Annotated in this window: 50 protein-coding genes and 12 pseudogenes (1 of these 62 cut by a window edge); 30 read left to right on the forward strand and 32 right to left on the reverse strand. The window is 67.9% G+C overall.

Going from position 1 to position 55,278, the window contains the following annotated elements:
• The 4 genes and pseudogenes from BN1555_RS37400 to BN1555_RS37410 form a co-directional block, all read left to right on the forward strand.
• Positions 1–532, forward strand: the 3' portion of a protein-coding gene (locus BN1555_RS37400; RefSeq protein ID WP_107081162.1) for a bis(hydroxyethyl) terephthalate hydrolase. 317 nt of this gene lie to the left of the window's left edge; the window shows 532 of its 849 coding nt (coding positions 318–849); its start codon lies off the left edge, out of view; its stop codon occupies positions 530–532.
• Positions 533–1,003: 471 nt separating this feature from the next.
• Entirely contained in the window at positions 1,004–1,330 is a 327-nt protein-coding gene (locus tag BN1555_RS39785; protein ID WP_218058281.1) for an IS110 family transposase, read from the forward strand.
• Between the two features lie 15 nt (positions 1,331–1,345).
• Positions 1,346–2,074, forward strand: a complete 729-nt coding sequence (locus tag BN1555_RS37405) for a transposase (RefSeq protein ID WP_218058282.1) — start codon at positions 1,346–1,348, stop codon at positions 2,072–2,074.
• A gap of 16 nt (positions 2,075–2,090) precedes the next feature.
• Positions 2,091–2,300 (forward strand): annotated as a pseudogene (locus tag BN1555_RS37410) (IS3 family transposase); the annotation flags it as partial.
• A 176-nt stretch (positions 2,301–2,476) separates the two neighbouring features.
• Here the strand turns inward: BN1555_RS37410 and BN1555_RS37420 are convergent.
• Positions 2,477–3,085: a TetR/AcrR family transcriptional regulator gene (locus BN1555_RS37420; protein WP_093804368.1), complete on the reverse strand. Its 609-nt coding sequence runs from the start codon at positions 3,083–3,085 to the stop codon at positions 2,477–2,479.
• A 36-nt stretch (positions 3,086–3,121) separates the two neighbouring features.
• On the opposite strand from BN1555_RS37420, the gene BN1555_RS37425 reads away from it, so the two are divergent.
• Complete coding sequence (locus BN1555_RS37425; RefSeq protein ID WP_093804369.1) at positions 3,122–3,913, forward strand: alpha/beta fold hydrolase; 792 nt, start codon at positions 3,122–3,124, stop codon at positions 3,911–3,913.
• A gap of 748 nt (positions 3,914–4,661) precedes the next feature.
• Here the strand turns inward: BN1555_RS37425 and BN1555_RS37435 are convergent.
• The gene (locus BN1555_RS37435) at positions 4,662–5,270 is read right to left on the reverse strand and encodes a TetR/AcrR family transcriptional regulator (RefSeq protein ID WP_093804370.1); all 609 of its coding nucleotides are present in this window, start codon (positions 5,268–5,270) and stop codon (positions 4,662–4,664) included.
• Positions 5,271–5,363: 93 nt separating this feature from the next.
• Between BN1555_RS37435 and BN1555_RS37440 the strand changes: the two genes are divergently transcribed.
• A complete protein-coding gene (locus BN1555_RS37440) occupies positions 5,364–6,110 on the forward strand; it encodes an SDR family NAD(P)-dependent oxidoreductase (RefSeq protein ID WP_093804371.1) in 747 nt (248 codons plus the stop codon).
• Between the two features lie 202 nt (positions 6,111–6,312).
• On the opposite strand, the gene BN1555_RS37445 is transcribed toward BN1555_RS37440, so the two are convergent.
• Together BN1555_RS37445 and BN1555_RS37450 are read right to left on the reverse strand one after the other, a co-directional pair.
• The gene (locus tag BN1555_RS37445; protein ID WP_369689055.1) at positions 6,313–6,603 is read right to left on the reverse strand and encodes a transposase; all 291 of its coding nucleotides are present in this window, start codon (positions 6,601–6,603) and stop codon (positions 6,313–6,315) included.
• 518 nt (positions 6,604–7,121) lie between these two features.
• Positions 7,122–8,289: pseudogene (locus BN1555_RS37450) on the reverse strand (IS701 family transposase).
• Between the two features lie 227 nt (positions 8,290–8,516).
• Here BN1555_RS37450 and BN1555_RS37455 point away from each other — a divergent pair.
• Positions 8,517–9,374: a class-II aminoacyl-tRNA synthetase family protein gene (locus tag BN1555_RS37455; RefSeq protein WP_093804372.1), complete on the forward strand. Its 858-nt coding sequence runs from the start codon at positions 8,517–8,519 to the stop codon at positions 9,372–9,374.
• A 52-nt stretch (positions 9,375–9,426) separates the two neighbouring features.
• Here the strand turns inward: BN1555_RS37455 and BN1555_RS37460 are convergent.
• Positions 9,427–9,864 (reverse strand): annotated as a pseudogene (locus BN1555_RS37460) (ATP-binding cassette domain-containing protein); the annotation flags it as partial.
• Positions 9,865–10,029: 165 nt separating this feature from the next.
• Between BN1555_RS37460 and BN1555_RS37465 the strand changes: the two are divergent.
• Positions 10,030–11,250: an IS256 family transposase gene (locus BN1555_RS37465; RefSeq protein ID WP_093804374.1), complete on the forward strand. Its 1,221-nt coding sequence runs from the start codon at positions 10,030–10,032 to the stop codon at positions 11,248–11,250.
• 41 nt (positions 11,251–11,291) lie between these two features.
• Here BN1555_RS37465 and BN1555_RS37470 read toward each other — a convergent pair.
• Positions 11,292–11,654, reverse strand: a pseudogene (locus tag BN1555_RS37470) (ATP-binding cassette domain-containing protein); the annotation flags it as partial.
• Between the two features lie 2 nt (positions 11,655–11,656).
• Positions 11,657–13,465, reverse strand: coding sequence for a 2-isopropylmalate synthase (gene leuA, locus BN1555_RS37475; RefSeq protein ID WP_093804376.1), 1,809 nt, complete (start codon positions 13,463–13,465; stop codon positions 11,657–11,659).
• A gap of 180 nt (positions 13,466–13,645) precedes the next feature.
• Between leuA and BN1555_RS37480 the strand changes: the two genes are divergently transcribed.
• The 6 genes from BN1555_RS37480 to BN1555_RS37505 all read left to right on the forward strand — a co-directional run bounded on the left by BN1555_RS37480 (position 13,646) and on the right by BN1555_RS37505 (position 17,617).
• The gene (locus BN1555_RS37480; RefSeq protein WP_093804377.1) at positions 13,646–14,335 is read left to right on the forward strand and encodes a FadR/GntR family transcriptional regulator; all 690 of its coding nucleotides are present in this window, start codon (positions 13,646–13,648) and stop codon (positions 14,333–14,335) included.
• Between the two features lie 26 nt (positions 14,336–14,361).
• Entirely contained in the window at positions 14,362–15,105 is a 744-nt protein-coding gene (locus BN1555_RS37485; protein ID WP_093804378.1) for a thioesterase II family protein, read from the forward strand.
• 194 nt (positions 15,106–15,299) lie between these two features.
• Positions 15,300–15,608 carry a transposase gene (locus BN1555_RS37490; protein ID WP_176710387.1) on the forward strand — a complete coding sequence of 103 codons (309 nt, stop codon included), beginning with the start codon at positions 15,300–15,302 and terminating at the stop codon, positions 15,606–15,608.
• Complete coding sequence (locus BN1555_RS37495) at positions 15,605–16,210, forward strand: IS3 family transposase (RefSeq protein WP_093804380.1); 606 nt, start codon at positions 15,605–15,607, stop codon at positions 16,208–16,210. Before BN1555_RS37490 ends, BN1555_RS37495 begins: the two co-directional genes overlap by 4 nt.
• A gap of 15 nt (positions 16,211–16,225) precedes the next feature.
• Positions 16,226–16,522: an IS3 family transposase gene (locus BN1555_RS37500; protein WP_141662992.1), complete on the forward strand. Its 297-nt coding sequence runs from the start codon at positions 16,226–16,228 to the stop codon at positions 16,520–16,522.
• A gap of 300 nt (positions 16,523–16,822) precedes the next feature.
• Positions 16,823–17,617, forward strand: a complete 795-nt coding sequence (locus BN1555_RS37505) for an IS5 family transposase (RefSeq protein ID WP_093804415.1) — start codon at positions 16,823–16,825, stop codon at positions 17,615–17,617.
• Here the strand turns inward: BN1555_RS37505 and BN1555_RS37510 are convergent.
• Positions 17,565–18,098 carry a hypothetical protein gene (locus BN1555_RS37510; protein WP_093804382.1) on the reverse strand — a complete coding sequence of 178 codons (534 nt, stop codon included), beginning with the start codon at positions 18,096–18,098 and terminating at the stop codon, positions 17,565–17,567. The two genes, BN1555_RS37505 and BN1555_RS37510, sit on opposite strands and share 53 nt — an antisense overlap.
• A gap of 298 nt (positions 18,099–18,396) precedes the next feature.
• Between BN1555_RS37510 and BN1555_RS37515 the strand changes: the two genes are divergently transcribed.
• Positions 18,397–18,786, forward strand: a complete 390-nt coding sequence (locus BN1555_RS37515; RefSeq protein WP_093804383.1) for a hypothetical protein — start codon at positions 18,397–18,399, stop codon at positions 18,784–18,786.
• Positions 18,787–19,070: 284 nt separating this feature from the next.
• Here the strand turns inward: BN1555_RS37515 and BN1555_RS37520 are convergent, their stop codons facing one another.
• Positions 19,071–19,253 carry a hypothetical protein gene (locus BN1555_RS37520; RefSeq protein WP_093804384.1) on the reverse strand — a complete coding sequence of 61 codons (183 nt, stop codon included), beginning with the start codon at positions 19,251–19,253 and terminating at the stop codon, positions 19,071–19,073.
• Positions 19,254–20,030: 777 nt separating this feature from the next.
• A pseudogene (locus tag BN1555_RS37525) lies at positions 20,031–20,747 on the reverse strand (helicase associated domain-containing protein); the annotation flags it as partial.
• On the opposite strand from BN1555_RS37525, the pseudogene BN1555_RS41255 reads away from it, so the two are divergent.
• Positions 20,740–20,887, forward strand: a pseudogene (locus BN1555_RS41255) (fic family toxin-antitoxin system, toxin component); the annotation flags it as partial. The pseudogenes BN1555_RS37525 and BN1555_RS41255 overlap by 8 nt on opposite strands.
• Positions 20,888–21,171: 284 nt before the next feature.
• On the opposite strand, the gene BN1555_RS37535 reads toward BN1555_RS41255, so the two are convergent.
• Positions 21,172–21,876 (reverse strand): DUF4386 domain-containing protein, encoded by a 705-nt coding sequence (locus BN1555_RS37535; RefSeq protein ID WP_093804416.1) that lies wholly within the window; start codon positions 21,874–21,876, stop codon positions 21,172–21,174.
• A gap of 116 nt (positions 21,877–21,992) precedes the next feature.
• On the opposite strand from BN1555_RS37535, the gene BN1555_RS37540 reads away from it, so the two are divergent.
• Positions 21,993–22,676 carry a TetR/AcrR family transcriptional regulator C-terminal domain-containing protein gene (locus BN1555_RS37540; RefSeq protein WP_093804385.1) on the forward strand — a complete coding sequence of 228 codons (684 nt, stop codon included), beginning with the start codon at positions 21,993–21,995 and terminating at the stop codon, positions 22,674–22,676.
• Between the two features lie 274 nt (positions 22,677–22,950).
• Positions 22,951–23,178 (forward strand): annotated as a pseudogene (locus tag BN1555_RS37545) (nuclear transport factor 2 family protein); the annotation flags it as partial.
• A 150-nt stretch (positions 23,179–23,328) separates the two neighbouring features.
• On the opposite strand, the gene BN1555_RS37550 reads toward BN1555_RS37545, so the two are convergent.
• From BN1555_RS37550 to BN1555_RS37560, 3 genes and pseudogenes are all read right to left on the reverse strand, one after another.
• The gene (locus BN1555_RS37550; RefSeq protein ID WP_093804386.1) at positions 23,329–24,519 is read right to left on the reverse strand and encodes a hypothetical protein; all 1,191 of its coding nucleotides are present in this window, start codon (positions 24,517–24,519) and stop codon (positions 23,329–23,331) included.
• A gap of 290 nt (positions 24,520–24,809) precedes the next feature.
• Positions 24,810–26,363 (reverse strand): ISL3 family transposase, encoded by a 1,554-nt coding sequence (locus BN1555_RS37555; RefSeq protein WP_255306570.1) that lies wholly within the window; start codon positions 26,361–26,363, stop codon positions 24,810–24,812.
• A gap of 180 nt (positions 26,364–26,543) precedes the next feature.
• Positions 26,544–26,939 (reverse strand): annotated as a pseudogene (locus BN1555_RS37560) (transposase family protein); the annotation flags it as partial.
• Between the two features lie 573 nt (positions 26,940–27,512).
• Here BN1555_RS37560 and BN1555_RS37565 point away from each other — a divergent pair.
• Positions 27,513–28,613: an ISAs1 family transposase gene (locus tag BN1555_RS37565; protein ID WP_255306571.1), complete on the forward strand. Its 1,101-nt coding sequence runs from the start codon at positions 27,513–27,515 to the stop codon at positions 28,611–28,613.
• A gap of 316 nt (positions 28,614–28,929) precedes the next feature.
• On the opposite strand, the gene BN1555_RS37570 is transcribed toward BN1555_RS37565, so the two are convergent.
• The 8 genes from BN1555_RS37570 to BN1555_RS39790 form a co-directional block, all read right to left on the reverse strand.
• Positions 28,930–29,262 (reverse strand): hypothetical protein, encoded by a 333-nt coding sequence (locus BN1555_RS37570; RefSeq protein ID WP_093804387.1) that lies wholly within the window; start codon positions 29,260–29,262, stop codon positions 28,930–28,932.
• Positions 29,262–32,450, reverse strand: coding sequence for a DNRLRE domain-containing protein (locus BN1555_RS37575; protein WP_093804388.1), 3,189 nt, complete (start codon positions 32,448–32,450; stop codon positions 29,262–29,264). The genes BN1555_RS37570 and BN1555_RS37575 overlap by 1 nt, the downstream gene beginning before the upstream one ends.
• Before the next feature lie 89 nt (positions 32,451–32,539).
• Positions 32,540–33,259, reverse strand: a complete 720-nt coding sequence (locus BN1555_RS37580; protein ID WP_093804418.1) for an IS6 family transposase — start codon at positions 33,257–33,259, stop codon at positions 32,540–32,542.
• 356 nt (positions 33,260–33,615) lie between these two features.
• On the reverse strand, positions 33,616–33,861 hold the full coding sequence (locus BN1555_RS37585) for a hypothetical protein (protein ID WP_093804389.1): 246 nt from the start codon (positions 33,859–33,861) through the stop codon (positions 33,616–33,618).
• Positions 33,858–34,160: a hypothetical protein gene (locus BN1555_RS39525; protein WP_218058284.1), complete on the reverse strand. Its 303-nt coding sequence runs from the start codon at positions 34,158–34,160 to the stop codon at positions 33,858–33,860. The genes BN1555_RS37585 and BN1555_RS39525 overlap by 4 nt, the downstream gene beginning before the upstream one ends.
• Before the next feature lie 42 nt (positions 34,161–34,202).
• Positions 34,203–34,676: a hypothetical protein gene (locus tag BN1555_RS37595; RefSeq protein WP_093804391.1), complete on the reverse strand. Its 474-nt coding sequence runs from the start codon at positions 34,674–34,676 to the stop codon at positions 34,203–34,205.
• 523 nt (positions 34,677–35,199) lie between these two features.
• The gene (locus BN1555_RS37600) at positions 35,200–35,409 is read right to left on the reverse strand and encodes a hypothetical protein (protein WP_093804392.1); all 210 of its coding nucleotides are present in this window, start codon (positions 35,407–35,409) and stop codon (positions 35,200–35,202) included.
• Positions 35,406–35,564, reverse strand: coding sequence for a hypothetical protein (locus BN1555_RS39790; RefSeq protein ID WP_218058285.1), 159 nt, complete (start codon positions 35,562–35,564; stop codon positions 35,406–35,408). The genes BN1555_RS37600 and BN1555_RS39790 overlap by 4 nt, the downstream gene beginning before the upstream one ends.
• 66 nt (positions 35,565–35,630) lie before the next feature.
• Here BN1555_RS39790 and BN1555_RS37610 point away from each other — a divergent pair, with 66 nt between their 5' ends.
• Genes BN1555_RS37610 through BN1555_RS37620 form a run of 3 tightly spaced genes read left to right on the forward strand, consistent with a single transcriptional unit; the run spans position 35,631 to position 38,185 of the window.
• Positions 35,631–36,587 (forward strand): ABC transporter ATP-binding protein, encoded by a 957-nt coding sequence (locus BN1555_RS37610; RefSeq protein ID WP_093804419.1) that lies wholly within the window; start codon positions 35,631–35,633, stop codon positions 36,585–36,587.
• The gene (locus BN1555_RS37615) at positions 36,584–37,378 is read left to right on the forward strand and encodes an ABC transporter permease (protein ID WP_093804393.1); all 795 of its coding nucleotides are present in this window, start codon (positions 36,584–36,586) and stop codon (positions 37,376–37,378) included. Before BN1555_RS37610 ends, BN1555_RS37615 begins: the two co-directional genes overlap by 4 nt.
• Before the next feature lie 12 nt (positions 37,379–37,390).
• The gene (locus tag BN1555_RS37620; protein WP_093804394.1) at positions 37,391–38,185 is read left to right on the forward strand and encodes a MerR family transcriptional regulator; all 795 of its coding nucleotides are present in this window, start codon (positions 37,391–37,393) and stop codon (positions 38,183–38,185) included.
• Positions 38,186–38,323: 138 nt separating this feature from the next.
• Here the strand turns inward: BN1555_RS37620 and BN1555_RS39530 are convergent, their stop codons facing one another.
• The 5 genes from BN1555_RS39530 to BN1555_RS37645 form a co-directional block, all read right to left on the reverse strand.
• A complete protein-coding gene (locus BN1555_RS39530; protein ID WP_255306572.1) occupies positions 38,324–38,638 on the reverse strand; it encodes a hypothetical protein in 315 nt (104 codons plus the stop codon).
• An 85-nt stretch (positions 38,639–38,723) separates the two neighbouring features.
• A complete protein-coding gene (locus BN1555_RS37630) occupies positions 38,724–39,167 on the reverse strand; it encodes an ASCH domain-containing protein (RefSeq protein WP_093804420.1) in 444 nt (147 codons plus the stop codon).
• The gene (locus tag BN1555_RS37635; protein ID WP_369689057.1) at positions 39,164–39,652 is read right to left on the reverse strand and encodes a GGDEF domain-containing protein; all 489 of its coding nucleotides are present in this window, start codon (positions 39,650–39,652) and stop codon (positions 39,164–39,166) included. The genes BN1555_RS37630 and BN1555_RS37635 overlap by 4 nt, the downstream gene beginning before the upstream one ends.
• A 111-nt stretch (positions 39,653–39,763) precedes the next feature.
• A complete protein-coding gene (locus BN1555_RS37640) occupies positions 39,764–40,483 on the reverse strand; it encodes an IS6 family transposase (protein WP_093804395.1) in 720 nt (239 codons plus the stop codon).
• Between the two features lie 33 nt (positions 40,484–40,516).
• Entirely contained in the window at positions 40,517–41,518 is a 1,002-nt protein-coding gene (locus BN1555_RS37645; protein WP_093804421.1) for a helix-turn-helix transcriptional regulator, read from the reverse strand.
• Positions 41,519–41,580: 62 nt separating this feature from the next.
• On the opposite strand from BN1555_RS37645, the gene BN1555_RS41880 reads away from it, so the two are divergent.
• Together BN1555_RS41880 and BN1555_RS37660 are read left to right on the forward strand one after the other, a co-directional pair.
• Positions 41,581–42,561 (forward strand): DinB family protein, encoded by a 981-nt coding sequence (locus tag BN1555_RS41880; RefSeq protein WP_369689056.1) that lies wholly within the window; start codon positions 41,581–41,583, stop codon positions 42,559–42,561.
• 319 nt (positions 42,562–42,880) lie between these two features.
• On the forward strand, positions 42,881–43,771 hold the full coding sequence (locus BN1555_RS37660) for a hypothetical protein (protein WP_141662993.1): 891 nt from the start codon (positions 42,881–42,883) through the stop codon (positions 43,769–43,771).
• A 117-nt stretch (positions 43,772–43,888) separates the two neighbouring features.
• Here BN1555_RS37660 and BN1555_RS37665 read toward each other — a convergent pair whose 3' ends face one another.
• A complete protein-coding gene (locus BN1555_RS37665; protein ID WP_093804396.1) occupies positions 43,889–44,773 on the reverse strand; it encodes a LysR family transcriptional regulator in 885 nt (294 codons plus the stop codon).
• Positions 44,774–44,789: 16 nt separating this feature from the next.
• Between BN1555_RS37665 and BN1555_RS37670 the strand changes: the two genes are divergently transcribed.
• Together BN1555_RS37670 and BN1555_RS37675 are read left to right on the forward strand one after the other, a co-directional pair.
• The gene (locus tag BN1555_RS37670) at positions 44,790–45,839 is read left to right on the forward strand and encodes a threonine ammonia-lyase (protein WP_218058286.1); all 1,050 of its coding nucleotides are present in this window, start codon (positions 44,790–44,792) and stop codon (positions 45,837–45,839) included.
• Positions 45,840–45,937: 98 nt separating this feature from the next.
• Positions 45,938–46,951, forward strand: a complete 1,014-nt coding sequence (locus BN1555_RS37675) for an ornithine cyclodeaminase family protein (protein WP_176710389.1) — start codon at positions 45,938–45,940, stop codon at positions 46,949–46,951.
• Positions 46,952–47,042: 91 nt separating this feature from the next.
• Here BN1555_RS37675 and BN1555_RS37680 read toward each other — a convergent pair.
• Positions 47,043–47,809 (reverse strand): annotated as a pseudogene (locus tag BN1555_RS37680) (transposase).
• A 198-nt stretch (positions 47,810–48,007) separates the two neighbouring features.
• Positions 48,008–49,253: pseudogene (locus BN1555_RS37685) on the reverse strand (IS110 family transposase).
• 1,107 nt (positions 49,254–50,360) lie between these two features.
• Here BN1555_RS37685 and BN1555_RS41260 point away from each other — a divergent pair.
• The 3 genes and pseudogenes from BN1555_RS41260 to BN1555_RS41265 all read left to right on the forward strand — a co-directional run bounded on the left by BN1555_RS41260 (position 50,361) and on the right by BN1555_RS41265 (position 51,786).
• Complete coding sequence (locus BN1555_RS41260; protein WP_255306573.1) at positions 50,361–50,492, forward strand: hypothetical protein; 132 nt, start codon at positions 50,361–50,363, stop codon at positions 50,490–50,492.
• Positions 50,493–50,619: 127 nt separating this feature from the next.
• A pseudogene (locus BN1555_RS37690) lies at positions 50,620–51,409 on the forward strand (transposase); the annotation flags it as partial.
• Positions 51,410–51,513: 104 nt separating this feature from the next.
• Entirely contained in the window at positions 51,514–51,786 is a 273-nt protein-coding gene (locus BN1555_RS41265) for a hypothetical protein (protein ID WP_255306580.1), read from the forward strand.
• 207 nt (positions 51,787–51,993) lie between these two features.
• Here the strand turns inward: BN1555_RS41265 and BN1555_RS37700 are convergent, their stop codons facing one another.
• Entirely contained in the window at positions 51,994–52,917 is a 924-nt protein-coding gene (locus BN1555_RS37700) for a hypothetical protein (protein WP_093804206.1), read from the reverse strand.
• A gap of 313 nt (positions 52,918–53,230) precedes the next feature.
• The gene (locus tag BN1555_RS37705; RefSeq protein ID WP_093804205.1) at positions 53,231–54,394 is read right to left on the reverse strand and encodes an ISAs1 family transposase; all 1,164 of its coding nucleotides are present in this window, start codon (positions 54,392–54,394) and stop codon (positions 53,231–53,233) included.
• 184 nt (positions 54,395–54,578) lie between these two features.
• Between BN1555_RS37705 and BN1555_RS37710 the strand changes: the two are divergent.
• Positions 54,579–54,833, forward strand: a pseudogene (locus BN1555_RS37710) (transposase); the annotation flags it as partial.
• Positions 54,834–55,278 lie beyond the last annotated feature (445 nt).

Genomic DNA, 55,278 nt, shown 5'->3' on the forward strand with positions numbered 1-55,278 from the left:
GGTGTTCACCATCGACACCATCACCACGTCCGACCAGCCGGCCACGCGGGGTGACGAGCTGCTGGCCGCGCTGGACTACCTCACCAGGAGCAGCGGTGTCCGCACCCGGATCGACAGCTCCCGGCTGGGGGTGATGGGGCACTCGATGGGTGGCGGTGGCTCGCTCGAAGCGGCCAAGGACCGGCCGTCGCTGCAGGCCGCCATCCCGCTCACCCCGTGGAACCTCGACAAGACCTGGCCGGAGGTCCGGACCCCCACCCTGGTGATCGGCGCGGACGGCGACAGCATCGCGCCCGTCTCCTCGCACTCCGAGCCGTTCTGCCAGAGCCTGCCGTCCACCCTGGACAAGGCCTACCTGGAACTCAACGGCGCGACGCACTTCACCCCGAACACGTCGATCGCGAAGTACAGCATTTCCTGGCTGAAGCGGTTCATCGACAACGACACCCGCTACGAGCAGTTCCTGTGCCCGCTGCCCCGCGCGAGCACGACCATCCAGGAGTACCGCGGCAACTGCCCGCACACCTCCTGACCCACATGTGATCCACATATGACCCACGGACTGTGTGCCGCGCTCTTGCACTCGGTTCGCTTCCACCCTCTAGGTGCTCTGCCACGCCGACCAAGTAGTCCAGACCATTCCGGACGGGTGGAAAGTGCACCTCACCTGCGAGCTCCGCTTGGCGCACCTGGACGCCGCCGGTATCGCGGCCACGATCGGCTCGGTCGGCGACGCCTACGACTGTCAGTCTGTTCTCACCGGATCCCGCAAGGATCGGGTAGTCCCGGCTGTGGCGGTCTGACTCTTGCTTACGACCGACCCAACAGGTGTCCTGGCGTTGATCTGTCGACCGCCTGGCCGGGCACGCAGCAAGCGCTGCCACCGGACGGACGTGACCTGATAGGAGCCTGGAGCCGACTCGTCAAAGCGTCCCCGTGACAGTCCTGTCCGGCCGGCCGGCGGCAGCGTGAACACCCACGTTACCGACCGGAGGGAAGCACGGTGCACACCAGCGAGCAAGTCAGGTCCGGGCACATCGTGATCGGCGTCGACACTCATAAGCACGTGCACGTCGCAGCCGTCATGGACACGATCGGCGGGATCCTGGCGACCTTGACGATTCCCACCGACACCGGGGGCTTCCAGCAACTGCTGGACTGGGCAGCCCCGTTCGGCAGAATCCTGGCCTTCGGGGTCGAGGGCACCGGCTCCTACGGTGCCACGCTGGCCTCTTTCCTGCGCAGGAACGGCCACAAGGTCGTCGAGGCGGGCCGCCCGGACCGGCGGCTGCGGCGCATGAACGGCAAGTCCGACACCCTGGACGCCTAGAACGCCGCCCGCGCCGTGCTGGCCGGCTTCGCGACGGCCACCCCGAAGACCGCCGACGGCGAAGCCGAGATGATCCGCCAGCTCAAAATCGCCCACGAGCAGGCCGTCGAACAACGCGCCGCAGCGATAGTCACAATCAAGGCAATGCCCGTCCACGCCCCGGACACACTTCGCGCGGAGATTGCGGGCAAGACGCAGATCGCCCTGGCCCGGCACCTGGCCGGCCTGCGCCCCCGCCACCTGGACACACCCGAGGACGCGCTCTGCCACACCCTGCGCACTCTCGCCAAGCGGTGGCAGTACCTGGACGCCGAGGCCAAAAAACTTACGAAGATGATCGCCGACCTCGTCCGGCGAACCGCTCCGCAACTGCTCGAGCCCTTCGGTATCGGCGTGGACACCGCCGCGGAGATCCTCATCGTGACCGGCGACAACCCCGAACGCATCAAGTCCGACGCCGCCCTCGCCAAACTCGCCGGCATCGCCCCGGTGCCCACCGGCTCGGGCATGACCAGCGGCAGACACCGCATCAACCACGGCGGCCACCGCCAGCTCAACGCCGCGATCTACCGCACCGTCATCGTCCGCATGCGGTTCCACCAGCCCACCATCGACTACGTCGCCCGCCGCACCACCGAGGGCAAGACCGAACGAGAGATCATCCGCTGCCTCAAGCGCTACGTCATCCGCGCGGTCTACCACCTGCTTCGACCCGCCCCACGAACAGCCTCTGCCGCGAGTTGACAACTATAGGAGCGTCAACGCCCTCGCCGAGTCGTTCTTCCAGGGCCTCAAGCGCGAGTTGCTCCACGGACGCCGCTGGACCTCGAAGGCACAGGCCCGGCTCGAGCTGTTCCGCCGGCTTTCGTACTACAACCGGCGCCGTCGCCGCTCCACGCTCGGCTATCTCACACCAGCCGAGTTCGAACAACAACTCATCACGACACGTACGCTGTCACTCGTCGCATGAAACCCGGTGTCCACTCCCCGGGATCAACCTCACCCTCCCCTTGCCCAGGTGCACCCGACGCCCATAGTCACCCCGTCCGCTCACCGCCTTCGACGCACCCGAATACTTGGCAGCGTGATCAACGAGTACAGACACGCGGCCTGACCAGCAGCGACGAATTTTCGAACGGCACACCCTCACGGCGTGAGCTTGCGGATCAGGTCTTGGGTGAGCCGTACCGCCGCGAGCAGCTCCTCGCGGGGCGCGCCGAGCCGGGCGCGTACCGACAGTCCGTGCCAGATGGACTGGACGAGTCCGGTGAGGGCCGCCGCGTCGGTGTCCGCGGCCAGGTCGCCGTCCCGGATCGCGCGGTCGATGCGCTCGCGCAGGGTCCGTTCGTTCGAGTTCTGGAGTTCGGCGAAGTAGGCGCTCGCGTCGAGCGTGCTCGTGCTGTCCGTCATCACGGCGCTGCTGAGGAGGCAGCCTGGGTGGGTGTTGCTCGGCTGGCTGAACTCGTCAACCGACTCGACGAGGACGCGCTCGACGACGGCATGGACGTCCCCTTCCTCAACGGCCCGCGCGTAGATCTCCCGGTAGCGCTCGGCGTAGGTCCGCACGGCCTCCTCGAACAGCCCGGCCTTGCTGCCGAAAGCGGCGTAGAGGCTCGATGTCGACAGCCCGAGAGCGGCGGTCAGGGCGCGCGTCGAGGTGCCTGAATAGCCGCTCCGCCAGAACAGGCGGGCGGACTCGAGGATCACGTGATCCCGGTTGAAGGCCTGGGGGCGCCCCCGCTGTCGTTGTTCCACCCTTGCATTGTAGAGCGTTTGCTCCATAATCGATTTATGGAGCAAACGATTCAGAAAAGAGTGTCGGTCGCTGGCGGCAGTTGGGTCACGGTCGACGTGCACGGCGACCCCGGCGCCCCGGGCCTCGTCGTCCTCCCAGGCGTGATGAGCGACGCACACGCGTGGCGCCACGTCGCCTCGGCCATCAGCGCCTGGCCCTCCGTCATGGTCGTCAACCGCCGGGGCCGCACTCCCTCAGGGCCGCTGACCGACACCTACTCGCTGCGCACCGAGGTCGAGGACCTGGGCGCCGTCCTCGACGTCCTCCCCGGCACGTCGGTGGTCTTCGGCTGGAGCTACGGAGGCCTGATCGCGCTGCTCGCCGCCGACGAGCGGCCCCTGCGCAGGCTGATCGCCTATGAGCCCGTGATGCGGCCCTTCGGCCGTCACGCCCTGCCCGACCTCAAGGCCGCGCGGGAGAACGAAGACTGGGAGGCGACCGTCGACATCGTCAACCGGAAGATCACCGGCCTGGACCCGGCACGGGTGAAGGCCTTGCGGGCGGACCGCGAGGTGTGGGAAGCCCTCCGTCGCCTGAGTGAACCGCTGTATGACGAGACGCTGGCCGTGAACGAGCCGCTGCCGGACGTCCTGGCTCGGCGGGCGGACCACGTCGATCTGATCGTCGGCGGCGCGAACCGGGGCACCGCTCCTTACGGGACGGCCTTCGACGACATCCGCCGGCGTGTCCCCGCCGCCGTGGTTCACGAGCTGCCCGGTCAGGGCCACCTCGTCCACCTGGAGGCGCCCGCGCAGCTCGCCCGCCTGATCGACGGGCTGGCAGGGTGAGCGCGTAGGTTCAGTGCGGTGCCGCCGTAAGACAGTGTGTCTGCCAGTGCGGCTGCGGCTGCGGATCGCAACCCACGCGGCCGCACGGCGGTCCTCCCCGCAATGGAATGACCTTCTGCCGGAACACCGCCCCGGACACCGCACGCGCCGATCATGGAGCGGGGTGACCGTCGTCCGGCTGCCCCGCTGCGCCACAAGACGACGGCAGTCGAGTTGAGGGGGAGAACCGGGTGTCGGTAGATGGGGTGCGGGAGTCGGCGGCCGCGGGCCGGGGGCGCTGTGGGAGGAATCGGCCTGGGACGGAGCGCAGGCAAAGACACTGGCCCTGGTTCGGCGACGTGCCGGGCGACCGAGCCGACGCCGAGGCGGGCGTACCGCTCCAGGGAGCGGACGGAGGTGTGGCGGGAGCGGGCCAGCAGCATCGGGGTAGAGGTGCCGCCCTCAGCGTCGTGTGTCAAGGCGCTGTGCCGGAGCCGGTGAAGTGTCCAGCCATCCAGGTCCTCGATGCCCTCGGGCGAGGCGAGCGGGGTGGTCAGCAGTCGGTGTTCTCCTCGAAGTTTTCCTCAGCCCGAGCACCTGTCCATCCGGCATGGACGCACGGCCAGATCACCGTGCGCGCCCCCACCGCCAGCCTGATCGCGGCCACCAGCCTTGACCGTGACGACGGCCTTGTCGACGGGCGTTGTCACTGGTTTGAGTGCGGTTCCTCGCTTTGGGTGGCGCGCTACGCGCCTGGGGGCACCGGCTGTCAGGCGGGCGGCCAATTTCGCAGTGCCGCGTCGGCCACCTGCTGGAGTTCGGAGCGGGTGGCGCCGCTGGCGGCCTGGACGGCGATGCCGTTCGCCACGGTCATGACGTATCGGGCGAGCAGTTCCGGGTCCGCGCCGGGGGGTAGATCACCCTCGTCGACAGCCCGCTGGAACCGGTGGCGCAGGCGAGTGCGGCCGTCGTCGCGCCAGGTGATCAGTGCGTCCCGGGCGGCCCGTCCGGAGTCGCCGGAGGCCAGCGAGCCCTGCACACCCAGGCACCCGGCGGGGCAGTCGGGGCGGGTGGTCGTGCTGACCGAGCCGGCGAGGAGGGCCTTGGCCACCTCCCGGGCGCTCGGCTTCTCCAGCGCGCGGGCCGCATAGGAGGCAGGGCCTTCGGTGTAGCGCTCCAGAACCTTGCGGAACAGTGCCTCCTTGTTGCCGAAGGCCGCGTACATGCTCTTGCGGGTGATGCCCATGGCGCTGGTCAGTTCGGTGAGGCTGGCTCCTTCGTAGCCCTGCTTCCAGAAGACCAGCATCGCCCGCTCCAGGGCCTCGTCGGCGTCGAAGCCTCTCGGCCGGCCGATCGGCGCTTTCCGGGTGATCTCCATGCCTCCCATCCTACCGTCTCGATACTGATCGGTGCAGAAGTGCTACGGTCTACTTCTGCACCGATCAGTATCTAAATTTAAGGAGTTCAGACAATGGGGCAGTTGGAAGGCAAGACCGCCGTCGTCACCGGCGGCAGCACAGGAATCGGCCTGGCCACCGCCGCGCGGCTGGCATCCGAGGGCGCCCATGTGTTCATCACCGGCCGACGCGAGGACATGCTCGACAGGGCCGTCGAGTCGATCGGTTCTGCGCTCACCGCGGTGCCGGGCGACATATCGGAGCCGACCGACCTGGACCGGCTGTACGACGCGGTCCGCGGGCGCGGCCGGGGCCTGGACGTGCTTTTCGCCAACGCGGGCATCGCCACGCTCGCGCCGCTGGCGCAGGCCACCGGTGAACAGTTCGATCAGATCTTCGGCGTCAACGTCCGTGGCACGCTGCTCACCGTGCAAAAAGCACTGCCGTTGCTCAACGACGGCGCCTCGGTAATCCTGAACGACTCCATCCGCGCCGACGACGGCCGGGAGAACTTCGGCCTGTACGCGGCGTCGAAGGCCGCGATCCGGTCCCTCGCGCGGACCTGGGCTAACGAGCTGAAAGGCAGAGGCATCCGGGTCAACACGGTCGCGCCGGGCGCGATCGACACCCCCGGAGCCGACATCGCCATCGGCGAGGAGAACGCGGCCGCCGTCAAGGCGGAACTCGCGGCGGGAGTGCCGATCGGCCGCAGGGGGCGCCCGGAGGAAGTCGCCGCCGCCGTGGCATTCCTTGCCTCCGAGGACAGCAGTTTCGTACTCGGAACCACCCTGCACATCAACGGCGGCGAAAACCAGTTCTGACCCCGCCACGCGGAGTCCCGCCCTGCCGCGGGCGCGTCGCAGTCTGCGGCATTCCGCCTGGCCGATACGAGCATCCGCGCCTGAGGGGCCTCGCGTTTTCCGGACAGGCTTCCGACCGTTTACTTCACCCGGCGATTCGCAACTTCTCGTACTCGGCGTGGACTTCGCGCGGAGGGCGGTATTGATCAGAAACTCATGGGGTTCACTCGGCGATGACGTAGCGGACGTGCCGACCGCCGAAGTATCCGCGCACGATGTGAGGTTGGCGTTGTCGGCGGTGGAAGAACCTGTGGGTTTCGGCGGCGAGTTCGGTCTGGTTCCTGGCCCGGTGGGTGTGGGGCAGGCTGCGTTTGAGGTCGGCGTTGACCAGTTCGTCGGGGTTCAGCCCGGGTGAGTACGAGGGCAGGAAGTGCAGCTCGATCTGGTCCTCGTGGTCGGCGAGCCAGGCCCGGACCGCCTTGGAACGGTAAACCGAGTGCCGGTCGACGATCATCGCCAACGAGCCTGAACTCAAAGTGTTTCGGATCAATATGCAGGGCTTGAATCCCGGAAGTGGAGTGGATGATACCGCTTGCGAACGAGGATTCGGCCAAAATGAGCGCCCAAGGGGCGGATGTTCGATCCCTCGCTTGACAATTGGAAGGCCGTGCGAAGTCCGTCGGCGATAATGCGACACCGCGCACCGAATTGGCCTGAAGTCGCTGGTGTTGCATAAGCGTGAACCGGGCCATGTCACACGTCGGCGCTTACTGGCAGGTCGTCCGGTGTTCTGCTCCGGGGGCCAGGCGAAGAGCGGCTACGGGGTGAAGCCTTGCAGGGGCGGTGAGTACTGCAACCGTGTTTGGCGTGACGGTGTGTCGGTGTATGGGCTGTGGCCTCGTCGTCTGTAGTGGCTGATGCGTGCTCGGTGCTGTGCCTGTCGTCGCCATCTGGATCCGTGCAGGACCTGGGTGATCGGTGGGAGGAGCCGTGCTGTGAGGTGGGCGGTCAGGCGGCGGATCTCGGGCGGGCTCAGCGGGACAAGGTGCTGCTCACCGGGTTTGGATCCCCTTTTTTGAACTCCTGTGCACGCACGGTTGTGAGGTAGGCGTGGGCTGCCATGGCGAGGGTGATGTGCCGGTACCAGGCGTGGTACTTGCGGACCTGGTAGTGGTCGAGGCCGCATTCGTTCTTCGCGCTCTGGAAGCACTCCTCGATCGTCCAGCGGCGGCCGGCCACGGCCAGGAGGGTGTTCAGGGTGGTGTCCTGAGGTGCGAAGCAGACGTAGGAGGCGATCTCGGTGGGATCGGTGATGCTGCGGCGGGCCAGTACCCAGTGCTCGACGCCCTCCTCGCGCCGGGGGCAGATGGGGGCCCGGGCCCAGTCGTAGACGCGCTCGCCGTGGGCGCCCCGTCCGCGGGAGCGGCGTTTCCGCGCCTGCCGGGGCAGAATGGCGACCAGCTCTTCCACGGGGTGGTCCATGCGTGAGGCGGTGACGACGGTGTCGGTGCGGCGGGTCGCCAGCACGTGGAACACCCCGCGCTGTTCGAGCCAGTACCGCAGGCCTTTGACCTGCCCGTATGCCTCGTCGGCGGTCAGCCATGCGAACGGCACCCGCGCGGCGAGGGCCCGCTCGATCATGCTCTTGGCGTGTTCGTTCTTCGTGGCGAAGGCGATCTCGTCGGGGACCGCGGCCGCGCGGCAGCGTTCCCGGTCCCCGGTCCAGGACGCGGGCAGGTACAGCTCCCGGTCGATCAGCGTGTGACCGGCATCGGTGGCATAGGCCAGGAACGTGCCGACCTGGCTGTTCTCGACCCGGCCCGCCGTGCCGGTGTACTGGCGCTGGACCCCGGCCGAGCGAACCCCCTTCTTCAGGAACCCGGTGTCGTCCACGACCAGCACCGCCTGCCGGTCACCGAGGTGTTCGACCACGAACTCCCGGATGTCGTCACGGACTTCGTCCGCCTCCCAGCCGCACGTGTTGAGCAGCCGCCGCAAACGGTCCGGCCGGCCATGACCCGCATGCTCGGCGACCGTCCACGCGTTCCTTCCGCTCCAGCGACGACACCAGCCCCCGCAGATAGGCCAGCGCCGACTCCCGGGGCTCCGAGCGCTGAAACCGGTGCAGGAACCGCTCATGCACCTCCTCCAGCCCCGCCACCCACCGCCACACGTCACCGACTTCGAGATCCCCGCCCATGACAGGAACAACGACCACCACAACACACCGACACGCCAAACACGGTTGCAGTACTAGGGCAAAGCACTTGTGTGCCCGGTCTGTTGGCTCGGCCCGAGGCGCGTTCCCGCCCAGCCCTGCCGCCGCTCGGACCTGTCGCCGTGCCGCCCTATCCGCCCCGAGGGGCCGACGGACTTCCCCAGGCCGGACGTGCGTTCCCAGGCTGCAACGAATTGGAGGAGCTTGTGATGAGCATCAAGACCGGCGTCCGCGCGTCAGCAGGACTGGCCGCGTTGGAGGCGGAGCCGACCCGGCTCGCCGAGACGCTCGATCGCATCTGTACCCGCTGGGCCGAGGCCTCCGGCGCGGCCGCACTGACAGTTCCGCCCCTGTTGCCCGTCGGCGACTTGGCCTCGCTCGACGTCTACCAGAACTTCCCCCAACTGGCCCTCGTATCCGCGGCCCTGGACGTCGAGACGGCCGGGGCGTCGCAGATCGAGCAGGAGGCGGCCCGCGGAGCCCTCACCGCCGGTTCCCTCCTCCCGGCCGATCTCGCCCTGCCCTCCAGCGCCTGCTACGGGGTCTACCTCTACTACCGGAACCGGCAGGTGCCCCACGAGGGTGAACTGGTCACCGTGTTGGGGCTGTGCTTCCGCAACGAGGACCACTTCGACGGACTGCGGCGGCTCAAGGCGTTCCGGATGCGCGAGGTCGTAGCGCTGGGCACTCCCGAGCAGGTCGCGGCCCACCTCGACCGCTCGGCGCAGTTCCTGGATGCGCTGGCCGGCGAGATCGGGCTGCCGCTGGTGCGGCGCGCTGCCTCCGACCCCTTCTACGACAGTTCCGGAGAACGGGCCGCCTTCCAGCAGGTCGTCCCGGTCAAGCACGAGTACGTCTACCGAGGCATGGCCATCGCTTCGGTGAACACCCACTTCACCTTCTTCGGTGAGCGGTGCTCCGTATCGCTGCCCGGTGGCAGTTCGGTCTCCACCAGCTGTGTCGGCTTCGGTATCGAGCGCTGGCTGCATGCGCTGGCGGACCACTTCGACGGAGACTGGAGCCGGGCCCAGGACGCCGTCGAGAAGGCCGAGAAGGCAGTGTTCTGATGACGTCGGGGCGGGTCGCACCGGGTCGACGTGACCCGCCCCGACACCCTCGTCAGCGGGAGTGCGGTCTGGCCGGGCGGCTCGTTCGCACACTCCAGCGCCCGTCGGCGCGGGTGAGGTGGATCGGATGGTCGAAACACTTGCTGACCTGGTCGCCGGTCAGGACCTCCTCGACCGGGCCGGCGCCCAGGCAGCGTCCGTCGCGCAGCAGCATCACATGCGTCGTGCCTGGGGGAAGCTCCTCCAGGTGATGCGTGACCAGTACCGATGACAGCTCTGGACAGGTGTGCTGGAGTGTATCGATCCGTTCGATGAGCTGCTCCCTGCCTGCGACGTCCAGTCCCGTCGCGGGCTCGTCGAGCAGCAGCAGCCGCGGACTCGGCATGAGCGCCCGCGCGATGAGCGCCCGGCCCCGTTCGCCCTGGGACAGGGTAGGCCAGCGGGCACTGCGGCGGCCTTCGAGGCCGAGCAGTGCGATGAGGCGGTCGGCCGACGGATGGCGTCCCGCAGTGTGGTGTAGGGGATCTCCGCGGTTGAGTGCGCGGGTTCTGCTCCCTGTGGTGCACCGCCTGCCGGTGACTGTGCCCTACTCAACTGGCAGGCCACCGTGCAACTGTCCGGAGTGAACGGGCAGTTCGACCCCAGGGGGTGCACGGTGGCCTTGTCCCAGCATGACCTACTTCGCCTGCTTGAATCACTACGTTCGGCCGATGGTCTTGAACTCGTCCGCGAGGTCGCCGAGCGGCTGCTGCAGGAACTGATCGAGGCCGAGGCCACTACAAAGATCGGAGCCGAGTGGGGCGAACACACCGGCACCCGCACCACCTGGCGCAACGGCCACCGCGAAAAAACCATGACCACGCAGGCCGGCGACCTGGAACTCGCCATCCCGAAACTGCGGGCCGGGAGCTTCTTCCCCAGCCTCCTCGAGCGCCGGCGGCGCATCGACCAGGCCCTCTACGCGGTCATCATGGAGGCATACGTCCACGGCGTGTCCACCCGCTCCGTCGACGACCTCGTCAAAGCCCTCGGCTCCGACACCGGGATATCCAAGAGCGAGGTCTCCCGGATCTGCGCCGACCTGGACGAACAGCTCGACGCCTTCCGGACCCGTCCGCTGGACCACATCCGCTTCCCCTACCTCTTCCTCGACGCCACCTACGTCAAGGCCCGCGTCGATCACCGCATCGTCTCCCAGGCCATCGTCATCGCCACCGGCGTCACCCAGGACGGCGGCCGGGAAGTCGTCGGTGTCATGGTCGGCGACAGCGAAACCGAAGCGTTCTGGGCCCAGTTCCTGCGTCACCTGCGAGAACGTGGAATGAGTGGCGTCCGCCTGGTCATCTCCGACAGCCACAGCGGCCTGGTCAAAGCGATCCGCAAGGTCATGCTCGGCTCCGCCTGGCAGCGCTGCCGGGTCCACTTCGTCCGCAACGTCTTCGCCGTGATCCCGAAAGGATCTGCGGAGATGGTCGCAGCCACGATCCGCACCGTCTTCGCCCAGCCCACCGCAGACGCCGTCCGCACCCAACTCGACACGGTCGCCGACATGCTCGGCCGACAGTTCCCCAAGGTCAGAGAGATGCTGCTGGAGGCCAAAGAAGACCTGACCGCGTTCGCGGACTTCCCCCACCAGCACTGGAAGAAGATCCAGTCCACGAACCCGCTGGAACGGCTGAACCGGGAGATCAAACGCCGCACCGACGTCGTCCAGGTCTTCCCGAACCCGACCGCCGTCCTCCGCCTCGCCACCGCGGTCCTCGCCGAACTTCACGACGAATGGATCGCCTTCCCCCGCCGCTACCTCTCCAACGAGAGCATGGACGCTCTCTACATCGACATCCCGACCGTCCTGCCAGCGGCGTCAGACGGCTGATCGCCTACACCACGGGAAGGGACGTGACCGGCCGACGCCACCTGCTCGGCCGTCGGGTTCCAGCGGGGAACCCGCTCGATGGTGTTGGTCAGGCCGGTCAGTACCACGTCCTGGACTCTCAGGGGAGAGCGCAGCGCATGGCGGGGGTCGACGTGGCCGACGTAGGAGCGCAGTTGTCGCATGTCGACCCGGCCCAGCTTATGGCCCAGGAGTTCCACGGTGCCCCGGGTGGGATGCGCGAGTGCGCCCAGGAGGCTGAGCAAGGTGCTCTTGCCCGCGCCGTTGGCGCCGAGCAGCGCCCAGTGTTCCCCGGGCTGTACGGTCAGGGAGACCTCGTGCAGGATCGGATTGCCGTCGCGGACCAGGTCCACATTGCTGACGCGGAGTACGGGGGTCGGGTTCATGGTCAGGCCTGCGCTGCGCGGTTGACGGCGGCCATGACGGCGTGTACCGAGGCGGCGAGGACGGAGGTGTCCCAGCCCGCGCCCCAGCGGGTGGTGCCGGCCACGCGGCATTCGGCGTAGGCGACGGCGGGGCTGCCCGGGCCGGTCCCGGTGGCGTGCTCGGCGTAGCCGAGGATGTCGACCGGGATCCCGGCGACGGCGAGGGCGTCGGTCAGTGCCGACAGCGGTCCGTTGCCGGTCCCCCGGTGGCTCCGTTCCTCCCCGCCGCTGCGCAGCGTGCAGGTGAACTCGTGCTCGCTTGGAGCGGTCTGCCCGGTGGTCCAGTCGCCGAGTACGACCGGTCCGTCCTCGGCCGGTGTGAGGTAGGTGGCACGGAAGAGTTCCCACAGGTCCTGATGCGTGAGTTCCCGGCCGCTGGTGTCGGTGGCCTGCTGGACCGTGCGGGAGAAGTCCGGGCGCATCTTATTGGGCAGGTCCAGGCCGTGGTGAACCTGCAGCAGGTGGGCGATGCCACCCTTGCCGGACTGGGAGTTGATGCGGATGACCTCCTCGTACGTACGGCCGATGTCGGACGGATCGATGGGCAGGTACGGAACTTCCCATGGGGCCTCCTCGGCCGGGATGCCCTTCTCGGCCGCCTGCTTGGCGTGGTGGGCCATGCCCTTGGAGATGGCGTCCTGGTGTGTGCCGGAGAAGGCCGTGTGGACGAGGTCGCCGGCGTAGGGATGGCGAGGGTGGACCGGCAGCCGGTTGCAGTGCTCCACGACTTCGCGCACGGCGTCGATGTCGGAGAAGTCGATCATCGGATTGACGCCCTGCGCGTACAGGTTCAGGGCGAGAGTGACCAGGTCGACGTTGCCGGTCCGCTCGCCGTTGCCGAACAGGCACCCCTCTACGCGCTGCGCCCCGGCCAGGACGGCGAGTTCGGCGCAGGCGACGCCGGTCCCGCGGTCGTTGTGCGGGTGTACGGAGAGGATCACCGAGTCACGCCGTGCCAGGTGGCGGTGCATGTACTCGATCTGGTCCGCGTACACGTTGGGGGTGGCGATCTCCACCGTCGCCGGCAGGTTGTGCACCACGGGACGGTCCGGGGAGGCCTCCCACAGCTCGGTGATGCTGTCGCAGACCTCCAGGACGTAGTCCGGTTCCGTGAGGTTGAAGACCTCGGGCGAGAATTCGAACCGGATGTCCGCGCCCGGCTGCTCCTGCGCGCGCCGCATCAGATGGGTGGCGGCGTCGAGGATCAGCCGGTGGACGTCGCCGCGGGAGCGGTCCAGGACTACGTTCCGCCAGGTGGGGGCGGTGGCGGTGTAGAGGTGTACGAGGGTACGGGGCAGCCCCTCGATGGAGGAGATCGTACGGTCGATCAGATCGCGGCGGGCCGCGGTGAAGACGGAGATGGTCACGTCGTCGGGGACCGCGCCGCTCTCGGCGAGGTGGCGTACGAAGTCGAAGTCGGTCTGGCTCGCGGAGGGGTAGCCGACCTCGATCTCCTTGAACCCCATGGTGACGAGGAGGTCGAACATCCGGCGCTTGCGCTCGGTGTCCATCGGCTCGGCCAGCGCCTGATTGCCGTCGCGCAGGTCGACCGACACCCACAGCGGAGCCCGCTCGAGCCGCTTGGCGGGCCAGGTCCGCTCCGTCAGGGGCAGTTCGACCCGGGCATGCGCCGGGCGGTAGCGGTGGTGCGGCATCTTGCTCGGGCGCTGCGGATTCCACCTGGGGGCAGTCGACGGAACGGCGCCGACGGGCGTCCGCAGTGTGGGAAACGCGGAGGTGGCGGAGCTGTCGGTGTCGGAGGAAGCAGTCATGCGAACGGAACCTCTTTCGGTCAGCCATCTGGTGACCGGCGCAGCCCGACACCCGCTGCGGGGTGCCGGTCGGATCAGGCCCCGCAGCGGCAGCCGAGAAGGAGCTGACGCAGCGACATGCCGGTACAGTAACCACAGCACCACCCCTCAGACAACCCGAGAAGTAGAAGGTGTTAATCGATGTCACTGGGCGCCTTGCGGCCAACACCTCTGGTCGAGCAGGCCACCGATCGTCTGCGCGAGCAGATCACCGACGGCGACTGGACGGTCGGGACAAAACTCCCCGGAGAGAACTCCCTCGCCCAGATCCTCGGCGTAGGGCGCTCAACCGTACGCGAGGCACTCCGCGCACTCGCCGGAGCCGGTCTGGTTCAGGCACGCCAGGGTGCCGGCGTCTTCGTCATCGCCACGAAGCCCAAGGAGAACTGGTCCACCCGGCTCCGCCAGGCAGCCGTGACCGACGTCTACGAAGTCCGCATGCTCATCGAAGTCGAAGCTGCGCAGATGGCCGCGCAGCGTCGTACCGGCGAAGACCTCTCGTGCCTCGAGGCGGCCCTCAAGCGGCGCCGCGAGGCGGCAGGCGGGACCACCGCCGTGTTCGTCGATGCCGACATCGCCCTGCACGCGACCGTCGTCGCAGCAGCCCACAATCCCGTACTCACCGCCCTGTTCACCGAGTTCGTACCGGTGCTGCGCCAGGGGCTGATCGACCTGGTGGAGCTTCTCGACCTGCGAGCCGGCGACCCGAACCACGGCGACGACGGTCATGCCGTCCTCGTGAACGCCATCGCCGAGGGCGATGCCGAGACGGCCGGGCGCACCCTGCGCGAAGAGCTGAAGCAGACGCTCGACCAACTCCACACCATCTGACACGAATCGACGAGGAGAGCGGCGCCATGCCCGCCCCAGCCCCTTGCATCCGCAGCTCCCGCACCCCGACGTCCACGGCAACCCCCTGGAAGGTCCTGTTCTTCCCCCACTCGGGCGGCTCGGCGGGCTCCTACCAAGACCTCGCCTCCCGCCTGACCGGCATTGCCGAAACGGCATGCGTCGAGTACCCGGGCCGAGGAGAACGTAGGCGGGAGCCGCTCTTCACCGATGTCCACGCCCTCGCCGACGAGGTGGCCGAGGCGTTTGCCGCATGGCGCAAGGACAGGCCGGTGATCCTCTTCGGACACAGCTTGGGAGCCACGGTGGCCTACGAAGTGATCAGAAGGTCCCCGGACCATCAGCACTTGACCCTCGTGGCCTCCGGGCACGTGGCGCCGTCCCGCCTCAACCTGCCCCCCATGAACGACGAGGGTCCCGACGAGCCGCTGATAGAGCTGGTCTCCTCCCTGGGAGGCGAAGCTCCCGCCATCCTGGACCATCCGGTCCTGCGCCAGCTCTTCCTGCCCGTCATCCACAGCGACCTGTCCGCCCACGGCCGCTACCTCCCGGAGCCCGGCTCCGCCATCAGCTGCCCCGTCATTGCCCTCAGAGGAGACGCCGACCCCCTCACCAATGCAATCGACGTCCATGCCTGGCAGCACCACACCTCGTCCGAGTTCCGGGCCCACACCTTCGCCGGCGACCACTTCTTCACAACCCAGCACTCGGAAGCCGTGGCAGACATCCTCCGCGCAGCCATGACCGCCTGACCCACCCTGACAATCGCGTTCAGGGCGGCAATTCCTGTGCCGCCAGGCTTCCCGTCTCCTCCGGCCGCTGCTGACGCAGCGCCACAGCTACTGGTGGTGAGGGAAAGCTGACCTGCGCAGATACTTGAGGTTCCCCCGAGATGCGGAGCATGTTGACAGCAGGTCAGGTGGTTCTCATGAGAGGAACACCGACCATGGCTGCTCCCAGAAAGTACTCGCTCGAATTGCGTGAGCATGCGGTACGCGTGTACCTCACCTCGGAACCGAAGCCGCAGACCAAGAAGCTCGCCGTCGATCTTGGTGTGCGCCCCGAGGCTCTGCGCGGCTGGATCCGGCAGGCCGAGGCGGATGCCGGCGGGCGGGATGACCGGCTGACGACCGACGAACGCGCCGAGCTGGCAGCGTCGCGCAAGGAGAACGCCCAGCTCAAGCGGGCGAACGACGTCCTGCGGACGGCCTCGGCGTTTTTCGCGGCGCAACTCGACCCGGCCCGGCCCGGGTGACCGCGCTCCTCGATGAGCATCCACGCCCGGGAGTCGAGTGCGTACTTCGGGAACTGCACATCGCTTCCTCCACCTACTACCGCTGGCGCCGCGCGGAACGTGAGCCGTGCGAACGCGTGCGCAGGGACGCCGAGCTGACCGGACAGATCAAGCAGATCCACGCTGACTCGGGCGGGACCTACGGCTCGCCACGCGTCCACGCCGCACTCAGACGCGAGGACGTACACGTGGGCCGCAAAAGGATCGAGCGCCTGATGCGTGAGGCCGACATCGCGGGCATCAGCCCACGCGGCAAGGGCTTCACCCGCCGCGACCCGAAGGCCACCCTGGCCCCGGACCTGGTCGAGCGGGACTTCACCGCGCCCGTGCCGAACCGATTGTGGGTCACCGATCTGACCATGATCTCGACTGGTGAGGGGCCGCTGTGGCTCTCGGCGATCCGGGACGCGTTCTCACGCCGGGTGGTGGCCTGGGAGACCTCGGCCCGCGCGGACACCGACCTGGTGCTGACCACACTCGAGTACGCCCTCGCCTCCCGCGAGGTCCAGCCCGGCGAGCTGATCCATCACGCTGATCACGGCTGTCCATACACGTCTGTGTAGCCGACAACGCGCTTGGTGCGGGCCGGTGTCCAGGCGTCGATGGGCTCGGTCGGGGACTCGTTCGACAACGCCCTCGCGGAGAACCTATGGATGATCATCAAGACGGAGTGCATCCGCGGGCGCGTCTTTGCCACCCGGGCCGAGGCGAACCTCGCACTCTTCGAGTACATCGACGGCTTCCATAACTCCCGGCGCGTCCAGAAACGGCTCGGCTATCTCAGCCCGATCGAGTTCGAGGAGAAGCACTACACCGACCAGGCAGCGGCCGAACGAGGGAACCTGAAACCCCGCAAACCCCACCTGACCAGCTGATCAACACCTCCCGCGCAGCGGGGGAACCTCAGAAGCCGTATCTCAACCGGTCATGGAACGTGTGAGTCGAACGGGTTTCCCGCCGGGGTGATCTTCCGGTGGTGGGCGCATGAAGGCAGGGCCCCTTGGTAGCTCGGAGGTGCGAACCGAACCGAGCAGTTCCAGGAGGCCCTGTTGTCGCAGTTCTACGCGCTCGCGCCCGCCTTGTTCAACTCGGCTGCCCGATCGTGTGATCGTCTCGCGCACGTGTACGGGAACGCGGCGGATCATCCGGAGCGGGTACGCCGGTATCCCTCGGACATGACGGACGCGGAGTGGGCGGCGGTGCGGCCGTTGTTGCCGGTTCCGGCCTGGCTGGAGGGCAGGGGCGGGCAGCCCGAGGGCTACTGCCACCGCCAGATGTCGGACGCGATCCGGTACCTGGTCGCGGGCGGGATCTCCTGGCGGGCGATGCCCGCGGACTTCCCCGCCCGGGGGCGGGTCTATGCCTTCTTCCGCCGGTGGCGGGAGTGCGGGCTGGTCGCGGAGTTCCATGACCGGCTGCGCGGGAAGGTCCGTGAGCGCGAGGGCCGACAGGCGGAGCCTTCGGCGGGGATCATCGACGCGCAGTCGGTCCGGGTGTCCGCCTCGGTGCCGGCTTCTTCCAGCGGGTACGGCGGCGGGAAGAAGGTGCCGGGCCGAAAGAGGCATATCGTGACCGACACGCTCGGCCTGCTGCTGGCCGTCGTGGTGACCGCTGCGAACATCGGGGACCGGGAGGCGGCTGTGCCCCTGCTACGACGACTGCGGTCGCTGCACCGGGAGATCACCCTGGTCTGGGCCGACGGCGGTTACACCGGCGGCCTGGTCCACTGGTGCGTGAAGAGACTCGCTCTCGCCCTTCAGGTCGTCAAGCGCACCGACACCATGGAAGGGTTCGTGGTGCTGCCGCGCAGGTGGGTGGTGGAGCGCACGTTCGCGTGGCTGATGCATTCGCGCCGTCTGGCCCGCGACTACGAAACCCTGACGGCCACCGGCGAGGCGATGATCCAGTGGTCGATGATCACGCGGATGAGCCGCCGCCTGGCCCGGCCACCGGCCCGTGGCCGGCGGTGAACATCCCCGACGTCTCCTGGACCAGCCACCCGCGCTCCGCCAGACGCCTCGCCTTCGACCGCACGCCCTCCACCTTCGCCGGCGTCGGCTCCAGCCCGAGCACCACCGCGATCTCCTTGGCCCGCACCGGCCCCTGGGCCGACCGGTCCGCCACCATGCCCAGGACCCGTGGGTAGTCCGGCGAGAGAACAGTCGCGGGCAGCCCTTCGTGCCAGGACGGCACCGTCGTTCCCGGCATCGGCAACGGCAACGGCAACGGTACGGGCACGGATTCTGCGGCTGCCTCCGGCACGGCGGTGGCCTCGTCAGCGGACACGGCCAGGGCCTCGACAAGTTCTTCCCGCGCGATCACTCGCCGGTCCAGTTCGATCTCCGCGGCCTCCAGCACGGCAGCCGCCCGGGCTGCCGCCTCCCGCAGATCTTCGACCCGCGCACGAGCAGCCGCTTCCCTTGCCTCCAACAACCCCAGCACCGACGCCACCGCATACCCCTCACCGAACAGCGGAACAGAACATCGGAACTCTCCCTCACCCCACCCGAAACCATGCCTGACCAGGGAAAATCAACAGATCGCATTCGGTTGAGATACGGCTTCTGAGCGCTACCACCACGGGTTGCGCCACGTCCAGGACCAGCTCACCACCCAGCCCCACCGCCGGGTGTGCCAGCGCCTCCACCTGGACAGTGGTCGTAGCCGGCCCGGCTCCCGCCTCGGATACCGTGTTCCTCTACGGGGTGCCATAACGGATGTGACGCCCCCCACCGGAGGTAGTCAGCGTATGAGTTCAAAGCGCAGCAAGAATCCAGCCCTGCCCGTACTTGACGACGCATTCCGACTCACGTCGGTCAAGGAGGCCGAAGAGTCCACCCGTGACTTGGCCGCGCGGCTGGCCACCACCGAGCTGCGCCGCGTTTCCCACCCGGGCCGGGTCACCTGGGAGCCCACCGATCAGGCCGAGCCCGTACCGGTCCCGCCGACTGTGGTCGACGGTGAGGGGGACCTGTGGCTGCGGGACCGGGGCACGGGCACCTGGACCATGCCCGAGTTCAACCCGAAGGAGTTCCCGGCCCGCTGTGGCGAGGTTCTGACGTGGAACCAGCTTGCCCGCGAGTTCGGCCCGCTGACCGGACTGGCCGACGACCGCCGCATCGGCGGTGGCCGGCGCTGACCGCGCAGCCTTCTGGGATGACCGCGCCCCTGAAGCGCCCGTTACGGGTAGCTGGGAGCTCCTCCAGCTCACCGCCGAGCGCGACGATGGCGGCGAGCAGGTGAGCGTGGTGGTGGCGTGCGACGGCATCGAGCAGCGTGGTGCGGGCCTGGCGCCACCCGATGTCCCCATGAGGCACGCAACCGCATACGGGCAGCTGGCCGGGTACGTGCCACGCGGCGTACCGGCCCCCTCCTGCAGGGGCCGGTACGCCGCAACCCGGCTTCTGTACTCCCGCCTCCGCTCTACTCGTGCGGGAGCTGTCGGCTGATCTCGAGAGCCTGGCGCAGGGCGAGGAGGGAGGGAAGGTCGGCGTCCTCGGTGAACTCCTCCAGCAGTACCCCGATCCGGTGGTCGTGTCCCTCCCGGACGGCTCTCACGGTCTCCTCGATGGCCCGGCACTGGCCCGGTGAGGGCAGAACATGCATTCCAAAGCCCCCTTTCCGGGTGGGCGTCCGCGGGGGGCGCCACCGCCTTCACCCTCCTCCCCTTTGCAGCGCTCTGACCGTGCCCGGCGGGGGCCATCCGGTAATTTCCCTCACAGCGTCATGGGGCTCTTTCCTCCAAGTCCCGGGATGCCCTCCGTACTTCGTACCCGCGCGTGGACATTACGGCCGCCGCCTGCCACCAGGCGGCGCTTGCGGTCCTCACGGTGCTGCAGCGGAACACCCTCGCCTTGGGCCCCTCCAGACGGTGACCCTCTGTGTGCCGTCCCGCGCGCGCGGCCTCGCCGATGCGAGGCTCAGCGGCCGGTGCGCACGAGCTGTGCTCCTGCAAGATCTCTACTGAGCCCGGGGCTGTTCGGAGAGAGGCGCGGTTTCCCCGATGGCGGGAATCGAAATAAATGCCACCGATTCTGGCCAAAGTTGCTGAATTTAAGAACGGCGAAAACCAATGTTCTGGAATTTAAGGCCAAAATTCAATGGGTCAGGCTATTTAAAGACATTCGCTCATTCGTAGGGCGCAGGAGGCGTTGGGTGTGCTTACGTTGTTACCTGCGATGTGCCGGTTTGATGTCAGTGGGTGGGTGTCAGTGACGGCATGTCAAGTCTGAAGGTTTTCGCTGGTGGGGTGTTGAGGATGGGAGGGGTGGCTGCCATGGGGCGGTGCATACGAGGAGCTCTGCTGTCATGGGGCGGTACACCACTCTCCGCTCCACTGTCTTGAGAACGGCACTTCTGGCCACCCACTGCTGCGCCTCCTCGCTACAACCAGCGCATTCCGATGGCGGACAGCAGTTCCACTCGCTCTGGGCTCAGGGTTGCGGCCCGGCTGCGCTGGTTGCCGATCCAGGCGCCCAGCTTGTGCTCCCGTTCCTCCTGGCCTTCGCCGACGGCGATCCGTTCGACCCACTTCCTGGGGACTTGAAGGTGCCCTTCACGTTCGTAGTACTGCTTGGCGGCCTGGTAGTTCATGGTCCATTTGTCGGCCTGCGTACGGTGTGGTGGCGGCTTCTCGTCCTCGCTGGCGGGTGTGATCCCCAGGACGTGTTCGCACATCCACTGCTGCACGGTGGTGAGCTGGTCCCAGCCGAGCCGCACTGACTGCACCCACCGTCCGAGGTCTTCGCCCTGGCGCACGGCGGCGCCGGGCTCGGTCGGCAGCAAGTGGCCGGCCGCCAGGTGGAGCCGGACGAGGTGGAAGCGGCGCTGCCACTCCGTCGGCCAGGCAGGGCACCACGACGGGTCGATGTCCTCCAACTGCTCACGCCGCGCCTCCGACAACGCCCCGGCCGTTGACTCCACCGCCAGGCCCTCGGCACGCCGCTGCTCGATCTCGGCCGCCTTGCGGGCGGCGGCCCGCTGGTTCTTCATCCAGATGCCCACCCGGTACCCCTGGTACGTGGCATCGAGCGGGGCCAGGAGGTGCCCGCTCGTCTCGGCCCACCCGCGCGCCGCCGCGAGATCTTCCTCCCACGCGACCGAGGCCTACCTGGCCCTCAATGCGCATGTTCTGGACTACCCGCCCAAGGCCGCCGTCGCGTTGGTACGCGACGGCGGCCTGCGGAGCCCTCGGCGTCGCCCGGATCGCCCGGCAACTGTGCGACTGGACTGCCACCTGACCCTTGCGGGACGCGCGCTCCAGGCAAGGACGGGGCGCGGGAGGGCAGGTGCCTGCGGCAAGCGCCTGCCGGAGGTGGCGATGAGCGGATGCGGTGCTTTCGCGTCCGAGTCGGTGCTCCTCATCCAGCTTGTCCGTCATGCCTCCGGTGCTGACCACCGTCGGCGGCCGCTGATGCCGTTCGAGCGCGTGTCGGTCGTTGCTTCTCGCAGATCATGACGTTCCCCTGCCCGGGCAGGGCTGACGCGTCCCCCGGAGGGCTCTGTCGTCAAGCTCGGGCCGACCTCACCGACGGACACCTGCCGGATCAGCCACCTCTCCGTCTGCCCGGGACGCGGCGCCTGAGCCGGGCCCGAACCCCTTGGCGATCAGCCACCCGGCCAGCCCCAGCTCCCACGCGAACACCGGGAGTGCGGCGGCCGCCCCCGCCACGGAGAGCTGCGGGTAGGTCCCGAACATCACGGCGACGGCCGAGGCGCAGATCAGCGGCCCGCCAACCAGGCCGAGCACGGCGATGAAGCGCGGCACGAGCCGTGTGCGGTACGCGAGGTAGGCAAGCAGGACGCTGTTCAGGCCGAGGGCGATGTTGGGTCCGAGCAGGAACGTCCAGTCGTGCACGGCCACCAGCGCGACGTCGGCGCCTGCCGTCGCCTCCGTGTCCCGCCGCAGGGTGACGAGCGCCAGGACGGCGACGATCCCGAGGGTGATGACGGCCGCCTCCAGCAGCCGCCCGAAGGCGTACCCGAGCGCGAGCCCCTCGCCGTGGCGCCGCAGGACGGGGAACAGTGCCGCCCCGGTACCGGCCACCGCCACCACCAGTACCACCTCGCAGAGAACCCCGAGCAGCGCCCGCATGTCGGCGCCCTGCGCGAGCCGGCCGTCCGCCGCTCCGAGCAGGGGGCGGTACAGAACGGCCCCGGCTATCGCGGCGGCCTCGGTCAGCAGGAACAGCGACCCGGTGGCCACCGCGGTTCTTCGATCCGGACTCATCTTCTCGGTACCTCTCGCTCGGTGGTGGTGTACGCCGTACACCTGGCGGAGCATAGGTGTACGGCGTACACTCGTCAAGGAGAGGGCGTTGTCGAGGAGGGAAGGGGCCGGCCGGAATGACCCGACAGAAAGCCACACACACGCATCGGACCCCCCTAAACAAGGACCGCGTCCTGCGCGCCGCCGTCGCGCTCGCCGACGCCACCGGCATCGACGCGCTCAGCATGCGCAGGCTCGCGCAGGAGCTGGACGTCGTACCGATGGCCCTCTACAAGCACGTGGCCAACAAGGAGGAGCTGCTCGACGGCATGGTCGACACAGTGGTCGGCGAGATCGACCCGCCGGCTGCGGGCCCCGACTGGCAGAGCGCGGTCCGCGGGCGGATCCTCTCGGCCCGGCGGGTCCTGCTGCGCCACCCCTGGGCGGCCCGGGTCATCGAGTCGCGGACCGGCCCCACCCCGGCCGTGCTGGCGTATCTGGACTCCATGGCCGGGAGCTTCCGGGACGGCGGCCTCTCCGCCGACCTTACGCACCACGTCATGCACGCGATGGGCAGCCGCCTGCTCGGCTTCAGCCAGGAACTGTTCGACACCCCGGGCCCCTCCGGCCCGCCGGGCCCCGAGCTGGCGGCGCGCTACCCGCACATCGCGGAGCTGGCCGCGACGGCCGCACACGACGGGGGCTCCCCGGTCGGTGGCGGCTGCGATGACCAGTTCGAGTTCGAATTCGCCCTCGACCTCCTCCTGGACGGCTTCGAAAGCCTCCGCTGCCAAGGCTGGACGTCCGCACGGAAGGCGTAGCGGGTGCGGAGGGCTGATCTAGCGTCGAAGGGGTAAGGGAAGCCCAGCCGAGCCCAGAACTCGACAGCGATCCCTCGGATGAAGCGGAGCAGGCCCACGCTGACAGCCGCACAACGAGAGGGCTCGCACCTGTGCGGCGCGGCTGCGATCTCTCGGTTTGGTGTCGGCGGCGGTGAGAGTCGGCCGTGCTGGTTCAGGGGCTGGTGCTTTGGCGCTGGTCAATGGGTGTTTGTGGACGGGGGGATCGCTGTCATGAGGCGAGAGGTTGATGGGCGGGATCGCTGTCGTGGGGCTTTATCTCATGGAGGGTGATGCTGTCTCAGGTTCGAGAGTTCTCAGTTCGGCGGTGGACATGCCGGACGAGTGGGTCCGGTATCAGTGGGTCTTCACGACGCCGGATGGAGGCCCCCGCCTGGCGGGAACGGACGTCGTCCATCTGCGGCGGAGCCTCATCGACCAGGTCATCGTCTTCGCGGGGGAGATCGATCCGTCCGCATCCTGAGTCATCCTTCTCTTGCGCCGTCCTTCTCCTGAACCGGTCACTTCGGTGCTCCGGGGCTGCGGCTCGCCGTTGGTCAGACTGCGGTGTTCTGGGACGTCAGCCCCAGCAGATGCCTTTCTTGCTACGGATGCGGGGAACTACCGGACCTGCTCAGTGCCAGGTGTTGTCGTTTCCGGAGGTCTGGGTCGGGAGCCGGTAGCCGAATTCCTCCCGCAGCTTCGGGGCGGCCGCGTCCGAGCGCATCGACAGCGCGACGAGCGCGGTCAAGCCGAACGTCCAGATGCCCGCGACGATCACTACAGGCGCGATATCAGTGGTCCGGGGGATCAGAGTGCCGAGTGCTCCTGCGCCCAGCAGCGCCCAGACCGTCGTGGCCGCGTGCACCTCGGACGCCTGAGTCGCCGTCGCGGTGATCGCGTGCGCGCGGTCGATGGCGGTCACATCCGTTCCGCCGCGGCGTATCCGCACGAGGGTGCGTCGCAGTCGCCGGACCCGGAGCACCGCGATGCAGGGGACGAGGAGCAGGCACAGGAGGCCGAGTCCGGCGCCGCCCAGCTGGACCTGCTTCCAGATGGGAGTCGTGGGCGAGAGCGAGGGGCTCATCACGGCGAGCACGGCGATGACGAGGGTCGCGAGCACAGGGATGCTCGCGCGGTCGAGGTCGGTGGCCTCGGCGCGGTCTCGGGCCTTGACCTGCTGCCGCAGCTTCGTGTCCGCATCGCCGAGGAGGAGCCGCGCATGGCCCTGTTCGCCCAGGGCCTGTGCGGGAAGGCGCTCGCCCGCCGTGCGGCGCCACCTTCGGTCGGCGGCGATCAGAGCGAGGACGAGTGGGACACAGAGCACGCCCAGGACGAGCAGAGTCATCGCGATCGCCGGCCAGGCGGACGCAGCGAGCAAGACGCCGGCCGTTGCAAGGAGAAGGGAACCGATGACGACGCTGGTTACGACCGCCGGGAAGAACGGCGTGCGGCTGACGGGGCCACGCACCTCGACCGCGTTCCCCAGCGAGGGGGAGCTCTCGGCCGCTGCATACATGTCTGCGAGCGCCAGTTGCTGGAATGTCAGGCCGTAGCCGAGCACGATCAGGAAGACGGCGATACCAAGACTCGCAGCGATGAGGGGGCCGCCGAACACCGGCACGAAGGCCGGTGGGTCGTCGGGAAAGCCGAATCTGCCGATGAGTGCGAGGACGGGAAGCAGACCGAACAGCGCTCCGCAACCCGCGGCGGCCGCGCCCGACACGCGCACCAGGCTGCCGGTGATCAGGACGCCACGGGTAGGCGGCAGCTCGAAGCCGCGGTCGCGTCGCTCATCGCCCAGAGGGCCCCGGTTCGCTCTCATGACTCCAGATTCTCACGGCCTGCGGTCGGCCGGGGCCCTGCAAGTTCCTGTCCCAGGCAGCGCCCCCGCGGTGGAAGGTTGCTGCTTGGAGTGCATTTGACCGCACAGGAGGAGACTCCGGACCAGGTTGGCAAATTGAGGCAAGTTCCTTGGACTGAAGGCATCTTTTCGGAACCTGCAGCCCGTCTACGCCCGGGACGCACCGTGGTAGTCGGCGCGCGGCATGGCCGTGTCGAGCGGTGTCAGCGTACGCATGAACGTGGCTCTGGCAAGATTTTCGTAGCTGGAGATCATCTCGGTGCCACGGTCGGCCGGTCCGTATAGCGTCGGCGAAGGTGGGCGATCAGGACGACGCGGTGGCGGAGAAGAGAGACGCCGGCACGCCCGGCCATGATCCGTTTCTGCAGCTTGACGTCGGTGATGCGGCCTTCGTTGACTCCGGAGCTGTAAGGGGTCGTGATTCCCTGGGCGACGGCATGTCGGTCTTCGTATAGGGCTCCGGCGAGGCCGGTGAGAGGAGCGAGTCCGCTCTGTGCGAGGTCACTCAGCCAGCCCGGCAGGGGTGCCGCGTCCTGGTTGTCGACCATGGTGGCGAAGCGGCGGACCAGGTCGTGGGTGAGCTTGAGTTCGGGGCAGTGTTCGAGGAGCCGGGGCAGGCGCTCGTTGATGTGCGGGCTGCGGCGGCGCGGGTGGGCGGTGATCCAGCGGGCCGCTTCGCGAGGTGAGGGTGGGCGCTCGCGTGGCTCGTCGATGGGCAGGCCGCGGCGGAGCGGTGCGACGGCCATCTTCACGCGCTGGTAGTGACCGAGGTAGCCCTTGGCCTGCAGTTCTTCGTGCAGGATCTTCGCGCTGTGCTGTCCTTCGTCCCAGCGTTGCCACAGGTAGCCGAGGTAGGGGTCCAGCGTGGAGGGCTTGCGGGGCGGCCGGCGCATGACTTCCTGCCAGGTGCGGGCACGGGCGTACTTACGAACGGTGCGGCGGTCCAGGCCGAGCTCGCGGGCCACGGAGCTGTGGCTCCGGCCGGTGCGGGTCAGGGCTTGGACCGCCTCGAACAGGCTCTGGGCATGACGCCCGGCCCAGCTGCCCGCCGCGGCGTTGTCAGTGGTCTTCTCGACCGGTGGGCGATCATCATCCTCGCTGACCGGTGGCAGGGCTGCGGGCAGGCATCCGCGGTGGGCGGAGGCGATGTCCTGAACTCGGCGGGACAGGCCCTGCCAGAGGTGGAAGCGGTCGCTGACCTGCACGGCTTCGGGGGCGCCGGCGGTGATGCCCTGCCGGTAGGTGAGGGAGCCGTCGCGGCAGGCGACCTCGACGCCCGGGTGTTCACGGAGCCAGCGGCCGAGCTGTTGCGCGTCACGTCCTTCCCAGAGGGTGAGCGGGAGCCGGGTGGTGGCGTCGACGAGGAGGGTGCCGTAGGTGCCGCCGTGAAGAGCGAAGTCGTCGACCCCCAGGACCCGGGGCGTGACCAGTGGCGGCAGCGACACCCGCATCAGCTGGGACAAGACGGCGACCCGCGAGAGCCTGATATTCAAGATTCGAAGCATCCGGGACCCGCCGCGGTCGGCCAGCACCACGCCGATGTCCTCCACCAGGCGCTGCAGTCGTGGTGTCCGCCGCTGGTAGCGCACGGTCAGGCCCGGTACTTGCTCGGTGAAGGTCGTCTTCGGGCAGGTCGTGTTCTCGCAGTACAGGCGGCGTACGGACAGGTCGATGCGCAGAGGGCGGCCTGCGAGCGTGACGTCGGCGAGGCGCCGTGCGTAGCGGCTGTGGCACCACTCGCTGAGCCGGCCGCATTCCGTGCAGCCCGCCGGTTCACCGGATCTCGTGCGGGCACGGACCACCACCGCGGCATCGGATACCTCAACCGAAACCACCTGCACATCGGACAACTGCGGTAACAGGCTGATCAGTTCAACAGAGCACAATCACAGGCTGCCCATCCTGCGGACCGGCCGACCGTGGCACCGAGATGATCTCCGCCTACGAAAATCTTGCCAGAGCCAGCGGAGGTCGTACGCCGACAGTGGATCGGCAACGACCTGCACGTTCACGCCGTGGCGGCGGTGCTTGTGGGAGTAATCGGCCCGGCCGTCACCGACCCGGTCGCACTCGGCGAGCGTTCCGTCGAGCAGGACGTGATCGGGATCCGTCTCCCGCAGGACCCGCAGCAGCCCGGGCGCCCGGCGGGACAGATGGCCGACGACGGAGGTGACGTAGGCGTGGGCAGTGCCGACGGATATGCCGAAACCGGCGGCGATCTGCGCAAGCGTGTCGTGCCGGCGGAGGTAGACCAGGCCGACGAGAGCACGCTGGTGAGGCGGGAGCTTGCAGCGACGGTCACCCTCACGGGTGACGATGAGCATGGTTACCCACTCGACCAGGGGGTGAGGCAGGTCGAGTACGGCAGGATACGGAACCAACGAGGCTCCTGAGCTGATGGGTTGAGACGTCGAACACCTCTCTCAACGGCACAGGCCTCGCGCGTTGCGGGAGGCCACCCCATCACCCGACCGGTGGCCACTCTGAAAACGCTCAGTCTTAGCGCCGCCCCGCATAGGAGCCTTCTGCGGCCGTGCTGCGATCTCTCGGTTCTGTGACAGTGAGGTGAGAGACAGTGAGGGCTTGTGCGTTAGCACAGGTCAGCGCCGGTTTCCCGGGTGGAGCGCACTGTCATGGGTGTGAGAGATCGCGGCGATTCCGCTGCCACGGGGCGGTACTCGCGCAGGTGGCGCACCAGGGGCATTGCGTGAAGCGGCTTCGCGGCAGATGTCTGTGACGTTGCGTCATGTCGGGGTTGGTGCGGTTCCGGGGGCGGAAAGCAGTGCAGGCACGGTGCCGGTGATCATGTGAGTGTCTACGTCCCATGAACACCGAGCGAGCCCGTGCCTGCCTCTGCATCATCGTCCATTGCCTCCCCGTTGCGCCAACTGGCCTCGATAACCGAACCAGCACCCCTTCTCGACGCCGTTGACCTGCGAAGTTTCCTGGACCGCGTGCCCGATCCCCGAGGTCGCAAGGGCCGGGTCTACCCATTCGGCGCGTTGTTGAGCGCGGTGGCCGCCGGGGTCCTGGCCGGCGCGAAGTCGCTGACCGCCATCGGCGAATGGATCGCCGACGCGCCAGCCTGGGCCTTGAAATCGCTTGGCTTCACCCCCGACCCACTCACCGGGCAGATCCCCGTCCCACACCCGGCGACCGTCCGTCGCCTGCCGAAACGCCTGGACGGCGACGCCCTGGATCGGGCCATCGGAGCCTTCCTCAACACTCGCCTCACCCAGACCGCCCCGGACGGCGAGCCGGCCACGCGGGCAGGCCGTCGGGCCGTCGCGGTGGACGGCAAGACGGTCCGCGGATCACGCACCACCGGGAAGACGGCGGTGGTCCTGCTCGCCGCGATGGACCACACAGGCACCGTCCTGGCCCAGCGGCAGATCGCCGACAAGAGCAACGAGATACCTGCCTTCGCACCCCTGCTGGAGACCATCGAGAACCTGGACGGCGTCGTGATCACCGCCGATGCGCTGCACACCCAGCACGCTCACGGCACCTACCTGCGGTCCCGTGGCGCCCACTACCTGGCGATCGTGAAGAAGAACCACGCCAAGCTTCACGACCGGGTGCGCCATCTCCCCTGGCGGGACATGCCGTTGGAGCACTACGACCGAACCCGCGCCCACCACCGCATCGAGATCCGCAGACTGAAGGCCGCCGCCTTCGACCACCTCGACTACCCCGACGCGAAGCAGGCCCTCCAGATCGTCCGATGGCGCCTGGACCGGACCACCGGTGAGCTCACAATCGAGCGGATCTACCTGATCACTAGCCTCGCCCCCGACGCCGCGACCGGCCCCGAACTCGCCTCCTGGACCAGAGGCCACTGGGGTATCGAGAACCTCCTGCATCACGTCCGCGACCGGACCTTCCGCGAGGACGACTCCAAGGTCCGCACCGGACACCTGCCCCGCACCATGGCATCCCTGCGCAACCTCGCCATCAGCGTCCACCGCCAGGACGGCGCCACCAACATGGCCGCCGCCCTCCGACGAGCCGCCCGCGACTACCGCCGCCCACTGGCCGCCCTCGGACTCACCTGACGAACCCGGACGAGATCACTTCACGCAATGACCCTGGGGGAGCAGTCCCGGCACAATCGACCTTCCCGTTAGCGCGGCAGCCGCCCCGAACCTCGCAAGATTCGGGGCGGCTGCCTTGTAGGGCTGACAGCTACGAACGTGAAGGAGTTCCGGGGGCACAGCCACCGTCTCTCTGTTCACCAGTACGGAGCTCAGAGGAAGACAGCCGCAACCGGGGCTCTGAGTTGAGGTCAGTCCACCAGCGGCTGACCGGTGGACGCGGCCTGGTCAGCTGGCTGGTCCGACTGGGGTGTTCTTCGACGCCGCCCTCAGCGGGTCACCACAAAGAGATGAACGGCGACATTCCTGGATGCCATTCGAGGGCTATCAAGGGCAGCAGACACAAGCGCACCACGGTCAGCGCCCAGCCAATCCGTCGCGACCATATACGGTCGCGCGACAGCAGGATCAGGCTGAGAACGACGGAAGCCGTCACCCCTACGCTGAGCCAGGACATATATGGAACGTTCGCCAGGAACACGGAGGCATCGTCGCGCCAGGTCCACAGGCTCCTGGCGATGAGCAGGGCCCAGATCGCCTCCATGGAGACGAACCAGAATGCACGGGTGGAGAGCTGGAACGGTTCGCGCAGTTTCGCCGCTGATGGCATCAGTACCACTCCGGCTTGATTCGGTAGATCCAGAACTTCATCTTCGGTTCGGCTGCTCTCTGTGCGGAGAAACTCCGGTACTTGTAGTTCTTCGTGTGCTGGGTGACGTAGATCTTTCCGTTGCTGATCTTTGTGATGATTGAAGCGTGGTCGACCTTGCCATCACCCTGCCAGTCGTACAGGATCACATCGCCTGTGTACGCATTGCTCGTATTACGCTTGGAACTGAGCATGTGCTTGGAGACGAAGGTCTTGAAATAGGCCGCGTTGATCCAGGAGAGGGTCTCGTCGTGACCCCACTGGCCAGGGTTGCGCCACCACGCGTCCGTGCTTCGGTACCACTCTCCACCATCGCCCTTTTCCCTCACGCCGCCGCCTTTGGTAATCGCGCGGGAGACGAAGTTCGTGCAGTCTGAGTCGTACAGAGCCTTGGCGTCCCAGTTGGACACTGCCCAGGTGGCAGCGCCGGTGCGGGCGTACGAGCCGGCCTGCGTGGCGTGGAAGGAGACCGGGGTGGCGGTGCCGTCGCTGCCGTCGTCGGTGGAGTCGCCGTCGAACACAGAGGGTTCGGTGTCCTCGTCCTGCAGTTCCTGGTCGATGTCGTTTCCGAAGTCGGCCAGTGCGGCGCTGCTCTGCTGTACCACCATCTCGTTCGCGGACGCGGTGACGGCTGAGACCAGGACGGGCTTGTCGCCGGCGGTGAAAGTGTACCGAATCTTAAAGCTGCCGGTCTCGTCGGTGGGGTCGGCTGTGCTGGTACTCACGTCGGTCACGATGACGTTCGTGGTCTTAACAGTGGCGCGTATTGTGACTGTATTGCCATCAGCGGATGGCATGGCCAGTACCTCGCTGAGCTGGGTCTCGGGCCTGGTGTTGTCCGTGTCGTCCTCGGAGACGCTGATTCGCTCTCTCAGTGCCGACTCCTGGCCCCTGGTGAGGTGACTGAGGAACTGAGCGCCGTAGACACTGTTGGCCGCGGCGTCGCCGGCGTCGACGTAGCTTCCGGTCATCAATCCGCCCCGGGCGTAGTGGTACGCCTCAAGAGCGGTCTGGTACGCGGCTGTCCCGCCCGGTACGGACGCGGGCGTGACGGCGTTGGACGTGGCGGATGGGCTCGTGCCGTAGTCGTTCTTGGCGGTCACCTTGAAGGTGTAGGCGATGTCCCCGGCGTCCGCGCCGATGTCGGTGAAAACTAGGGAAGTTCCCGTGGTGGTCATGGTGCCGGCCGTCGTGCCGTCCGGGCCGTGTGCGGTGACCGTGTAGGTGACGACATCGTCGTCGCCTCCTGTGAACTGGGCCGCCGTCCATGTCACCAGCGCGCCGTTCTCGCCGCCCTGAGCCTTCAGGTTGGTCACTGCGGAGGGGGCAGTGCCGGTGGTCCCGTTGGTGCCGGCTTCTTCCTTCACGTCGAGGGTGAAGTTTTGCAGGGCCGTATAGGCAGAATAGAGGTTACCGGCGCAACTGCGCATCTTCCAGCGGTATGACGTGCCGTCGGTGAGTACATCGTCTGGCACCCGCACGACGGCGCGCTCGCCGTCCTGGGCCCCGGTGGTGAGAGGGTTGGTGCCGACGGGGTTTCCGACAGCGTCGTAGAGCAGGTACTCGGCGGTCACGCTCTTGTCGTTGGCGGCCGTGACGATGCCGGTGAGGATTGGTGTCGTGGTCTCAACAGCGCCGGTCGCAGGCGCGGTCGGTACCTTCGGTGCGGCAGCCTTCGAGGTATCGACGGTGAAGGTCTGCCAGGCACTCCATGCGGTGGAGTAGTCGGTGCCGTCGTAGGCACGGGCCCGCAGACGTAGGTGAGTGCCGTTCTTGAGCGGTGCATCGGCCGGGACGGCGAAAGCGGCGACCTCGGCGGAGTCAACGTAGGCGCTGTCCGCGGTGAGCGCGTAGATCGTGTCGTTGTAGGCCGGGTCGGGCTCGATCGTGTATTGGACGCGTTCCCTGGTCCCTGGGTCGGCGTCGTTCACCCGGGTCGAGAGCACGGGCGTGAGTGAGGTGACGGTCTTTATGCCCCCGCTCGTCGTGGCGGGAGCGACGGATGTCGTACCGGGAACTGCGGGGTAGGAGTTGTACGTCACCGTGAGATGCGGTTCCGTGGCGCTGTCCGCACCGGAGACGTAGTTGGCGGAGCGGAAGCGTCGCCAGGTCAGGGAGTCTGTCTCGCTCACGCCGCGGATCAGTACGCCGTGGTTGTCGGTGCCGCTCGTCCATGCTCGAACGATGGAGTCGACATCGAAGTTCATCGTACCGGCCGGGCAGTCGGAGGAGTACCCCTTGGCCGCCGTATTGATCACCTGGCCGGTGGTGGCCGCCGGCTGCGCGTCCCATGTCACCGAGGACGACGACCAGGACCCCGTCACCCGCTGCACCGCCGTGCCAGACCCGACAGCGCATGAAGAGGACCAGGTGGAGTAGAGCGCCAGGTTCGTGTCGATGATGTGGGTTCCTGCGTAGTCCGACACGTCGAACTTCAGGTACGAGCGGGCCTTGGTCGTGCCGCCGTTGTACGTACCCGACTTCAACTCGGCGGAAGAGACCTGCGAGTCGGCGTAGTTCGTGGCGACCCAGGTGTCAGTTGTGACCGCGAGTGTGGAGGTGGGATCCACGATGACCGGGTAGGTCAGGTCCTGGTCGAAATAGGAGGCGTCCGGGGTCAGGACCAGGGTTTGACGGCCGTCAGCTGCGGTCTCGATCTTCGTGTCGACCGGAGCGAGATGCGCTGACTCTCCAGACTTCCCGTCCACTGACGAGTCCCACATCATCGGCGCCGGGGCCTCGGCGATCAGCTTTCCTGCACTGTTCTTCAGCAGCAGGTGTCCCGAGTCGGACTCGGACAGCGCAAGCCCCTTAAGGGTGACAGGGATGCGATAGGTGAGCTCGCCAGTGGGAGCCGAGTCCAAGACGACGTTCTGCGAAAAGCCTTCCTTCAGGGCAGTGACGGTCAAGGTCTGCCTCTCGCCCAGGTCATAGGAGGCAGTGTCGTCCTTTACCGCTGGTGCGGGCAGAGTGTCTTCCCAGCCCAGCGCCAGCGACGCGCCTCCCTCTGAGACCGAAGCCAGTTGCTTGTCGCCACCGTCCGAGACCGTGATGTCGGCGGCTGCCGACTGCGGCTCCAACGCGGCGCCCCCATCGAACAGCTCGGTGTCGATGTCAGCCCACGAACCGTCCTGCTGCTTCACCCGCACCGGCCCGGCGTAGGACTCAGCCGGGCACTGTCACGTTGTCGGAGGTGTGATCGTCTGAGGTCGGGGAGAGCCGTTGCCCGGCCTGTTGCTCAGGCGGCGGCGAGTATGCCGGGGTTGCCGGTGATGTGGTTCCAGAGGGTGAAGCGGAGGGTCATCTCGAAGCGGTAGCGGCTCGCGGTCATGAGGTGACGGCTGGGCCGGAAGTGAGGTGAGATCCTACTGAACGCGGCCAGGAACCGCTGGGCCGCACCGACGCTGCGAAAGCCTTTCATCGCCCGTTCGCGCTGCCTGGTGGGCTGGTGGGAGTTCTCCGCCCGGTTGTTCAGGCCCTTGTGCGAGCGGTGCTCGACCGAGGGCATCACCTCCCGGTGCGCGGCGCCGTAGGACTTCAGCTTGTCGGTGATCATCACGCGGGGCATCCGCCCGGTCGTCTTCAGCAGTTTCCGGAAGAAACGCCTGGCCGCGGCCTTGTCACGCCGGTTCTGCACGAGGATGTCGAGCACGTTGCCTTCCTGGTCGACGGCCCGCCACAGGTACTTCCGCTCTCCGTTGATCTTGATGAAGACCTCGTCCAGATGCCACTTGTCGCCAGGCTGCGGACGCCTGCGGCGCAGCGAGTTGGCGTAGGCCTGCCCGAACTTCACACACCAGCGTCTGATCGTCTCGTACGAGACGATGACACCCCGCTCGAGCATCAACTCCTCGACCTCGCGGAAGCTGAGCGGGAAGCGGAAGTACAGCCACACACAGTGCGAGATGATCTCCACCGGATACCGGTGGTTCCTGTACGACGGCGGCACAGCCGACACCAGCGATCCCTTCACCGAACCCAGGCAATCCGAAGATCATCCCACGCTACCGCCGACAACGTGACAGCACCCTCGGAAGGCTCCACCGACCAAGGAAGCGTGCGGCCGAGGGCCTCGTACTCCGCCCACGTCTGATGCAGACGCAGCTGAGCTGCGCGAAGGCCTTCGGGGAAGTCATGCATAGCCACCGCACAATAATACGCTTGTTCGATTTCGGATGGCCGACCGACACCCACCACGCGGACTCGTCTTCACCTACAAGGCGGATCCGAGGTCAGGGTCCGCAGTGGCTCCGTACGCACAGGAGCCCCGCCCTCCCCGGCGTAGGGGAGGGCGGGGCTCCTGTGGTTGCGGGATCAGATGTAGACGACGCGGACGACGGTGACGGTCAGGACGGGCGCGCTGACGTAGTAGCGGATGACGACCCCTGCGGCGACCGCTTCACGCCGGTCCTCATCGGCCTTGACGGGTGCGGATCCCTGCCCGTAGGGATCCACGGCGAGGCGTTGCATGGCGGTGTCGAAACGAGCCCGCAGCGCCGGTTCCATGGCGCTGCGGGCTTGGTCTGCGGGTGGGGCGTAGTGGATGCGGTAGCGGCTCACGCCACCTCCGGCCGGTCGGTGTCGGCGGGGACGGCGCCGATGTCCTCGCCGCGGGCGAGGCGCTCGAAGAGGGCGTCGTCTTCCTTGTCGGCGGCGGTGCCGGCCAGGGCCCAGCGGACGAGGGCGGTGGGGAGGTCGGCGGCGGGGACGTGCTCGATCTCGCGGTCGAACACTGCGGCCTGGTCGGGGGGCATGGTGGCGCGGATGGTGGCGATGGTGCCGGGCAGCTCCACCAGGTTGCCGTCGATGACCGTCTTGAGCGTGGCGTCCACGAGTGCCTCCTTCAGTTCTATGGCCACGGTACGCCGCCCCGCCCGGCGGGCGGGGCGCAACGGATGCGGTCACCGGGCCTTGGTGTCGAGGGTGTCGTCGATGATGACTTCCGGTGTGGGGTCGTCGGCGGTGCGGATGTTCTTCACACGGTCGATCGCCGGGCCCAGGGTGTCGTAGACGCGTCGGGCGGCGGCTTTCTCGGTGTCCTTGGTGCAGGTGCCCCATCCGCAGTGCGCTTCCTTGTCGAGTTCGGTGAGGTAGTCGCCGAGCTGGGTGCCGGAGAGGGTGATGCGGATCAGCCCACGGCGGCCACGTTCTCCTGCGGCGACCGTTGTCTTGTGGTCGTTGAGTGCCGCAGGGCGGGTCGTCTCCCAGAGCCCCTTGGTGAGGGTCAGGTCCATGCTGCCGATGCCGGCGGCCTTCTTCAGGCGGCCCTCGTGGGCCGGCGGGGACTGCGTACCGGCTCCGCATCCAGTGAGGGCAAGAGTGCCCAGCAGCGTCAGAACGGTGAGCGCGGTAGCGGTGGTGGGACGAGTAGGCATGTGTGTGGAGCCTCCGTGACGGATGGGCGTGCAGGGCGGCCTGGTGCTGTCCGGGCGCGGTGGGATGAATCTGCCCAGGGCTGCCAGGTGATCAAGGGAGCGCGTTGGTGCGCCGACGGGGTTGCGGGGCGCCCCGCCCGCTCAGGGCAAGATCGCGGACGAGTGGCCAGAAGATCTGGTCCACGTTCTCGGGGCCGATGATCAGATCGGAGGGGCGGCGATTGCATGAGGTGCCTTTACTCGGGCAGAGTGTGGGTGCCCCGGGGATGGCTGGCTGGCGACTCGCTGGTGACGAAACAGCCCGCCCCGGGGCATTGCCGTGCTCAGACGTGATCGCGTCTCGTGCGGGACCTGGGCTCCGCGTCGCAGACGAACCGCACCTCGGTCGGATGGGCGGCGTTCCAGTCCACGGCGCAGACCTTGCGGAAGCAGCACCGAACCCGGTCCCGACCACGCCAGCAAAGCCACGCGACGTGGGTCCTCAGTCGTACCGGCGGCACGGCACACATTCGACACGCCTTGCTCAACACGCTGACTTGCCAAGGAAGACGAACGCGACCGGGTAGAGGTGACCCTCGGTCGCGTCGTCGATCCCGGTGACGTACAGGCCGCGATGGATGACGAAGCCCTTCTCCACGGCGTCCTCGCCGGGCGTCCAGAGCTGTTCGACGGGGTGCGGGGTGCCGTCATCGCCCTCGCTGGTCTCGATCTCGTACAGGGCCGTGGTGGTCATGCGCTCGCTCCGGTGCTGGTGTCGGCCGCCTTGAGGACGCGCGGCAGATGGACGTGTAGGTGTTCGACGTCGACCTGGCGGCCGCGGGCGCGAAGTTCGCGGGCAAGCAGTTCGGTGAGACCAGATGCTCTTTTCCGGACTAAGGAATCGATCACCGGGTGGAGGCCATGTAGCCGCAACAGTTGACCCTGACGCAGGGGCAACCTCTCAGCATGGTCGGCATGACGACAAGAACCAGTGCGATCGAGGTCGCCGGGCTGCGCAAGTCGTACGGCGACCACGAGGTGGTCGCCGGGGTCGACCTCACCGTCCCCGCAGGCACCGTCTACGCCCTGCTCGGACCCAACGGGGCCGGCAAGACCACCACAGTCCGGATCCTGTCCACGTTGCTCCCTGCGGACGCCGGTGAGGCTCGGGTCGCCGGGTACGACTTGCGCCGCGAGGCAGACCAGGTGCGTGCGTCGATCGGAGTGACCGGGCAGTTCTCCGCCGTGGACGAGTTACTGACCGGGCGGGAAAATCTGCGGCTGATGGCCGACCTCGGTCACCTCGAACGGCGCCATGCGGAAAGCGTGGTGGAGCAACTGCTGGAGCGCTTCCACCTGGTTGATGCCGCCGACCGGCGCGCTGTGACGTACTCCGGCGGTATGAAACGGCGGCTGGACCTGGCCATGACCCTGGTGGCCGGACCTCGGCTGATCTTTCTCGACGAGCCGACCACCGGCCTCGACCCGCGCAGCCGCCGTGATCTGTGGGGGATCGTGCGGCAGCTGGTGGCCGACGGGGTGACCGTCTTTCTCACCACCCAGTACCTGGAGGAGGCCGACCAGCTTGCCGACCGGATCGGTGTGCTCGACGGGGGCCGACTGGTCGCCGAGGGCACCGCGGCCGAGCTGAAGCGGCTGGTCCCCGGCGGTCATGTCGCGCTTCAGGCCGCCGACAGTGAGCGGCTGGCCGAGTTGGCGCGCCAGTTCCCCGGGGCGAACACGAACGCCGCGGCGCTCACCCTGACCCTGCCGCACGACGGCAGCCTCACCACTTTGCGACGGCTGTTGGCCGGGATCGACGACGACGTGGTCACCGGGCTCGCCGTGCACACCGCGGACCTGGATGACGTATTCCTGGCTCTGACCGACCACTCCACCGCCGACGAGTCTCCCGAGGAGGTGTCGGCATGAATAGCGCGACGTATGCCGTCCGCGATTCGGCGACCATGCTGCGCCGCAACCTGAAGCACATGGCCCGGTACCCATCGCAGACGCTGATGCTGATCGGCCTGCCGCTGTTGTTCCTGCTGCTGTTCGTCTACGTCTTCGGAGGCACCATGGGCGCCGGTCTGCCCGGAGCCCCGGCGGGGGACCGCGGCGACTACCTGACGTTCATCACTCCGGGGATCTTGGTGATGGCGGTGGCGAGCGTGTCCATCAGCACCGCGGTCTCGGTCGCCACCGACATGACAGGCGGAATCATCGACCGGTTCCGAACCATGGCCATCGCCAAGGTCTCGGTGCTCACCGGCCATGTGCTGGGCGCGATGGTCCAGACTGCGCTGGCCCTCGCCACGGTCTTCGGGGTGGCGTTCCTGCTGGGTTTGGAGACCGCCGCCTCGGCGATGCAGTGGTTGGGCCTTGTCGGGCTGCTCTCGCTGCTGTCGTTCGCAATGACCTGGTTCACCGTGGCGTTGGGGCTGGTCAGCCCGAACCCGGAGGCCGCGAGTAACTGGCCGATGATCTTCATACTGCTGCCGTTCGTGGGCAGCGGGTTCGTGCCGGTGGAGTCGATGCCGACCGGGCTGCGGTGGTTCGCCGAGTACCAGCCGTTCACGCCGATCATGAACGCTTTCCGTGGTCTGCTGGCCGGATCGCCCGATGGTTCGGACATGCTCTGGGCCATCGGCTGGTGTGTGGTGATCGGGCTGGTCGGCTACCTCTGGTCGCGGCGTCTCTACCGGACCCGGGCTGCGAACTAGGAGACTGGTCTGATGCTGACTATCGGCGAGCTGGCGTCGTATGCCGGAGTGACGGTGCGCACGGTGCGGCACTATCACGCCAAGGGGCTGCTGCCGGAACCGGAGCGGGACCACTCCGGCTATCGGAGGTACGGCGCCGACGCCGTGGTCGAGTTGGTCAAGATCCGGACCCTCGCCGAGGCCGGGGTCCCTCTGGCGCGCGTGCGGAAGCTGCTCCAGGCAAACGAGGAGGAGTTCGCCGCGGCAGTCGCAGATATCGACAAGCGGCTGCGGGCGGAGATCCGGGAACGGCAGCGACACCGCGAGCGGATCGCCCGCCTCGCCGCCGGGGACAGCCTGGCACTGCCCCAGGAAGTGGTCGACTACCTTGACCGGCTGCGGGCGCTCGGAGTCGACGAACGGATCGTCCAAGTCGAGCGCGACGGCTGGATCCCGCTGGCCGCGCGCTCACCCGAGCGCGTCCCGGAGTGGATGGCACGCAAGCGGGAGCAGATAGCCAACCCGCAGATCATCGACTTCTATCTCACCCTGGGCAAAGCTCTCGACGGCACCGACGACGACCCACGGCTCGTCGAACTGGCCGACAAGCTGGCCGCCTACATCACACAGATGGCCAACGAGCAGGGCGAGTTCTACGTCGACGACACCGGCATCGAGCCACCGTTCGCCGAGCTGCTGGATACACATGTGTTTGACACCCTGCCGCCGGCCCGTCGGCTGATCGAGCTGCTGACGAAGCGAGGCTGGACCGGCTGGACCAAGCTTGAGCGCGTGAACCCAACCCAGGGTGCGGCCGGAACACGGTAGGAAGACGCTGGGGTGCGGCGTTTTTACCGGGTGGGCCCTGCTGGTGTTCACCGCCCCAGCTGGCATCTGCGACGTCCCAACGCCACGTGCACCTGAGATTCAGTGTGCTGAACCTCAGGGCCCGTACCGTCGTATACGTCACGGACTTGGAGTGTCGTTGAAGATGGGCATGCCGAGGTCGACCAGTTGGGGGCGGCCGTCGGTGGGGGTCCGGTTGAGGCTCGTGAGCTTGGCCATGGCGGCGTTGAGGCTGACCTGGAGTCCTTCGACCTCGCCGAGCCAGCCGTTGGCGCGGGCCTCGGTGATGCGCTCACGGAGGTTGCGGATGATCTCGATTAGGCGGGCCTCGGTGGGGTGCTCGGAGATCCAGTTCTCAGTGCACGCCTTGTGGGACGGCTCCCCGGAGTGGGAGCGCATCGGCGTGGGCTGCTCGCGCAGCGCGCAGGGGCGCATCTGCCAGTGGTCGTAGTGCTGGCTGTCGCGCCAGTCGAGAAGGGAGCCGGGACGCAGCCCGGCTCGAACGGCGGCTTCTTACGGGTCATGGCCGCAGGTCTGGCAACTGCTGGAGGACCTGGGAGAGCAGGTCCGGTGCTGGCTTCCAGGGACCGAGCTGCCTGCCGACGGGGATGGGCAGGGCGAGCTCCTGGACGTCAGCGAGTACCAGGTGCCACGCATCGGTCTGCGCCCACTCGGTGCAGGGCGGGGAGCCGTCGGGGTCCTGGTGGCAGTCGGCGAGGCGGGCGACGCCGATGACCGCACCGCGGTGCAGTTCGCGGCCGCGGATCGTGCGGGCGACCAGCGGGTCGCGCAGCACGGCGGGCTCCGGCTTCGCCATCCCGGCATGGAGAAGGACCCAGCCGCGCCAGCTCCAGGGCTTGGGCCTGTTCTCCGGGCTCTTGCCCGCGAGGATGCAGGTCGCCCAGGGCTGCCTGATGCTGATGCCGCGGATCCAGTCGCCTTCGGGCAGGGGCGCGGCGCTCATGCGGCTCGCCCCCACACCGCTGTGCCCGGACGGCCGGTCCGGCGCCCGTTGATGGACGGCGTGGCCGCGTGCGTGGCCGTGGCGACGACTGCGCGGCCGGAGTGCTTCCCGTCGTAGAGCGCGGCGTCGGCCGCCCTCTGCAACACGGTCAGGTCGCGGGTGCCGAGCACGTCCGGCGTCGCGGCGCCGACCGACGCGGCCACGTCGACCGTGCAGCCATCGTCCAGGGCGACCGGCGTGTGCAGCATCCGGACCAGCTGCTGAAGGCGCTGCGCGCGGCGACTGGCGGTCAGCTGAAGGACGACTGCGAATTCATCGCCTCCGAGGCGGCCTACAGCGGCGTGCGGGCCCGCCCAGGCGGTGAGCCGGGCGCCGAACGCGGCGAGAACGGTGTCGCCCGCCGCGTGCCCGAGGCCGTCATTGATGGCCTTGAACTTGTCGGCGTCGATCATGATCACGGCCGTGGTGTCGCCGTGGCGGGCCAGGAGTCGGCGGGCGCGGGCGGTGTAGGCGTCGCGGCGGCGCTGTCACGTTGTTGGGGACGTGGGTGTCTGACGGGGTGCCAGGGTGTGGCTGGCCCAGGCGTCAGCCTAGGCTCAAGCTGTGGTGGGCTGGCCGGCGGCGCCTGTGATCTGGTCCCAGATCGCGAAGCGGTTGATCATCTCGGTGCGGTGTTCGGTGGCGTTCATCAGGTGCCGTCGGGGTCGGAAGTGGGGTGAGATGCCGCTGAACGCGGACAGGAACCGTTGGGCTGCGCCGGTGCCGCGGAAGCCTTTCATTGCCCGTTCGCGCTGCCTGGTTGGCTGGTGGCTGTTCTCCGCCCGGTTGTTCAGATACTTCGACTGCCGGTGCTCGACGGAGGGCATGACCTCGCGATGAGCCGCGCCGTAGGAGCGGAGCTTGTCGGTGACGACCACCCGCGGCACCGCACCGGTCCTCTTCATCAGCCTGCGGTAGAAACGCCTGGCCGCAGCCTTGTCCCGCCGGTTCTGCACCAGGATGTCCAGGACATTGCCGTCCTGGTCGACAGCCCGCCACAGGTACTTCTGTTCCCCATTGATCTTGATGAAGACTTCGTCCAGGTGCCACTTGTCCCCGGGCTGGGGCTGTCGGCGGCGCAGCGCGTTGGCATAGGTCTGCCCGAACTTGGCGCACCAGCGGCGGATCGTCTCGTAGGAGACGACGATCCCGCGCTCGAGCATGAGCTCCTCGATCTCGCGGAACGACAGCGGGAAGCGGAAGTACAGCCACACACAGTGGGAGATGACCTCGACCGGATACCGATGCCCCTTGTACGACGGCGACACGGCCCCCACAGACAGTCCCCTCCAGCACAATCAACCAGAAGATCATCCCACCCGGCCAACCAACGTGTCAGCGCCGATCGTTGCGCCGGCCGACAGCAGGCTCTGCGCTAACGCGCGGCAGCGCGTCCCGAGTTCCGGAGGGTCGAGTATCTCGAAGGCGTGTCCCAGCAGGAGTACGTGCATGAGCACGGCGTCGAGACGTTCGGCGCCGCTGAGTACCTCGCAAAGCTGGGATCCGCGCTGTCGTACGACGGCCGAGGATGCCGGGAGCTGCGCGCGCACCGTCTCGGCGGATGCGTGCACGAGGAAGCGCGCCTGGTGCGGGTAGACCCGGCTCGCCACGTTCTCTTGCACGTACGTCACCGCGTCAGGCGCCGTGCGCGGATCGAAGCGCCAGGTTCGTGCGGACGCCTCGGTGATCCGGTCGACGCGGAAAGTGCGCCAGTCCTCGCGGTCGAGGTCGTAGGCGAAGAGGTACCAGCGGCGGTCGGAGGCGACCAGCCGGTAGGGCTCGACCCGCCGCCGTCGCCTTTCGTTCCCGGACGGGTAGTCGAAGCCTGCCTCGACTTCGTCGCGGCAGGCTCTGGCCAGCGTCATGAGTACCTCGGCGTCGATCGGCGTGCGGCCTGCGTCGAAGGACTCCACGGAGCCGGTGAGCGCACGCACTTCGTGGCGCAGCCGTGCGGGCAGCACCTGGTCGAGCTTGGTCAGCGCCCGTAGCGCGGCGTCGCCGGAATCGGCGACTGCGCCGCGCGCGCCGACCAGCAGCGAGAGGGCGGTGGCGATGGCCTCCTGGTCGTCGAGAAGCAGCGGCGGCAGGTCCTTGCCCGGGCCGAGCCGGTAGCCGCCGCCGACGCCGTGGCCGGCATGCACCGGATAGCCGAGGGCACGCAACCGCTCGACGTCACGCCGTACCGTGCGCGCTGTGACCCCGAGCCGGTCGGCGAGCTCGGGGCCGGTCCAGATCTGGCGCTGCTGCAACAGCCCGAGCAGCGCGAGCACCCGCTCCGTCGTTCCCCGCTCGTCACCACTTGCCGTATCCATGTCGTCCACCCTGCCAGGGATAGCGGACCGATCCTGTCCGCTAGGGGTGTCAGGGTGCCTGCATGGACGCAAACGAACTCGATGTGAACCGGACGCTGCGCGAGCAGCTGGAGTTCCACTGGAACCACCAGCTGCGAGCCCGGCTCGAGGGCCTTACTGACGACGAGTACTTCTGGTCGCCGGTGACAGACGCCTGGAGCGTGCGGCCGCGCGGCGGCTCGACGGCGCCCGTGCAGCTCGGTGCGGGTGACTTCACGATGGACTACGCCTCCCCCCAGCCGGACCCCGCGGCCTTCACCACGATCGCCTGGCGGCTCGGCCACGTGATCGTCGGCGTGCTCGCCGCGCGCAACGCGGCGCACTTCGGCGCACCGGCGGCGTCCTACGAGACATGGGAGTACGCCGGCAGCGCGGCCACCGCCCTCGACCAGCTCCAGACCCAGCTCGACGTCTGGCTGGCCGGGGTGCGCAGCCTCGGCGCTGCCGGGCTGCGCACCCCGGTCGGGGCGAAGGAACCCTTCCCCGAAATGCCCATGGCCGACCTGGTGCTGCATATCCACCGCGAAGTCTTCCACCACCTGTCCGAGGTCTGCCTGCTGCGCGACCTTCACCTCCACACGAAACCCGGCACCTCCATGGAGCAACTCATGACCGCGAAGACGACCCACATCGACCCCGAAGAACTCCACCGCAACCCCGCCTTCACCCAGGGTGTGATCACACCCGCGGGGGCCGGAACGCTCCATGTCGGTGGCCAGCTCGGCACGGACAGCACCGGAAACCTGCTCGACGGTATCGAGGCGCAGACCATGCAGGCCATGCGAAACGTGCTGGCTGTGCTTGCCACCGCGGGTACTGGTCCCGAACATGTCGCCAAACTCAACATCTACCTCGCCGATGGAGTCGACGCACAGGTGGGGTACGCGGCGTCGCGGTCAGTGTGGGGCAATCACCGGACAGCCATCACGGTCGTTTCCACCGCAGGACACGCTCGCCCGGGCGCACTCGTGGAAATCGACGCGGTAGCGATCATTCCCGAGTAGGACGAACCCGCGGATCGGGACTGGCAAGGCATAACCCGCCGCGTGGCCAATGACAACGCCGTGGCGGTCAACTGCCGGAACATGCCGGCCTTGAGGTGCGGCCAGAGAAGCTCCTGCGCGGTCGAGCTGCACTAGGCGGCAATGATGAGCCGTACAGGCAGCCACCGTCACGGGCCAGCAGTCGCCTCCGCCCTCGACGAGCGCGGAGGACCGGGGGCTGACGGCCTCGCCCCGCGGCCTCATTGAGCGAGGTGCGGAGCTACTGATCAAGGGATCCTATCACTGAGGCGCCCGGGCGCTGAGCCCGTAGCATCCGCCCATGCCCAATCGGAGACCCATGACCAACGCGCCAGAAACAGTCCTGACCGGCGGTGGCACAACGGCCCGCTTCGACGGCCAGCGGTTGCTGATCGTACGCGGGCGCAAGACGTGGACGCTGCCCACCTGCGCGATCACCTCCGCGGAGGTGATCGCTGGCAACACCGTCCGTGTCGCCATCAGCGGAGACCCCGGCCAGGCCCGGCATGGCCTGAGCCGTGTCGTGGAGCTGCCCGGCGCTAACTCCCGCTCCACGGAAGCCTTCTTGGGGCAGCTGACGGCTGCCCTGGCCACCACGACACCGGCAGCGGACGGCCATGCGCTGATACAGCTGCACACGCGGGCTCCGCGGTCGTACACGCTGGGATCCAGCGGCAGGCGGGCGGTGCGGGTCGGCTTGCTCCTGGCGGGGTACACGCTGCTGCTGACCTTGCTGGGGTGGGCGAGCCCGCTGGAGGACGGATTGGCCGCCTTCTCGCTGAGCGTCGCGGGCGTCCTCGGTCTGATAGGGGGAATCGCGCTGTGGCGGATGGCCCGCCGAGCGCGCTCCCTGTGGCTGCTGCGCCGCCGCGGTGTCGGCGTAGTCGGCCAGGCCAACGGCTACGTGCGCATCTGGTCCAAGGGAGCCCACCTCTGGATCTTCTCCAAGCTGAACTTCACCACCGTCGACGGGCAGCCCATGCGGGACGTTCCGTCAACCGTGTCCATCTGGGACTTCTCGAACAAGGCGATCACCGGCCGGGTCGATCTGGTGTACGACCCCCAGCGGCCTACTCGCGCGAGCCGCCGCCTCACGGCCGCCTTCGTCCTACGCACCCTCCTGCTCACCGCAGTGGGGCTCGTACCCCTGGCGGGCTCGGTGCTCTGTCTCGTTCCCAACCTGCCATTCTGACCCGCCCGTCGGAGGAGCACCGTTCGCCTCGTCTTGCCCGGCTGAGTCGGCGGCGGAATGATCATGTGTGAGAGCAGCGAGCTCGCCGAGGGCGAGCGGCCATGAACTTGCACCGGGTCATTTCCTCAGCAAGAGCTGTGTCATGGCCTGGACCGCGGGCGAGTTATCGGCACTGCGGGCCGTGGCATGGACTTCGCGAGTCAGCCCCGCCGGTTCGGCGATGTGCAGGAAGGCGATTCCTGGCTGGGGCGCGGCGACCAGGGACGGAACCAGGGCGAGGCCGAAGTCGGCCGCTACTAGGGCCAGGAGGAGGTCGTAGCTGTCGGCTCGGAAGGCTACGTCCGGCTCGAACCCCGCAGCCCGGCATACCAGCTCCGTTACGGCCTGAAACCCCTCGGCGGGGCGGGGCGACAGCCATGTGGCCCCGGCGTAGTCGGACAACCGCACCGCACTCCGTTGAGCGGTGCGCAGATGTGGGGGTACGGCGAGCAGCAGCTGGTCGCTATCGAGCAGGTGCTGGCGCAGTCCCCGCAGGTCGGGTCGGGGTAGTTGCTTGTATTGGTGGGTCACCGCCAAGTCGATCTCCCCGCCTGCCACGGCGGGGATGGCTTCCTCCGGTTCGAGTTCCACCAGCGAGAGCCGGATCTGGGGATGCAGCTGCCGGAAGGACCGGAGCGCGGGGACGATCAGGTTCGTTGCCGAGCTGAAGGCTGCCAGGCGAAGCTGCCCGCCGCGCAGGCCCGCTACGTCCAGGACTGCCTGCTCGGCCGCGTCGAGCTCGTCCAGTACCCGGCCGCTGTGCTCGACCAGGACTCGCCCGGCCTCGGTGAGCCGCACGCTGCGAGCGGAGCGTTCGAGCAGGGCGGTGCCGAGGTCCCGTTCGAGGGCGGACAGCTGCTGGGAGGCTGCCGAAGGGGTGCAGCCGGCCTGCTCTGCGGCTCCGGCGATGGAGCCGGTCCGAGCGACGTATTGGAGCAGGCGGAGCCTGCGCGGATCGAGCATCAGGAGATCTTATGCATTGCTGAAGGAGGTGCGTCTCCTTCTGGTGCTGGGTGCGGTGCAGCATGGACGCGAGCTTCAGCAGTCGACCACCCTTGGGGGAACGATGCCCAGCCCGCAGGCAGCTCGTGCTGTCCGCACCCCGCTCCCCGCGGATCTCGACCGTGCCTGGCGCACGGTGCGCGCCCACCTTCCTCCCACCCCGGTGGACTTCGGCAGTGGCGGGCCGTCGTGGGCCGAGCCGGTGCTGAAGCTGGAGTCGTTGCAGCCCACGGGATCCTTCAAGGTCCGTGGCGCCCTCAACGCACTGGCCGCCCTTGACCCCGCGATGCCAGTGGTGACGGCTTCGGCCGGCAACCACGGGCTCGGCGTCGCCTTCGCCGCCCGCGCCCTGGGCCGCCAGGCCACCGTGGTGCTCTCCCGGAATGCCTCCCCCGCGAAGGTGTCGCGGCTGCGCCGGTCCGGCGTCGATCTGATCGAGGTGGGAACGTCTTTCGACGATGCCGAGGAGCACGCTCTCACTCTGGCCGCCGAGGGCGCCCACTATCTTTCCGCCTACAACGACCCCGAGGTAATCGCAGGTCAGGGCACCATCGGCTACGAGCTCGAGCGGCAGCTCGAAGGCGATCTGACAGTGGTGTGTGCCGTGGGCGGTGGGGGGCTTGCCGCGGGGCTGGGCCTGTGGGCTTGCATGCGGCCGGGGGTGCGGATCGTCGGGGTGGAGTCGGAGGTCTCCACGGCGGTGAGCACCGCTGTCCGGACGGGCGGCAACGTGACCGTCAATATCGGCCAGACCCTGGCCGATGGCGTGGCCGGCAATATCGAACCCGGCTCAGTGACCACCGGTTTGATCGCACGGCACGTCGACGCGCTCGTCACGGTAAGCGAGGCGGAGATCCACATGGCGCTGCGCTACCTGACCGGCGAACGGGGATACATCGCCGAAGGGGCGGGAGCCGTCCCTGTCGCGGCATTGCTGGCCGGGAAGGTCGAGTCGCGTGGGCGGGCCGTGGCCGTGGTCTCTGGACGCAATATCACCCTGCCCGCCCTGGCGTCGGTGCTGGCCTGACCGCCCGCCCGGAGCCGTACCCAGATTCCCGCACGCATACGACTGGGAGCTGCCCTGAGATGACCACGACCGGAACCACCCGATCCGCTGGACCCGCCGTGCGTGTCCTGACGGAAGCACAGGTGCGCACACTGCTGCCCCCTGCCGAAGCCCTTGATGTCGTCCGCGAGGCAATGATCGCCCAGGCCCGCGGCAAGGTCAGCAAGCCCGCCCCCTGGCACCTGGAAGTGCCCGCAGCCGACGCGTCGGTGCACGGTGAAGTGCATGTCAAAGGTGCCTACGTTCACGATGCCAGCCACTACACGGTGAAACTGGCGACCGGCTTCTTCGGTAACCGCGAGCTCGGAATCCCGGTCTCCAGCGGCCTCAGCGTGATCGCCGATGCCACCACCGGATTCCCCACCGTCATCGCGCTCGACAACGGCTACCTCACCGACGTACGCACCGGCGCAGCCGGGGCCCTGGCCGCCCAGGTTCTGTCCCGGATCGACTCCCACCGCGTCGCCCTCATCGGCCCCGGCCACCAGGCCGATTACCAGCTACGTGCACTGCTGCAGGTCCGCAATCCCCGCGAGCTCGTCGTCCACGGCCGGGACCGCGCCCGTGCGAAGGCGTTCGCGCGCCGTGCGCAGGCCCTGCACTCCTGGGAGGTGCAGGTGGCAGCCGACTCCGAGGAGGCGGTGCGCCGCGCGGACATCATCATCACCGTGACCCCGTCACGCGCTCCCTACCTCCACGGGGAATGGATCAAGCCGGGCGCCCACATCACGGCGGTGGGATCAGACATGGAGGGCAAACAGGAACTGCACCTTTCGGCGCTGCGGCGCGCCGCCGTGGTGGCTGCCGACGATCCTGACCAGTGCCTGCACATAGGCGAGTTGCAGCATGCAGCCAAGGTCGGCATCACGGACACGCTGAACATCGAGGCCCTCGGTGACGTACTCGCCGGACTCCACCCCGGCCGAAGCTCCGAAACGGAGATCACCATCGCCGATTTGACCGGGCTCGGCGCCCAGGACGCTGCCATGGGCGCGCGACTGGCCACGGCCCTGATGGAGTGCAGCCGGAGTACGGCAGGAACAGGAAATGGCGCCGCAGGGAGTGTGATCTGAGACTTGGAGCCGGAGTCCGAGTAGGAACGGAACGGAAACCCTGCCTAACGAGCTCGTGCATGGTTAGAGGTTGTCCCGTATGGGATGTGAGTTATCCGGTGAGGGCCAGGTTGTGGAGCCGGGCGATGCCGAGGATGGCCTGGTGAACTCCGTTGCCTTTAAGTCTGCAGTCCCGGAGGATCTTCCAGTTCTTCAGCCGCGAGAGGGCGTGTTCGACCCGTGCGCGGGCTTGGCGGTGGACGGCGTTCTCTGCTTCCTGCTGTGGGCTGAGGTGGCGCTGGCCTCGTCGTTTGCGGTGCGGGATGAGGAGACCAGTGCCTTGGTAGCCGCCGTCCGCGATGGTGGGGGCGCCCCGGCAGACCCGGTCGACGCCGGACTCCGTGAACGCCCGGCAGCCGTTGCGGCTGCCGGGCAGCGGCAGGCCGATGGCCACGACCAGACGGCTGTTGGCGTCGATGACGACCTGCAGGTTGGTCGAGTACCGGTAGTTCTTGCTGGAAGCGGCGACGGTGCGGTCGCGGGTGGGCACCAGGGTGCCGTCGACGATGTAGACGGTGTCCTTGCGCGGCCGGCGGGCCGGGGAGATGGCCAGCAGCGGTGCGAGGTGGTCGAGGATGCGATCGGCCGCAGACTTCGAGACCCCAAACAGCGGCGCCACCTGCCGCAACGTGAGGTTTGTGCGCTAGTACGTCGCCACCAGCAACACCGGTTCTCCAACGACAGCCGTCACGGCCGACCACGCTGGACCTCACCGCCATGACGCCGCACCAGAGCCACCAGCCTGGCGAACTGCACCTCGGTCAGACCCGAGAACGGCTCGATCCACTTCGGATCATCTGCTGAGATCACCCCACCCATGCCCAGCCAACGCACCAACTGCCTCACCGGTTACGGGACAACCTCTAGCCTCGCGCTTTCACGAGCCTGCTCGTCCACGTCTTGATCAAATAAGCGGAGAGTGCTTCTGACGCGTAAATAGCAGCAGGTCAGGGTGGGTGTGGGCAGGACTGGGTGCCCGCTGGCCGTTGAGGGCTGGCGGGTGTCCGGGTCTGCCGGTCAGGCTGCGGTCTCCCTTGGGTTGAGAGTGACGGTGTAGCCGAGCTGGTTGAGCTGGGTGATGGCCCGGCGGGTGGCGCGTTCGGGGTCGCGGCGGGTGAAGTAGTCGCCGCCGAGCTCTTGATAGGCGACGTTGTCGGTGAGCATGTGCCAGATCGCGGTGATGATCGAGTGTTCGACGGCGACGAGGGCCCGCAGGGGGCCGCGGCGGGCGGTGAGCCGTTTGTAGCGGGCGGCGAGGTAGGTGTCCTTGGTTCTTGACCGCGCCGAACGCGGCGAGGCCGAGGGCGCCTTTGAGGTAGGGGTTGCCGGGCCGGACCTTGGTGTTCTTGGTGCGGCCGGCGGACTCGTGGTGGCCGGGGCAGACTCCGGCCCAGGAAGCGAGGTGCTTGGCCGTCGCGAACCGGGTCATGTCCCCGCCGGTCTCCGCGATGATCACCTCGGCGACGTGCTGATTGATGCCAGGGACGGTGTCGAGCAGGTCGAGGGCGCCACGAAAGGGTGCCATCGCCTCCTCGATGCGCCCGGTGAGCTGGTCGATCATGACGGTGAGCTGGTCGTACTGGTCCAGGTGGAGGCGGGCCAGGAACGCGTGGTGCTCGCGGAAGCGTCCGGTCAGGGCCTCGGTGAGTTCGGGGATCTTGTTGCGGAGCTTGCGTTTGGCCAGGTCCGCGAGGACGTGCGGGTCGGCTTCGCCGCGGATGAGGGCTTCGAGCATGGCCCGGCCGGAGACGCCCATGATGTCGGCGGCGACCGCGGAGAGTTTGATGCCGGTGTCTTCCAGCAGCTTCTCCAGCCGCTGGACCACACGGCTCCGTTCGCGGGTGGCGGTGGTCCGGGCGCGAGTGAGGTCCCGTAGTTCACGGACCGGTTCGGGCGGCACGAAGGAGGGCCGGACCAGGCCGTGGGCGCCGAGTTGGGCCAGCCAGGCCGCGTCCGAGACGTCCGTCTTGCGGCCGGGCAGGTTCTTGACCTGCCGGGCGTTGACCAGGATCACGTTCAAGCCCTCGGCCAGCACGTAGTAGAAGGGCTTCCAGTAGTCCGACGTCGCCTCGATCACCACCAGCGTCACCCGTGCGGCGAGCAGATGGTCCCGCAGATCCAGGACCGCGTTGGTCGTCGATCCCCACGTCGTGGTCTCCGTTGTGAAAGACCCCCGCCGCTTCGTACTCGGGGTACGGACACAAGCCTTGGCGTCTTTCTTGCTGATGTCGAGGCCGGCGCAGCGTTCGTGCAGCACGTCCACGGCACTTGCTCCCTCCCTGGCTGACGGACCCGTCGTATGCCGTTCCGGGAGGGCCAGGGTGAATCAGGAATTCTGACGCACGTGCTTCGCAGCAACACTCCACGGTTCCCGTGGACGGCCCCCAGCACCACGCTGACCTGCGAGCTCAGGGGCATCACAGAGGCATCGGTTTCGGCCGGAACGAACCCCACCACGATCCCGAACCGAGACCAGCCCGCGTCAGGGCAGACAGAAGCACCTCCGGCGCGCGCCACGGGATTTACCACGCCCCGGCGCGCACCGAAGGTGCGCTGGATCGCTGACCTGCATATTTATTGATCGTTTCGTTCCTCCAGGGATCAGCCGAAGAGCGGCACGGCGTCCAGCGGGTCCTGCTTGCTGACGTCGATCGCGTGTCCGGCCGGTACGCCGCAACCCGCCCGGTGCGCGCGGTGAATGACGCCCGCCAGGCTTCCTGTATGCGGTCAGGCCCGCCAGATCGTCATTCTCCTGAGGGAAGGACGCCGGGGCAGACCGGTGAGTAGGCTCCCGTCGGAGCTGCGCCGCTGGTGCGTAGTTGGGGGAGACGGGAATCCGCGTGGCAACTGCTGCTTCGGTGAGCGAGGACGACCTGCGCACGATGTTGGCCGAGCGCAGCGGCCTTGGGAAGGACTCGCTCTGGTATCCCGTCTACGACGTACCGCGTGCGTTCGGTCTGTCGTGGCCACTGACTGCCGAGCGGTCCGAGGAAGTGCTGTCCGACCCTGCTCGACCAGCTTCGCCGTGTCCTCCCCGCACCTCGCGCATCGCGCCAGGAATGCCCCGGCCGGCGGTCTTCGACGAGCGGGCCGCCTTGAAGTCGACCGTGTGGGAGGAGCCTGCCGAGGTGTTCTACGCTCCCGTCGGGGCAGAACCCCCAACGCTTGCGAGCGTCCCGATGCCTGAGGGGTGGCTCCCGCTGAGCAAGGCAACGGACCTTTCGCTTTTCCAACACCGCTTCGCGGGACAACTTCTGAACACGGAGCCTTCACTGTCCATGGCGGAACTCCCATCACCTGAAGAGATCGAAGCCGCCCGCTCACACAAGGGCGGCTACAGCAGAGCCCAGCTCGTCGCCTGGGGCGTCCCATGGCCTCCGCCGAAGGGTGGAAGGACGAGCTGACCGAGCGCTGGAAGGCCGCACGCCAGGACGGCGCACCGCCGCCCTGGCCCCGTCCGGTCCCGGCCGACTTCACACAGGAGACGCTCGACTTCGGCTGACCACACACCAGCGGGGCCGGACAGGATCGCCCGACGCTGTTGGTTAATCCGGCTCCCTGCGTGACGTCGGCCTTCAAGACCTGGTTGTGGTCTTGAAGGCCGACGTCGGCGTATGGGGAGGGTGTCGGTGTCGTTGCAGCTGTGGGGGTCGGCAGAAGTTCCGGTGGAGACTGAGCGGGTGGCCCGCGCGGCCTTCTCCAAGGGCAGCCTGGCGATCCGGGTCCGGGATGAGCTGGGTGTTCTGTTCACAGACGAGCAGTTCGCGGATCTGTTCCCGGCGCGGGGAAGCCGGCCTGGTCACCGGGGCGTCTGGCGATGGTGCTGGTGTTGCAGTTCGTCGAGGGGCTGACCGACCGGCAAGCCGCTGAGGCAGTGCGGGCCCGGATCGACTGGAAGTTCGCGCTGGGGCTGGAATTGACCGATCCAGGCTTCAACTTCTCGGTGCTCTCGGAATTCAGAGACCGTCTGATCGGCGGGGTGCCGGACGGTGCGTCCTAGGCGCGATCCTGGTCGCGGCCCAGGAACGGGGGCTGGTCGCGGCCGGCGGGAAGGCACGGACGGACTCCACGCATGTGCTCTCCTCCGCGCGCGAACTCAACTGGCTGGAGCTGGTCGGCGAGACCTTGCGGACGGCACTGAACGCGGTGGCCCGCGCCGAGCCGGACTGGCTCCGCGCCCGCGCTCTGCCGGACTGGTTCACGCATTACGCGACCCGGATCGAGGAGTCCCGCTTCCCCAAGCCCCGCACCAAGCGGGACGAAGTAGGCCGCCGGATCGGGGCGGACGGCATGTGTCTGCTGAGCATGATCTGGACGGATGACGCGCCTTCGATGCTGCGGGTACTGCCGCAGGTGGAGGTCTTGCGGCAGGTGTGGGTCCAGCAGTTCCATCTGGTGGAGGGCGAAGTGGAAAGGCGTTGCCGTCCGGAGTATGCCGCTGGGGCCGCGGGGATGACACGTAGCGGCTGCCGTTCCCGGTCCCGGACGAACTCGCCCACGACTTCGTCGGCAGCTACGCCGGCATGCACGACCTCGCCTGGGACCTGGTCGTGCCCGACGGCGTGCCCGAGGCGGCGGCGGTCCTGCGTACGGCGCGCGAGCTGCTGCGCCAGTCGTACTACTGCTACGAGTTCTCCACCGTGGCGGTCATGCACTCCCTGATCGCGGTGGAGGTCATGCTGCGCGACCGCATCCCAGGCTCGGGCAGCAAGCCGTTGCAGAAGTTCATCAGGCAGGGCGCCGATGCTGGGATCCTGACGGCCCGGCAGGCGGAATACTTCGGCTGCGGCCAGTAGATCCGCAACGGCATGGCGCACGGCCAGACCACGTACGTGATGGTGCCGCCGGCCATGGCGGCGGGGATGGTGACCACCTGGTTCACGATCGTCACCGAGTTGTGCGCCGCACCTGGTCTCTCGCAGCGGAGGCCGGTGGGTGGCGCATTTCTCACCGGTGGTCAAGCGTGTCAGGTTTTGGTGTCAGAGGTCCGGGGCGCGCATGGTTCAGAGCCTGTGGTCGATTTTCTTTTCCCGCATCAGTTTTTCCAGCTCTGTGTTCGACAGTGGGTGCAGAGTGTTCAGGATGCGGCGTAGCCCGGGTTCGTCGAGGGTCTGGCTGGTGACCTCGGCCACCGCGTTCCGGTGGCGGCGGATGAGGGTCACGGCGCGTTCGCCGCCGGGGAAGGTGCGGACCACGCGCATTTCGCCGTGCTCGTCTACCGTGCAGGTCACGTCCTTCCCCACGAGTTCGCGGCATCGGGGTGCCGGCGTGAGCGGCGAGCGCACCGTGAGGCTCACGTACGCGAACTCGTCCTCCCGGACGCCGCGGTAGTCGACGATGAAGGAGGCGGGGCCGACCTCGGCGCGGGACACCCGCATGCCGGGCGGGGCAGCGCCCAGGTACAGCAACTCCGGATGCTCCTGGTACCGCGCGACCTCCGCATCGTGCTGGCGCTGCTGCGCCTGGGCCGGGCCGATGAAGCCCCCATAGGCCGTCCCGGCCGCCAGCGCGGCCACCGCGCCCAGCCGCACCCACCGGTTCGGCACGAAGAACGCCGCGGCCACGCCGTACGGAGTCCCCGTCAGCACGATCCGGGTACTGGCGCTCCCCAGATCGACGTCCTCATGGTAAGCGGCCAGAGCTGCCAGGACGCCAAGCGTGCCAAGGACGAAGACCAGCATCGCCCAGCCGAGCCGCTGCGGCACGGAGCCGCACAGCGGCACCACGGTCCGCGCCGGTATGCCCGCCATGGCCAGCAGGCCCACCGCCAGCGGCACACCCAACGCGAAGAGCAGCACCACCGCAGCGGTCCCACCACCCCAGGCCATCATCAGCAGACCGAAGCCGAGCGTCGGTACCGCGGCCGTCATCGTCGCCCAGACCAGGAAGAGGTGCAGGGCCGTCAGTGCCCCTCTGCTACTCGTCATACCGCGGATCCTGTCAGCCGACGTCCTGAACGCACATGAGTTCGCGTACTCAGCACAGAACCCCGCCGCCCAATCCGCGGCGGGATTCTGCAGGTGCAGGACGGACACCGCACCAGGCAAGAACGCGGGGCACGCTGACCGATCAGCAGCTTCGCCAACGCGGGCACGGGCGACACGACGCAGCGTGGCGGAGCCCCAGCAGCTGCCTCTGCCGGACGGTAAGGCAACGCTCTGACCTGCGCGCTTAATCAATGAGCGTTTTCAGCTTCGCCACTCCAGGCAGGGTCCGTTGCATGATCAGTTCTGTCCGGGTTCATCCGGCGAGGCCGAGGGCGGTCAGGGGGCGGTGGCAATCGCGGGCGGCGTGACGTAGCGCGGCGGCGATGTTGGTGTGGCCGTCCTGGCGGTGGATGCCGATGGCGAGATTGCGCAGACCGGCCATGACGCGCGGGAGCCGGCCGATATGGATCTTGGAGTCGTCTTCGTGGAAGGTGCGGTCCCGGACGTGGTGCAGGAGATTTTCGATCTTCCAGTGCCCTCTGATCCATGCGGCGAGCTGAGTGCCGCTCACGGCTCCCGGCGGCAGGCTGGTGATCAGGTGGACGCGCTCGATGGTGAGCTTTCCGCTGGTGAGGTCCTTCCTCCAGCGCACGGCCTGGAGGGCCTGGCGGGCGTCGGGGTAGTCGATGTGCGCGAAGGAGGCGGTCTTGAGACGCCGGATCTCCTTGCGGTGGTGGGCGCGGGTGCGCTCGTAATGGTCGAGGGTGATCTCCTGCCAGGGCAGGCGGCGGACGCGATCGAACAGGCCGGGGTGATTGGCCTTGACCTGGGCGGTGTAGTGGGCGCCGCGGGCGCGGAGGTAAGTGCCGTGGGTGTGCTGGGTGTGCAGGGCATCGGCGGTGATCACGCTGCCGGTGAGATCGATGTTGTCCAACAGGGGCTGGAAGGCGGGTATTTCGTTGCTCCTGTCGGCGATCTGACACTGGGCGAGAACGCTGCCGCTGTGGTCCATCGCGGCGAGCAGGGTGACGTGCGTGGCCGTGGCGGTGCGCGAGCCGCGCAGGGCCTTGCCGTCGACGGCGATCGCCCGCAGCCCGGGCTCGGCCGGGGTGGCCCGGGCGGCGAGGAAGGCGCCGATCGCCCGGTCCGGGGTGTCGCCGTCGAGCTGGACCAGGAGACGGCGCAGGGTGTGGGGATGCGGGACCGATACGGAGCCGGTCAGCCGATCGACGGGGAAACCGAGGGCCCGGCAGGCCCAGGACGGGGCATCCGTGACCCATTCCGTGATCGCGGTCAGTGAGCGGGCGCCGGCCAGGACGCTCGCCGCGGCCGCTGCGAGCAGGGCGGACAGCAGGTAGCGGCGTCCGCGAAGACCTCGCGGGTCGGGCATCGTCTCCAGGAACTGCGACAGACACAGTGCGTCCGTCAGCGGGGCCGGTGCAGTGGCCTGAGCCAGTTGATCCAGCGCGGAGGGCATGAGAGAAGATGGAGGAGCAGGCACGGACTCACCAAGTGTTCATGGGACTTCGACACTCACATGATCACCGAGACCGTGCCTGCACTGCGTTCGCCCTCCCCCCGGACCGGGACACCCCACCCCAACCGCGAACCAACCCGACGTTCCAGACAGAACTGATCATGCAAGGGACCCTGAGACCCACCCCCGGTTCCACATGCACTTCACCCCTACCTACTCATCCTGGCTCAACCAGATCGAGCGATGGTTCGGACTCCTGACGGACCAGCGGATACGGCGCGGTACCCACAAGTCTCTCCAGGCACTGGAGAAGGACATCCGGGACTGGATCAAGACCTGGAACGAGAACCCACGCCCCTTCGCCTGGACGAAGAGCGCCGACGAGATCCTCGAACGCCTCGCCTCATATCTTGATCGAATTCCCGGCGCAGGACACTAGGAGAAGAGTGTGGTGTCTTCATTCCGTTTCTGAAGGATGGCAAGGACTGGATCGACGTCTGCAGAGGGTGAGTGCTGCGATATCCGCGTAGCAGCCGGCGGACCACCTGCCGTGCCGCGACCATGGGTTCAATTCGAAGGCGCGAGACGGTTTTTCAGATGCAGGCGCGAGTCGGGCGATGCCTCTACATCGATGGCACGGCGGATGCCGCAGCCTTACGTTCATCGACTTTCCCTGTCGGCATCCTCCCGACCCGGCGGGGACGCCTTCGCTCGACTTACAGCGAACCAACCCGGTCGCCCACGCCGCCTTCGATTCGAAGGCGTCATGGACCGATGGGTGAGTACCTCTGCGGGCAAGGGTTGTGAACTGCCTTGGAAAACCAGGTATGGTGACACGCGGAAAGCCACCGCCGGACCTCATTGGCTGGTACCTGCAAGGTCGG

Origin of the sequence: Streptomyces sp. Wb2n-11 (assembly GCF_001049855.1) — a bacterium.
Classification (GTDB): domain Bacteria; phylum Actinomycetota; class Actinomycetes; order Streptomycetales; family Streptomycetaceae; genus Streptomyces; species Streptomyces altiplanensis.

What these genes read in the sequence shown, in the direction of transcription:
- BN1555_RS37425 (WP_093804369.1), top strand. Translation starts at nt 3,122, where the DNA reads ATGGAGCAAACGATTCAGAAAAGAGTGTCGGTCGCTGGCGGCAGTTGG.
- BN1555_RS37435 (WP_093804370.1), bottom strand. Translation starts at nt 5,270, where the DNA reads ATGGAGATCACCCGGAAAGCGCCGATCGGCCGGCCGAGAGGCTTCGAC.
- BN1555_RS37440 (WP_093804371.1), top strand. Translation starts at nt 5,364, where the DNA reads ATGGGGCAGTTGGAAGGCAAGACCGCCGTCGTCACCGGCGGCAGCACA.
- BN1555_RS37445 (WP_369689055.1), bottom strand. Translation starts at nt 6,603, where the DNA reads ATGATCGTCGACCGGCACTCGGTTTACCGTTCCAAGGCGGTCCGGGCC.
- BN1555_RS37455 (WP_093804372.1), top strand. Translation starts at nt 8,517, where the DNA reads ATGAGCATCAAGACCGGCGTCCGCGCGTCAGCAGGACTGGCCGCGTTG.
- leuA (WP_093804376.1), bottom strand. Translation starts at nt 13,465, where the DNA reads ATGACTGCTTCCTCCGACACCGACAGCTCCGCCACCTCCGCGTTTCCC.
- BN1555_RS37480 (WP_093804377.1), top strand. Translation starts at nt 13,646, where the DNA reads ATGTCACTGGGCGCCTTGCGGCCAACACCTCTGGTCGAGCAGGCCACC.
- BN1555_RS37485 (WP_093804378.1), top strand. Translation starts at nt 14,362, where the DNA reads ATGCCCGCCCCAGCCCCTTGCATCCGCAGCTCCCGCACCCCGACGTCC.
- BN1555_RS37490 (WP_176710387.1), top strand. Translation starts at nt 15,300, where the DNA reads ATGGCTGCTCCCAGAAAGTACTCGCTCGAATTGCGTGAGCATGCGGTA.
- BN1555_RS37505 (WP_093804415.1), top strand. Translation starts at nt 16,823, where the DNA reads ATGACGGACGCGGAGTGGGCGGCGGTGCGGCCGTTGTTGCCGGTTCCG.
- BN1555_RS37515 (WP_093804383.1), top strand. Translation starts at nt 18,397, where the DNA reads ATGAGTTCAAAGCGCAGCAAGAATCCAGCCCTGCCCGTACTTGACGAC.
- BN1555_RS37520 (WP_093804384.1), bottom strand. Translation starts at nt 19,253, where the DNA reads ATGCATGTTCTGCCCTCACCGGGCCAGTGCCGGGCCATCGAGGAGACC.
- BN1555_RS37535 (WP_093804416.1), bottom strand. Translation starts at nt 21,876, where the DNA reads ATGAGTCCGGATCGAAGAACCGCGGTGGCCACCGGGTCGCTGTTCCTG.
- BN1555_RS37540 (WP_093804385.1), top strand. Translation starts at nt 21,993, where the DNA reads ATGACCCGACAGAAAGCCACACACACGCATCGGACCCCCCTAAACAAG.
- BN1555_RS37550 (WP_093804386.1), bottom strand. Translation starts at nt 24,519, where the DNA reads ATGAGAGCGAACCGGGGCCCTCTGGGCGATGAGCGACGCGACCGCGGC.
- BN1555_RS37570 (WP_093804387.1), bottom strand. Translation starts at nt 29,262, where the DNA reads ATGCCATCAGCGGCGAAACTGCGCGAACCGTTCCAGCTCTCCACCCGT.
- BN1555_RS37595 (WP_093804391.1), bottom strand. Translation starts at nt 34,676, where the DNA reads ATGCCTACTCGTCCCACCACCGCTACCGCGCTCACCGTTCTGACGCTG.
- BN1555_RS37600 (WP_093804392.1), bottom strand. Translation starts at nt 35,409, where the DNA reads ATGACCACCACGGCCCTGTACGAGATCGAGACCAGCGAGGGCGATGAC.
- BN1555_RS37610 (WP_093804419.1), top strand. Translation starts at nt 35,631, where the DNA reads ATGACGACAAGAACCAGTGCGATCGAGGTCGCCGGGCTGCGCAAGTCG.
- BN1555_RS37615 (WP_093804393.1), top strand. Translation starts at nt 36,584, where the DNA reads ATGAATAGCGCGACGTATGCCGTCCGCGATTCGGCGACCATGCTGCGC.
- BN1555_RS37620 (WP_093804394.1), top strand. Translation starts at nt 37,391, where the DNA reads ATGCTGACTATCGGCGAGCTGGCGTCGTATGCCGGAGTGACGGTGCGC.
- BN1555_RS39530 (WP_255306572.1), bottom strand. Translation starts at nt 38,638, where the DNA reads ATGCGCCCCTGCGCGCTGCGCGAGCAGCCCACGCCGATGCGCTCCCAC.
- BN1555_RS37630 (WP_093804420.1), bottom strand. Translation starts at nt 39,167, where the DNA reads ATGAGCGCCGCGCCCCTGCCCGAAGGCGACTGGATCCGCGGCATCAGC.
- BN1555_RS37645 (WP_093804421.1), bottom strand. Translation starts at nt 41,518, where the DNA reads ATGGATACGGCAAGTGGTGACGAGCGGGGAACGACGGAGCGGGTGCTC.
- BN1555_RS41880 (WP_369689056.1), top strand. Translation starts at nt 41,581, where the DNA reads ATGGACGCAAACGAACTCGATGTGAACCGGACGCTGCGCGAGCAGCTG.
- BN1555_RS37660 (WP_141662993.1), top strand. Translation starts at nt 42,881, where the DNA reads ATGCCCAATCGGAGACCCATGACCAACGCGCCAGAAACAGTCCTGACC.
- BN1555_RS37665 (WP_093804396.1), bottom strand. Translation starts at nt 44,773, where the DNA reads ATGCTCGATCCGCGCAGGCTCCGCCTGCTCCAATACGTCGCTCGGACC.
- BN1555_RS41260 (WP_255306573.1), top strand. Translation starts at nt 50,361, where the DNA reads ATGGCCTCCGCCGAAGGGTGGAAGGACGAGCTGACCGAGCGCTGGAAG.
- BN1555_RS41265 (WP_255306580.1), top strand. Translation starts at nt 51,514, where the DNA reads ATGCACGACCTCGCCTGGGACCTGGTCGTGCCCGACGGCGTGCCCGAG.
- BN1555_RS37700 (WP_093804206.1), bottom strand. Translation starts at nt 52,917, where the DNA reads ATGACGAGTAGCAGAGGGGCACTGACGGCCCTGCACCTCTTCCTGGTC.
- BN1555_RS37705 (WP_093804205.1), bottom strand. Translation starts at nt 54,394, where the DNA reads ATGCCCTCCGCGCTGGATCAACTGGCTCAGGCCACTGCACCGGCCCCG.